Here is a 57,671-nt window from a genome sequence, read left to right on the forward strand (position 1 = left end):
GGACAAACCAGACACCAAAGGAAATTTGATATACTCGCAGGAAGAATTAAATGAGATGGTGAAAACAGCAGACCGGAACGGCATGCAAGTAACCATGCACGCTATTGGAGACAGAGCAGTCGAACAAGCGGTAAACGCTTTGAAACATACAGATATAAATAAATTGCGTCACCGCATCATTCATGCGCAGGTCTTGGCACCTGATTTACTTGACCGCCTGAAACAGCTTAAGCCATTTTTAGAAACCCAGCCAGGCTTTATCATGGAAGAACACGACCAGACGGTTGAATGGGTAGGAAAAGAACGAGAACGTTACTGCAATCCCTGGGCGACCGTTCATCAATTGCAGATTCCTTTTACGGGCAGTTCAGACTCGCCGATCGGCCCACTGGCTCCGCTTATGAATATTTTTGCAGCAGTGAATCGAACCGATGAACAAGGCAAACCAAAGGGCGGATGGATACCAGAGGAAAAATTATCAACCGACGCCATCTTTCGCGCTTATAGTGAAACCCCTGCATGGCTGGAATACCATGAACACTGTAAAGGAAAACTAGAACCTGGTTATCAGGCGGATTTCACTCTGCTATCTGATCATCCCGCTGAAATACAACCAGCCGAATTAAAGCAGCTGCAAGTGGCAGCGACCTTTTTTCGGGGCAATTGTATTTACGAGCAATCCTAATGTAAAAACACCGGCTCCAACCCTAAGGAACCGGTGTTTTTGTTATTTAAATTGATCGGTTACTGCTCCCTTCGACGAACAAGAAACCGTGTGTGCATACTTGCCAAGCACTCCTTTGTTATAAAGAGGCGGAGCTATCCACTGTTGACGGCGTGTTTCCAATTCTGCCTCAGGAACATCCATCGAAATTTCTTGTTTATCGGAGTCAATTGTGACGATATCCCCTTCTTTCAATAAGGCGATTGGTCCGCCAGATTGGGCTTCCGGAGCAATATGCCCAACAACCAAGCCATGGGTTCCACCGGAGAACCGTCCGTCTGTCAGCAAAGCTACCTTTTCACCCAGTCCTTTTCCGACTAAGATAGCCGAGATAGAAAGCATTTCCGGCATGCCCGGTCCGCCTTTCGGGCCTTCATAACGTATGACCAGTACATCTCCTTCTTTGATCTCATTGTTGATGACAGCCTCCGTTGCCTCTTCTTCATTGTCGAAAACACGGGCAGGACCAGTGTGCCGTTTCACCTTCACTCCCGATACTTTGGCTACCGCGCCACTCGGAGCCAAGTTTCCTTTTAAAATAACCAAAGGACCGTTTTCCCGCAAAGGCTTGTCAACCGGCATGATAATTTCCTGTCCTTCTTTTAAGGAAGATGCCTCTGCTGCATTTTCCGCTACTGTTTTTCCAGTAATGGTTATACAATCACCGTGCAAATAACCAGCTTCATAAAGAAACTTCATGACAGCTGGTACGCCGCCAATCCTGTGTAAATCCTCCATGACATATTTTCCACTCGGTCGTAAATCGGCAACATGTGGTACTTTCTTCTGAATTCTGTCAAAATCATCGATGGTAACATCGACTTCGACAGATTGAGCAATCGCCAACAAATGAAGAACCGCATTGGTAGAGCCGCCGAGCGCCATGACTACCGTGATGGCATTCTCAAAAGCCTCTTTCGTCATAATGTCTTTTGGATAAATTCCGAGCTCCAACGTCTTATAGGCTGCTTTACCAGCTTCCACGCAATCCTTCCGCTTTTCTTCCGACTCTGCCGGGTTTGAAGAGCTTCCCGGCAAACTCATTCCCAATGCTTCTACAGCAGTGGCCATCGTGTTCGCCGTATACATCCCGCCACAGGAACCTGCTCCAGGGCATGCATGGCATTCGATTCCATGCAGCTGCTCATCACTGATGTCGCCATTGTTATGCTGGCCGACTCCTTCAAAAACAGAAACTATATCGAGTTTCTGTCCCTTGTGAAATCCAGGAGAAATCGTCCCCCCGTAGACAAATACACCAGGAACATCAGAGCGGGCGATGGCGATCATACAGCCCGGAATATTTTTGTCGCAGCCGCCAATTGCTACATAAGCATCCAAGTTTTCTGCCCCTACAACTGTTTCGATTGAATCTGCTATGATATCCCTGCTTGGGAGTGAATAACGCATTCCTTGCGTTCCCATCGAAATGCCATCCGATACTGTAATCGTATTGAACACCAAGGGAACTCCACCAGCGTCTTTGGCCCCTTCTTTGGCTTTTACTGCCAAGTCATGCAGATGAATGTTACAAGGAGTCACTTCACTCCAAGTACTTGCCACCCCAATCATCGGCTTTTTGAAATCTTCGTCCGTCACCCCTACCGCTCGAAGCATCGCCCGGTTCGGGGCCCGTTTGGGGTCATCGCTGAACACTTTGCTTTTGATCCGTAAATCTTTTTCCATTATGTATGCCTCCCTCTTTCTTTCTAACAACTATAATAGCTTTTTCGAGAGGTTTCAATATATTTATTCTATTCTGAAAAATTTATCTGTTTTTGCGGGATTTACAGAAAATAAAGCAAAAGAACGGAGCTATTCCCCAAAGAAAACGGGAAGGGAGGCCTTTTATCCAAGCCTCCCTTCCCGTTTTTGAATTATAGTAGAGAGATTATAAAACTGATTACGACGATAGCTCCGATAATCATCAAAATCGTCCTTAGCATTTATTTCACCCTTCCTGTTCAACAACTAGTTATCTTTTCCTTTTTCAGATGGCGGACAAACGGCTTTTTGCTATATGGAGAACATTAACAATTATCCCAGTTGAGAAGGATACAGAGTCATGCCTCCATCGACGAACAGTGTGGTCCCGGTAACATATCCAGCCTCTTCCGAAACAAGCCAGGCTGCGGCTGCCGCTATCTGCTCTGGCTTACCTATTTTGTTCATCGGTATTTTTTCTAGAGTCGCTTCCTTCTCTTTCCCTTGTTTTTCCTCTGTTGGATTTGCTGGTGTTTCAATGGTTCCCGGTGCTATGGCATTAACCCGGATTCCACGCCCGGCATATTCCAGGGCCAGAGTTTCTGTCATCATCTTCATTCCGCCCTTTGTAGTAGAATAATGGACATTATGAACTTTCGGGATTTGCTGATGGACACTCGAAATGTTGATGACGCTTCCATTGATATCGTGGTCAAGCATGTATTTGATTGCTTCCCGAGAACCGAGAAATGCTCCGGTTAAATTTACCTCCAATACACGCCGCCAGTCCTGGAGACTTAATTCATGTGAAGGACATCCGTTGCTGAAACCGGCATTGTTCACCATTACTTGGATAGCACCGAAACGCTGGATTGCGGCGTCAATCAACTGGCGCATTCCTTCTTCTCGGGAGACATCGGCTTCCACCGCCATGGCATTGCCGCCATGTTCTTTAATCAAACGCACCGTTTCTTCCGCACCATTGGGATCGGTATGGTAATCCACAACTACATTCATTTTTTCCCTTCCAAACCGCACAGCGATCCCTTGCCCGATTCCCTTTGAAGACCCTGTAACGATGGCTGTTTTTCCCGCCAAATCCGGATACATATGAAAATCCCCTTCCCGTATTGATGCTATGGACTAATTACCCGGAAATAAGGGGGGAGAAACAATTTATTCAGCAGTCAAGAATGGAAAGAGCAAATACAATTGTTGTCGGCTTTATTCGAATTATGATAGTCTTTCATGTGTGCACATAAAAGAGATAAGACAATCTTAGACAACGAAGGGAATAGGATAGGTGAAAGTCAATATAGTAGTATGGCTGGTCATACTGACGGCTTGTGTCCTGTTTATTGTATTCTATATAGAAAATCAAAGTTTGGAGCTTGAACCCCAGGATGATGACCTGTCGGAAAATAGTGAGTTGCCTGAAGAGCTGCACCCTATTGTAGAAAAGAAAAAGGACCAATTAGTTGAAAAGGCGGGGAATCAAGGGATCACCATCATCATTACAGAAGGCTTCCGCACCGTAGGGCGCCAGGATGAATTGTACAAACAAGGCCGTTCAGAGGAGGGCGACATTGTCACCTATGCTGAAGGAGGAGAATCCTATCATAACTACGGATTGGCCATCGACTTCGCCCTTCAGAATGAAAAGGGGCGGGCCATTTGGGACATGAACTATGATGGAAATAACAATGGCGAATCAGATTGGATGGAAGTAGTCGAGATTGCCAAAGAGCTAGGGTTCGAGTGGGGTGGCGATTGGGCTCGATTCAAAGATTATCCCCATTTACAGATGGACTTCGGACTAAGCATCTATGAACTGAAACGAGGCAAACGGCCGGATGACCCTGCTTCTGATTAGTTACTATAATTTATTCAACAGCGATTCGGCAGAAAAACGCACTTTTTGTTTCAATCCCCAGATCAGCGGGCACTTTTTAACAGTGAAAGGGTATCTTTTAAGATATTAAGCGGCAGAACCTAAGAAAGTATCACATCATCTTCTAACTTTTGAAAAAGTAGCTGGGACAAAAGCATAGTCACCAAAACCGGACGATTGGAATTCGTTCGGTTATTTGTTTTCTCCTATAACGGGCTGAATCCCCAAAGGAAGACAGCCCGATATGTTATTCACTGTATTTGTATTCTACTGTACTGTAAACCTGCGCACTTGCTTTTGGGTCAATATAGAACTTCGCACTGTTTACTGCCGTGCATGCTTCTGTATAACCGGATGCGATCAACATCGATTTTCTCGGATAATGAACAGCGTCACCGGCGGCGTATATCCCTTCTACATTTGCTGCCATGCCAGCATCAACCGTGACTTTATTTTTTTCAACAGTCAGATTCCATTGTTTAAACGGGGCGGCCTTGAATTCAATACCTTGATATACCAATACCTCATCGATTGTCACATAAATTTCTTCTTCCGATTCCTGATTCACCAGTCTTGCCTGACTAAGGCAGCCGTCTTGGTCAATCAGTTCGACCACTTCATGATACATTCTGACTTCTACCGTTGACTGTGCAAGCCGCTCTTCGTCTCCCGGTCCAACGTGCTGGAATTCTCCGGATTCATTCACAAGAATTACTTTTTCTGCCTGCTCTTCCAATGCCAACGCCCAGTCAATGCCGACACGGTTTTTTGAAACGATCATAACCGTTTTCCCGCTAAGTTCGTCTCTATTATTCAACGAATAGTGGAGCTGTCCGCCTTCGTACACTGAAGCGTTCTCTGCCGTAAGCCGAACCGGCTCATATATGCCGAATCCAGTCGCAAGGATAACCGTTTTCGAATAATGTATTTCCCCAGATTCGGTAGTCAAAGCGAAGTTCCCATCATCCATTTTATCTATCGCTGTAACATACTGATTATAAATCATTTCCGGTTCGTGGCGTTCCGCTTGTTCTTGCATTTGTCGAACCAGGTCCTCTCCGGATATGCGCGGAATACCTCCTACATCATAAATGTATTTTTCTGGGTAAAACTGAGCAACCTTTCCTCCAAGGTGCCCGCCGGACTCTATTACCTTCGTTTTCATTTGCCGCATTCCACTATAAAAGGCAGCGAACAATCCAGTTGGGCCTCCCCCAACGATCGTTACCTCATACAATTCCTTGTCTTTGGCCATCGAAAAAACTCCTTTATTGATTCTTGTCTATTCTTAACCTTGCCGTTTTTCCTGTAAAGCTGTTTCTGCTAATTCAAACACTATGTAATAACAACGCCTTCAAAGCTGCTATGTCTAATGAAAAATTTAATTGAGAATCATTATCATTATAAACCATATTGCCCATAAAAAAAAGGAATTCACTATTAAGACTCTGGACTCCTTTATTACCTTTTCGAAAGGTTAAGGTATCACTATATGTGGAATAATACTGTTGTCTATAGACCCAAAAGGTGGAGGAGGAATAAAATGAAGAAGATTTTAATGGTTGTCACCAATCACAAAGCTTTAGGTGATCCGTCGAGAGAAACCGGATTATGGCTAAGTGAGTTCACAAAATTTTATCACCGGGTAAAATATACATTTGCAGTGGATATTGTCAGCCCTTCCGGCGGGGAAGTCCCGATAGACCCCCGCAGTTTAACGGAGCTGTTAGTCAGCAAGCAACTCCGCAATTACTATAATGATCAGACTTTCAATTGTGGCGGCGGTCTGTCATGGCCCGAGTGCACTCTATGATCTGCAGCTGACGAATGGCAATTATCTACTTTCCGGAAAAACGGTGACCGGTTATTCCGACCGGGAAGAAAAAGCAATGATGCTGTTCAAGTATCTGCCTTTTTCTTTAGAGGACAAATTGAGAACCCACGGAGCCGACTATGAACAAGCTGCCTTACCGTTCAAATCTTGTGTTAGGAAGGACGGACGGATTGTAACCGGGCAAAATCCCGCATCCACTAAAGGTGTCGCCAAACACGTCGTCGCTCTATTAAACCAAACATAACAGATGGCCTTAAGCCAAGCCTATAAAGCAGCTGTCTTTTCCGCACAATGGCTTGGCTAAGGGGCATGAAAAGCAGTCGCTAAGACTCGACATTTCATTTCTACTTTCTGCTTCTGGAATTATCGCTGATTCATTTCCAGTGCCGCCCGGATGCCGGATTCTATCGCCCCCTCAATCCATCCATGATGAGAAGAGGTCTGTTCTCCAGCAAAATGAATCCTGCCTTCCGGCTCCTTGATCACTTGTGAGAATTCGGTTATTTGATTCGGCTTGAATAAGGTAAAGCAACCAGCCGAGAAGGGGTTTAGGTTCCAGCTGAAGGCAAAACTGGTCAAGTATTGTTCATATACTTGGTTACCGAAAAATGTAGCAAGTCCTTGCAATGCCTGCATGACTTTTTCCCTTTGGGGCAACGAATCCCACGGCGTGGCGTTCTCTCCCCAACTATAACTGACAAGTAAAATCCCTGGACCCGGAGTGCCAATACCTCGGCTTGGCGTATAAGTAAACCTGGTCGTTAAGTCACTGATAATATTGGAACCCAGCAGTCCCTGATCTTCCCAAAACTTGTTTTTGAACTGCATAGCAATTTTGGTTGAAGCGACATGGTGCATTTCATGGATAGCCTTTCTTTTGGTAAAGCTTATTGTGTGATGCGGCAACACTTCGATAAATTGGAAAACCGGAAATGGGACAGTAGACAGCAGCAAATCCCCTTGAAACCATTCCACATTTCCTGTTTCCGTATTCTGACAATGAACAGTTACACCGTCAGACTGATGAATAATACGATTCGCCTTCATCCCAAAGCGAATATTTTCAGATAAAAATGGTATAAAGGCAGCAGGAAGACGATCATTGCCGCCAGTGATTTCATAGAAGTCTATCTCTCCATTAAAGACTGTACCGACAATATCAGATAGGATATTAAGAAATGACAGCTCAGGAAAACCTTCTATTCCAAGCAATACTTTTATTTTCCGTACAGCTTGCGCAGAAAGCCGCGGGCCAATCGGATTATGCCGCAAGTAATTTTCCATACTATAGCAATCGTAATACGCGATCAGTTCCCGTTTTTGTTCCGGAGTTGATTGCCTATAAAGCGACAGGAACGGATCAACTGCTTCCTGAAAAAGCTCGGTCGCCGTTTTTCCTCGTTCATGCGCCGGAAGCGGGTAATCGATTAAATCCGGATTTTTTTCATACTGCTCACGTGTCAATGTAACATGATTGGTATGCAGAAGGTCACCTGGAGAGTTGTTAATAAACGGATTTATCGGTAGTTGAAATTTTTCTATGTACCCCATCGTCAGTTGATGATCAGCAGGAATTCGCATTGCCCCGACATCTATATAACCATCCCCAACAAAAGGTTCTCTTACGGTATAAACCCTGCCACCCACGCGGTTATTCCCTTCAAGTAGCGTAACCGTATGCCCGGCCTCTTTAAGTAGTGAGCCTGCTACCAAACCTGTCATTCCCGCTCCGATAATAATGATTTTTTTTGCAGCGCCAATTGGTTTTAATCCCGTTTTCACAATCGGTAAGTATTGTTCAGCCAAATCCAAGTCATCAAACAGTTCATTCGTTCTAAGCTGTCTCATTTTTCCCCAACCTTTTTTATTTCCATATTTATGCATAATTAAGTGCTTCATTCCAGTCATATTATACTGTTTTTTCCAACTCTGCTTAGGAGGAGGACTCAGCAAAAAGTGACGTTTTTTTACAAATCGTCTAATAATCATTAAAATAGAGGGAGAACCCGATTCTAAGAGACTTTTTTAGCAATTTCACCATAGAGAGGCGTGAAGGAATTGTTTCAAGATATCAGTTGGAAAGAAATCGCCAACTTACAGCAGAAGGGAGAACATACATTAATTGATGTACGTTCGCCATCCGAGTATGCTGAAGCGACGATACCCGGAAGTATCAACATTCCCCTATTTGATGATAATGAAAGAGCGGAGATTGGGACATTGTACAAGCAGGAAAGCCCCGAGGCTGCTAAACAGCGCGGTGTCGAAGTTGTATCGGCTAAGCTTCCTGCATTCATTAATGCTTTCCAGGCAATAGACAATGATAAAACAGTATTCTGCTGGCGGGGCGGGATGCGCAGTAAAACGGCTGCGACGGTGGTTGATTTAATGGGAATCAAGGTGAACCGGCTGCAGGGTGGAATCCGTTCCTATCGCCAGTGGGTAGTCAACACACTGGAATCCTTTGAACTTGCACCTCAAGCGATTGTACTCAATGGTTATACAGGTGCCGGCAAAACAATTATTTTGGAGGAATTAGATAAAGATGGATACGCCGTACTCGATTTCGAAAAAATGGCCAATCACCGCGGTTCGATTTTCGGCCAAATCGGTTTGGAACCGAATAAACAGAAAAAGTTCGAATCACTTCTTCTTCATCAGCTATTGAAGGTTCAGCAGGCTCCCTTTGTTGTCATGGAAGCTGAAAGCAAGCGGATCGGAAAAGCAATATTGCCGGAGTTCATAGTGGAGAAGAAAGAGCATGGAACACACCTGTTTATCGATATCCCTATCGAGGAGCGGGTGAAGAATATTTTAGATGATTACCAGCCTTGGGAACACCACGAGGAAGCCCTTGAAGCATTTAAACGGATCAAGCGGCGGATTCATACACCAGTAGCCGCCGAAATCGAATCCAGCTTGCGGAATGCGGAGTACGGTCAAGCTACCAGGCTACTGCTAGAATACTATTATGATCCGCTTTACAGTTATTCAGCTAACAAGCACGACAACCATACAATACATGCAACAAGCACCGAAGAAGCAGTCCCCCTTGTCAAAGAATTCTTAGCCAAACAGGAAGTCTACCAGCATTGACAGCCTGCCGTCCTAAATGACGGCAGGCTTTTTTGCATTTCTATTCTATTTGTTTGAAGGATTTAAGCAGAACTTCTTTTCCTGCTTTTAACTTTTCCCGGGCAGAATTTTCACTATCCATCCTGCCTATCACTACATCCCCAGCATGATTGCTCCCGCCAAATAACTGGATATCTGCACCGGCCTTCACAAAATCTTTGGTGTAGATATTGTTCAGCCAAACGTTGTCGGCTCGATACTGTACTGCAATGACCGGATTATCCTGATAGTCGTAATTTTCATCCCCTAGTGCCATCAAGTTATCTATTCCGACATTACGGTAACCGGATACAACCAGGGCACGCGGGGAGGATGTTTGATACAGCGTAGAATAAACCGGGCATATGGATACCAGGTTCACTGCCAATATCCCTTCTGCCGTCTTCGATTCAGGCTCTTCCCGATGATGATGTCCAATATGCCGAAAATTATAGGATCGATTATCATGGATGGATATATGTCCAGCAATAATCGTATGCATAGCCGCAGAAGAATTAGGATGCGCTTTGACCTCCACCCCGCCGAAACACCTTGCCGAAGAGTTATTCACTAGCCAGACATGTTGAGAACCATCATCTACTTCGAAACCATTGGAGTTGGAATTCCCTTGTTGGTGAGCACGGCCGCTCGGATCGGACATATGAGAGTTGGAGATTAAAATCTTCCTGCTGTGATGGGTGGTGACGCCATCGTCTCCGAATCCGCGCCCGGTTAACTGGTCAAGCCAGATATAACTGCTTTCGCCTTTTCCACGAAACCCGTCTCCAGCATAATTGTAATACGTAGAAGAAATGTCAAAGCCATGAAGTCCGGGATTAACAGCCTCCACCTGTCTTACCCAGCCATATAATACTTGGGCGTAAGTCAAGCAGCTGGAATAATTGTTGCCAAAGCTTGTCTTCTCGAGTTCCTTAAGCCTTTCGACATTCCAATCAAGTGTCATCCCTTCCACATACAGATGACTGTTGCCGTGAAAATGATTGGCATTAGTTATCAGCCTTGTCCATTTCGGCGCAGAGTCGGACAGCTTGATGACCGTTTCTCCCTTTCCCGCTCCTTGAAGAAAAGTATAAGAAGGCAGTTTGATTTCTTTCACTACATAACAACCAGCAGGAATATTCACCTTTACGTTGCCATTTCCAATTGCCCTTCGAAACGCCTTTGTGCAATCCGTAATTCCATCTCCTACTGCCCCGTATGCCGCCACATCTACCTCCCGCTCTATTTTTTGGAAAAGTACTTCTCGTTGGGCATCAAGTGTTATTTTCCAATTGGGATAGACGGAATCTGCATTCTCAAACGCCGGTTCCTGATTCGTAAGTCCGGGGTTTGCTTTTTGAGAAACAATTCTTTTCAAACCTTCCATCAACCATTGGCCTAAAGACTTGCCGCTTTGTAGTTCCGACTTGACTATCCGACGATTGGACCGGATTTGCCAGTATCGCTTTTTGAGGAGACGTGCTGTTTGTTTCGGTTGAACATTTTCAGGAAGATACTTGCCGATAAGCTCCCTATTTTGGCAAGGGCCTTGTCTTCCCTCCCATTCATACATCGTTTCACCCGCTTTCCTCGCAACTATTCTATCTATTCCTTTCCCAATTTCCCTGCCATAAAATCAAGAAATATGTTCTATTTTTATTGAATTTATTATTCTATGATAGTAGTATACAGAAAAAGACTCCTATGGAGGGCCGAATATGGAAACTATTCAAACAAGTGCGCGAAACAGAGAAACATACAGAATTGAAGTGAAATATTCCTTATTATGGGAGTGTGCGCTAGGAATCGCAGCAATCACCAACACTTCCCTGCTTAGCAGTTTGGAGAAAAACGAAACAGAATGGAAAAGCACCAAGGCGGCTTTATCTTCAGAAATGCTATCCCAACTCGAACTGGTCGAAAAACATAATACTTGGAAAGCGTTGCTACAGCTTTTGCATCGGAAGGATTATACATCGATAGAGGAATTTCTCCATAGCATATCCGCTCTATCCTCTGTCGACCTTAAAACTGCCTGCCTCCCATTTTTAGGACAAGCCCATCAAGTTGATGTTGAAAAAGCAGCAGAAGGAGACAAAGAATCTATCAGGGCTCTTAAAAATACAGCCAAGAATCATAGCTTCTTTCCTACTTATATTCCGTTTATTTGTGAAACCGATGCAGCATTTTTACGGGCACATCTCTGTTCCGTCATGGAAGGCTGGTATAGGGAGGTCATCGAGCCGAATGCTGATCAGCTCCTCCCAGTTCTAACTGCTGATGCGGCTGCAAAAGAAGCTATGCTGAAAAGAAAACATCCGGAAGAACTCGTTACGTGGGCGACAGGTGGAATAAATTATTTACCAGAGCCCAGTGTCCATACGGTTTTACTGATTCCTCATGTGGTATACCGTCCTTGGAATGTAGAATCGGACTTGGCAGGATGCAAAATTTTTTATTATCCGGTTTCCAACCAAAGCTTGCACCCGGCTGATACTTACACACCCGACCAATTTCTCGTGCTGAGGCACAAGGCATTAGGCGATGAGCAACGGCTGAAAATGATAAAAATGCTGAGAGAAAGGGAGCACACACTCCAGGAGATGACCAACCGGTTGGGGATGGGAAAAACCACCGTCCATCATCATTTAAAAGTACTCAAGTCTGCACGGCTGGTGCAAAACAATGGCCCCACCTACAGTCTGAATGGCAATGTACTGCAAGCACTTTCCAGTGATTTGGAAAATTACCTGGACTCCGGGCTATAAAAGGAGAAAAACATGAAGAATACTGTCTCTTTAGCTAGTTCAACCGTTCCACTAGCCAAAAACTATCCATTGTTCCGCTTTATTGGCGGTAATGTCGTTTCGTTCATGGGAGATCAAATTTATTTGATCGCGCTGCCTCTTATGGTCCTTAGTGTTACAGGTTCTCCTGTCAACATGGGGATCATTGCAGCCTTGGAACGATTGCCAATTCTGCTCCAACCGTTGATCGGTATTATGTCAGATCGTTTTTCCCGTAAGAATCTGCTGCTTATTGGTGATGGAGGGAGACTTCTAATTACAGGATGGATCGGCATCCTCAGTCTTTATGGAAATTTAGACGTCTGGCAGTTATATATCGCCGCTTTCGGGATCGGCTTGCTTAGCCAGGTATATAACACTTCCCAATTCGCCGCTGTTCCAAGTCTTGTGAATAAGCAGGATTTGCAGCTTGTAAATGCTATCAATACAGGGGCCTTACAGACTGCTACATTATCAGCGCCGGCCATTGGCGGACTTGTCATAAGTTTGTATCATCCTGGTATCGCCCTTTTGATTAATAGCTTCAGCTTTTTAATAGCTTTTTCAGCCATTGCCAGCATCCAACTGCCTTCCCACCATTCACTGGAATCCGGGAGGACAACAATCCTTCAGGACTTGAAAGAGGGATTTCACTTCGTACTTACTACTAAGGCAATCTTGTTCACAAATTTAGCGATGCTGTTTTCGACCTTCGGTACCACCCTGCTGTTGACATTACTGGTATTCCACCTAAAAGACACGTTACAACTCACCTCCGTCCAAATTGGCTGGCTGCTGTCCGGTGGGGGAGCAGGTGCCATTTCCGGTGCTCTGTTTTCCGGGTTTCTGACAAAATATTTTCCTTATCGAACCTTATTGTTTTCAGCCGCGTTCGCAGGAGGCTTGTCCATCATCGTATTAAGCCAGATGCAATCGTTTCCCTTGTTATTTGCAGCCAACATGGCCGGTACCTACATGGTTTCTATCCTGAACCCTTGTCTCGCTACAATTCGACAAACGTTGACACCTGCCCGCCTTTTAGGAAGGGTACAAGCAACATCCCGCTTTATGGCCTGGATACTGCTGCCTGTTGCTGCATTATCAGCCGGGCTGCTTGCAGAGTTAACCAGTACTGGAACGACGATTTTAATTGGAGGAACAGTCTCGACAATAGCTTCTTTTTTCTATCTCCATCCGACACTAGCTGGTAAGGCTGCTCAGACAAGGAGCGAGAAGCATCAAGCCCAGTAAAAATAACGAGTATGCAGCCCCTGATTCAAATAAGGAATAGAGCTTCTATTCTGCCGGTTCTCGGTCCGTGTTCCCAGCGGGGAAAATAAAAAGCTTGCAGTAAAATCTAAAATTCTCTGCAAGCTTCGAAAAATTATTTCTACTATCCTAGCGATCGATTACATAATCCCCTGTCCAAAATAGACTATCAGCAATACCAAGACTGCCAGTATACCGTTCTCAGCCGGGCCTCCCGTTCGCACAGTAAGCGGAAGCCGGAACGTCATTTGGAAAGGATAAAGAAGTTTGATACCGTTTTTCGTCGCCGCATCCAGCAAAAGGTGGCTGGCTGCTCCGACGAGTACCCCTGCTGTTATTCCATCAGGTAAATGGAACAAGGATAACAACACTTGAATCAAAAAAAGAAACAGGAGGCTGTGTGTAAAAGTACGATGTCCAAATAGGGTACTCACTATTTTTGATAAAAAAGGTACTTTCCTTCCGATTTTACTGCCGCCATGGCAAATGTCAGGAAGCAATGATCCAAATATACCAGCAGTCGTCAGTAAAAGGGGGTCATATGCGGTAAAGCGGGATGTGACAACACAAGCTGCTATCCCGCCAATAATATGCGTTTTTCCAGTCATGATGTTTCCTCCAAGTTGGGTTGTTTCTTAAACAGCTGCTATCCATCCATCCTAGTTGACACTTTGTTTTCCGGATAAGAGATCCAGTCGCTAAAACTTCCCGGATATAGTTTTACGTTTTGGTAACCAGCTGCTTGAAGTGCCAGGATATTCGGACAGGCTGAGACCCCTGACCCGCAGGAAACAATAATCTCTTCTGCTGGGGGCAGTGGAGCAAAGTGCATTTTTAACTCCTCATCGCTTTTCCACCGGCCAGTATCCGTCAGCACTTGTTTCCAAAAATAATTGGTGGCGCCAGGAATATGACCAGCCTTCTGATAAAGTGGCTCTGTTTTACCAAGATAACGTTGAGGAGAGCGGGAATCGATCAAATGAGAAGTACTGTCAACCATTTTTTGTTTCACGTAGTCGATATCGACGACTTGATGGTCCTGGATATCCGGTAAAAAAGTCTTCGGCTTTGGAACAGGGATTTCACGACTGAGCGAATACCCATGTTTTTCCCAGCTTTCCAATCCGCCTTCCAGGAGAAATGTCCGCTCATGCCCATAATAAGTCAGCAACCACCAACAACGGGCAGCGAACATATCATTCCCCTGATCATATATAACAACAGTCGTCTGACTTCCGATTCCGGCATTGCCCAGCTTTTCAGCAAATGTCTCAGGCTCCGGCAAAGGGTGGCTTCCACCGTGTTCGCCTTTTTCTCCTGACAAATCCTGATTCAAATCAAAGTGAACAGCCCCTGGAATGTGCCCTTGGAGATAAGCTTGCTTTCCAGCCTCCGGGTCCGTCAACTCAAACCGTGTATCGAGGACTACGATATCCAGCTCTGCGGACTCTTTTATTCGGTCATACAACCAATCTGCAGTCACGAAAACGTCCATTTGCTCTCCTCCCTTTTTTCAGGATTTCTTTTCCGTCAAACTGGCAATTTCGACGATTGTTTGAACTGCCTTTTCCATATTTTCGACAGAAATAAATTCATATTTCCCGTGGAAGTTCTCTCCGCCTGTGAAAATATTCGGGGTCGGCAGTCCCATAAAGGAAAGCTGGGAACCGTCTGTGCCACCCCTGATTGGTTTTACATCTGGAGTAATCCCGATACGCTCCATCGCTTCGTACGCTATGTCGACAATTTCCTTCACAGGCTCAATTTTTTCCCGCATATTGTAATACTGATCTTTCATTTCCAGCATGACTGCTTTTTCGCCATACTTCTGCTTTAATGCCTCGACTGCCGCTTCGATTTTTGTTTTCTTTTCCTCAAATTTTTCACGGTCATGATCACGGACTATGTAATACAACTTTGTTTCCTCGACATCTCCTTCGAAAGAAATGAGATGATAAAAACCCTCGTAATCGTCGGTATATTCCGGAGCTTCTTCAGCAGGCAGAGCGGCATGAAATTCCATTGCAATTTTTGCAGAATGGATCATCTTGTTTTTAGCCGATCCAGGGTGGACATTTTTGCCGAAAAAAGTAAGTCGTGCAGCTGCTGCATTAAAGCTTTCATACTCCAGTTCTCCTAATGGCCCACCGTCGACCGTGTAGGCGTAATCTGCCTGAAAACGGTCGACATCAAAGCGATGCGGACCCCGCCCTATCTCCTCATCTGGCGTGAATGCAACTCTTACTTTTCCGTGTTTGATTTCCGGATGGTTGATGAGATGAGCCATCGCTGTCATGATTTCCGCTACACCCGCTTTATTATCGGCTCCTAATAACGTGGTTCCATCCGTGGTGATCAAGGTGTGACCGTGATAATTGTCCAAGCTGGGGAAGTCAGAAGGTGACAATACAACGTTACGATTTTCATTCAACACGATGTCACCGCCGTCATAATTTTCGACAAGCTGAGGATTGACATTCTTTCCGGTGAAATCTGTCGCCGTGTCGACATGGGCCAGAAAGCCGATTGTCGGTAACTGTTTATCAGTATTTGCAGGAAGGGTAGCCATAACGTAGCCATTATCGTCAATTGTTACTTCTTCCATTCCAATTTCTTTTAGTTCTTCTACAAGCATATTTGCCAGTGTCAACTGACCGGGAGTAGACGGGCAGCTGTCGACGCTTTCGTCTGATTGGGTTTCAACTTTTACATAGCTAGTAAATCTGTCTATGATTTCGCTTTTCAAGTTCCTCATCTCCATTCCTCTTCTTATCGCTATCTTATCATAACTACTATCCATTTCGGGCGGTTTTGTTTTGCCAAAAACCTTGATTGATTTGCACTTAACTGTCTGATTTTTAGAAAAAACTATCAACAGACTTCTATTATTCCCCTCCGCAGGATTCCATAATACTTAACTCCCATTATGTAACAGCATCATTTAGAAGATATACACCCTTGTGAATCAAAGTATTCCAGTAAACGGAGGAGGTGCTGCCGTGGCCGCGGAAACCGAAGTACCTTGCCGGAGTGGAGTGGAGAATTGTTATGATTCCTGCTAAAGATAAACCTGGAAAGTATTACTTGGCATGTTATCAAATACAAAAAACCGAACGTCTCCGAGCTCTCAAGGAGATTTCGAATTTACGTTCGGTAATTGTTTTGATCACTATACTTTATCCCAGCCGCTTATCCTATTAATTTAGAAATTTAGCGGATAGCATTGATCAAAGAAACGAGCCCCGCCTTTAAGTCGGCGTTGATATGCTTGTCCGGCTGGTGGTCAATAAAATTAATCATTTTATCGTAATGCTTACTGTTTTTTTCCGCATTCTTCAGCTTGGCGAGCAATGCATTTTTAATTCCGCCAGGTTTAATCTCGCTATCAATGATCAACTGCCTCAACGAACTACCGTCGATAGAAGAAAAATCATCAATGCTTCGCGGCTTCAACTGGTAAGTACCGTTAAAAACACTGGCAACACCTGTTATGGAAACAACGTCTCCATTTTGGTAAGGAAAGGTATCATAATCTGTTCCGGTTCGATTATCCAGACGGACAACGACTGATTCACCGTTTGTATTGACTGCAGTAAATTCCGTAGTGCCGTAATTGTCCGCTTTTCGCAAATCGGTAATTTCAACTGCTTCCAAGCTGACCAAGCTACCCTGATAGGCGGACAACTCTTCCGGACCAATAACTATCGGGCCAGGTACCTCGGAAGAACCGACTACTTCGAACGCTTGAATATTCAGAAGCTCTTCCTCCCCGTTATACGTCTCGGTAGTCCCAGTCAATTGGACAATGTCCCCCGGATTCACATCTTGCTCGCTTTGGTACACATAAATGCCTGCTGTTCCATCCTGTACATAGAAGCCTTTCGCTCCCCATAACCCGGAAGCTGTTGTAACAGTCCCCTGGATTGTTGCCAATTCGCCATCTTCCAGGGCGCGTACCTGATCGACAGGCGCCACTTCCGGCAATTCAGGTGTTTCTTCTTCCGGAAGTTCTTCTGGTACGGCATCCGGATCGATGGTCACGTTTTCCGTCATCAAGTTGGAAGAACCTTGCTTGACCCGCAAGTTTGCCTCTCCGTCCACACCAGATTTAATGCGGACATACAACGTCTTGGAAGCATAACCTTGTTGGTCAGCATTCAATGTAAAGTACTCAGAGTATCCATAATTGCTCGTCCAGTTTTCACCATCTAAGCTGAATTGGGCGACCTGCTGTCCCCCATCCAGATAAATTCCTAAACGAAAGTCGGATTCCGTGCCATTCGCTCCGAGGTTGTCACCGGAAAAACGGATTTGGAATTCCTGCATGTTACCAGGTAAGACATCCTGATATTGCAAATGATACTCCGGATTGGTTGCCTCTTCTTCCGATCCGTAAGAACCGGGCTGGAAAGTCGTACGGTCATACCATTCATAACCTGAGGGCGGGTTGGACCATGGTTCTGCTTCCGGTTCTGTGCTGTTCTCCGGGATCTCAAAATCATGGAGTCCCGTCGGCTCATCCAACGGAATACCTTGCCCAGTGAAGTCGGCATAATCTTCTTGTTCCGCCAGCCAATTGATCAAATTGGTAAGAAGAACCCCGTCATCTGCCTCTTCAAACCCATCATAGGTCGTTTTCGCACTGCCAGAATCCTCTCTTAGATAAGCGGGACTGCTGTCTTCCACAGGAGAGGAATCACCAATAAACGCCGCTTTTCCCTGGCCGACTTTTGAGATAGCCACAAATGCTCCTTCATCACGTCCGCCACCATTGTAAACACCCTGGTCGACTGCCGGTCCCCATGAAGAAACGCCTTCTGGAACGTAAACGAGCCCTTTGGCCTTCGATGGATCAGTCACAGCAATGGTAGCTCCGGCATGAAAGGCCACTCCATCGACACCTTGTGTAATTCCAAAACTATCATTAGATGCTACAATATCTTCTGCTACGCCATCACCGATGGCATTAAAACGAAAGCGTACACCGAAATGGTCAGCAAGCCAGTCTGAGTTAGATACGTCCTGCATCGCTTCCGATTCAATTTCATCCTCTTCGAACCCTTTTGTAGGATTATCGTATGCCCCACGGCGATATCCATTGAAGATCTCCCCTGAATCCCAACGATTCAAATTCCGGTCGGCATTATAATGATCGGCGATATAAAAAACACTGCCGCCGTTCTCAACAAATTGCAATATGGCAGCTTGTTCTCCATCCTTATATGGAATGTTAGCTTCAGGTATGACAAACACTTGAAAGTCTGCCAAATCTTCGTAAGTTATCGGCGTCCTTTGTCTAAGTTCTTCCACATAATAGCCTTCACCGGCTATCGCTTCGCCAAAATCAGAAAATGCACCATTGATGACCCAGTCGGCAGCTCCTGCCGTCTGGCCGTGCGTATTGTCGAACAAAACTTTCGTGTCGTTGTTCTCATTTTCAACAGCCGGTTCGATTACCGGAGCAGGCGCGTCAACAGAAGTAATCGGTAAACCGTCTGCCTGCACTGTCTCTGGAGAATATCCTTGCAAACAGCTGAATAACGCAAGTACAGCCAAACTACTTAGAAGCTTCCTAATGAAAAGTTTCCCCACAGTTTCCTCTCCCTTTATCCGTTATAGTCTTGCTCCTTCTACTATACAAGCTATTTGTTAAGCCAGGGTTAAGGATATCTAAAAAAGCAGAAAACACATCGATGGACCTATGACGGTTTTGTCGAAAAACCAAAGAATTTTCATCCTTTTGCACTACTTCACTTTATTTACAAAACAAGATTTGCGATTAGCCAAAGCAGGACAAAACTGATGATAATGGTGATATTTGCGATGGTACCGACAAGTTTCGTATCATAACGGAATTCTACAGAATAGGCCAACGAGGTGGCAGCAGTCGGCAAAATAAGGGCAATTAATAACGTGTATTTGAATAAATCCTCAAAAGGCAGCAGCCAAAACAGACAAGAACCGACGGCAATTCCAGTGGAATATCGAAAAATCAAAAATTTCGCGATGATTTTTAAATTGCTTTTGTCGAATTGTAAATTTAAATAAATGCCTAAAATCAACAGTGATAAGGGCATGTTTGCCTGCGATATTGTTCCTGCAACGCCAAGCGCGAAATCGGGCAGTTGAAGCCCCAACAAATTAATCGTGCAAACAAGGATATACGTCATCAAAGGGATAGACTTGAAGATTTTGTTCGTCATTGCTTTGAAATCCGGCTTTACATCTCCACTGGCAAAATAGGTCGCAACAATATAATTCAGACCAAAAATGACAAAAGCATTACCAGCATCGAACATACCAAAGTATTTCAACCCTTCGCTCCCCCAAATGCCCTCTACGAGTGGAAACGCAAACAAACCAATGTTGAAACCAGGAAGGGTCATCAACAACATCCCTTTATTGAACGACCCCTCGTTCCGAAACACAATAGAACCTAAGAAGGCCATTAAACACCCATATACGAAAGCGATGATTACTAATAAAAACAGCGAAGGATCAATGACGATCTCACTGAAACTTACAATCAGCAAACAAGGGAGGGTAACGTTTAGTACCAGTCGGGTCAACCCTTCTCCTTCTCGTTCCCGGATTATATCGAACCTTTTTAAAATGTAACCTAAAATAATGATGGAAATAGAATATAAAAATTGCTGATTAAAACTGTCCATGTAGATTTCTCCTCTGATGATTGGCATTCAATTTTTGGGCATATGTAATCAACTATATAACCAGAAAAAGAAGATTTGCAACCATTTACCCCTTCATGTCTTAAGAGAAAAGATCGCTTCTATTTTCCTATTATTTGGCAGCTCATTCCTCATCCCAATTGCAAAAAACAACATAAACTAACAAAATTGAGCAGTTAGAATCAATCAATTCATCCCGGAATTTAGTAAAATAAAGGTAACATGCAACAGGAGGAACAGCAGTGACCGAAAAACTAAAACAATTTCGCTATGTCGTTTTTTTCTTTGTTGTCGCGACGTTGATCGTTGTCGGTTCATCCACCTATATCTTTTCTAAGCCGATTCGTTCCCAAGACAACACTGAAATCGTCCCCACCGTTTTTGTCCATGGTTTTAAAGGGACCTACCGCTCTTTTGGTACGCTACTTGATAGATTGGAATCAGATATTCCCGATTCCAGACGCCTCACCTTCCATGTCAATGAATATGGTGCCCTCTCCATTAAAGGAAGGTACTTCAGCCAGGAACATCCCTTTATTCAAGTTGTGTTTGAAAACAACCAGGCCAGCATCGCCGACCAAACAGTCTGGCTTCAGAAAGTGATGGCGGCGCTGCATGAGGACTATGGTTTCGAAAAGGCCAATCTGGTCGGACATTCCATGGGAGGTTTAGCAGCTGCCAATTTTTTATTAACCAGCAGTGAAGACAGTTATCCATCTGTCAATAAACTTATCGTTATCGGTAGTCCTTTCAAAGGAATAAGCGCTGAAAGGTACTACAAACCTGGGAGCAGTGCCGCTGCAGTAGATCTAAGGGTTGATTCACCTGCATTGGTCTCGATGGCCGCCCACAAAGCGGCCTTCCCTGCTAACACCGAGGTACTTGCAGTTGCTGGAGCTCTGCACCGTAATGACAATCCAGGAGATGGGCTAGTAGCAGTAAGCAGCGCCCTTGGCATTAAGGAGATTGTTCCCAAAGCCCATTACAGACAGGAAGTTTTTTATGATACAGAAGCAACCCACTCCGGCCTTCACGAGCATCGCGGAGTGGATAAGGCAGTTACAGCCTTTCTTTGGCCTAATCTTTAATCTCAGAGCGGGAACATTTACGAATGTTCCCGCTCTTTCTACAAGCACTTCTTCTGGTGTATCCTCTTTCTGTAAGAGATGAGTGATAATTTATTGCTGGCCTGATTCCTTCTTTGAAAATGTTAGCCTGCATTCAGAATCTTTACCATCCTCTATATAGAGAATATCCAATCCGTTAAAACACAACCTATGAACAAATAAAATTTTTCGTTGATTTTGACACGCTTTCAAAAAAGATTTAAAATATGAACATATGCTAATATAAGCACATAAGTGATGTGCATACATATGATGAGATGGGGGGGTCATCCAGGTGGAAGAATCGAGCGAAGAAGTGTTTACAGACAACGACAATCTTGATGAAGAAACGCTGTTTATTGTTTCTCAAACGTTTAAAGCTTTAGGAGATCCCACACGGATCCGAATTCTCCATTTATTATTTAACAAAGAGTACTCTGTCAACGAAATTGCTGAAAAGTTACAATTGAAACAATCTACGGTTTCCCACCAACTTCGCTTCTTGAAAAATTTGCGACTTGTCAAATACCGAAGAGCGGGAACTACCTTGTTTTATTCCCATGATGACCAGCATGTAATCGGCATTTTGAAACAAACGATTGAACATGCCCTGCATTAAGAAGGAGGAAAAACGATGGGACACAGTCATGATCATGGGCACGATCACACACATGGTGCAAATAAAAAAGCACTGTTAATCAGTTTTTTTATCACTTTCGGGTATATGGTGTTGGAAGCAATCGGCGGCTTTTTAACAAACAGCCTTGCCTTATTATCGGATGCCGGCCATATGCTGAGTGATTCTGTTTCCCTCGGTGTGGGGGTGCTCGCTTTCGTTCTTGGTGAAAAAGTGGCCAATTACAGCAAAACATATGGATATAAACGATTTGAAATTCTGGCAGCATTATTCAATGGGGTTACACTGTCGCTAATTGCTATCTATATCTTTTATGAAGCATACCAGCGTTTCCAAGACCCGCCGGAGGTAGCTTCTACAGGGATGCTGGCGATCGGCACGGTTGGACTGATTGTTAACATTTTTGTTGCCTGGATTTTAATGAGAGGTGATACAGAAGAAAACCTGAATTTACGTGCAGCTTTTCTCCATGTAATCGGTGACTTGCTCGGATCGGTTGGAGCTATTATAGCTGCACTGCTTATCCTCTTCTTCAATTGGGGATGGGCAGACCCACTGGCAAGTGTGATAGTCGCGGTCCTTGTATTGATAAGTGGTATTCGTGTTACCAAAGATGCATCCCACATCTTGATGGAAGGCACGCCAAAGAATGTCGAACTAAGTGATATCATCACTGTCATCGAAAACATTCCCGGCATTCACAGCATCCATGATCTTCATGTTTGGAGTATCACCAGCGGTCAGAATGCGTTATCCTGCCATGCTGTCGTTAATGACAACTTGTCAATCCATGACAGCCAAAAGCTGCTCCGTACGATTGAAGACCGGTTACAGCACAAGGGAATCGGCCATGTCACCGTGCAAATGGAAAACGATGAACATCCTCACGATGATTCACTTATGTGTAAAGACAGCACACATTCCCATGTGGATCCTCATGATGAGAACTAAAATAGATGGTTTTTAAAAATACACGACTTTACGATAGGAAAAAAAGCGTCCGGACTGAAATCAGTCCGGACGCTTTTTTGTGAATTACTGAGTCACTGCTTCTGTCTCAGCACCCTTACGGTAGTTCTTTGTTTTCAAAGTGAAAAATACGAGCAATCCCAATTGGGATACGATGAATATGCTGATCAATACAATTAGATCTCCTGTAATCGATCCGCCTAATGAAATAGCGTGTCGATAAGCGTCGATTGAATACGTCATCGGCAAGTATGGATGGATAGCTTGGAAAAATCCATTAGATAGCTGGATAGGGAATGTTCCAGCTGAACCACCCAATTGCAGTGTCAGCAAAATCAACATAAAGAATCTACCCACATTGCCGAATGCCAAGGAGAAGAAGCTAATCAATGCCATAAAGGCAAATGATACAACGATTGAAATCAAGAACAATTCGGCTACACTGCGCGGTTCTAAGCCAAGTCCCCAAACCATGATTGCTGTCATGATGCCAGCCTGCAGGATGGAAACCAGCAACACGATAGAGTACTTGCTAATCCACCATGCGAAACCGGACGTTGGCACTGTATGCGGCTTAAAGATCGGGAATAACAAGCAGAATATTACCGCTCCTACAAATAAAGCAACCGACATCATATAAGGCGCCAGGCCATATCCGTAATTCGGAACGCTAGCCACCTCATCGTTCAACAATTTGGTTGGCGATGAAAACATTTCCGCATTGCCATCACCTGTATTGGTATTCTCTATATCGTCCGCACCTTCGCGCAACTTGTCGGCGAGTTCATCAGCTCCTCCGGCCAATTCGAAACTGCCATCTTCCAGTTGATTGGCTCCGGATTCCAATTCTTGCGATCCGCTAGCTAGATCTGCCAGTCCACCGTTCAATGACTGTAACCCTGTACGCAGTTGTGGAAGCCCATCAGCAAGGCTGTTTGCACCATTCCTTAATTCCTGGCCGTTACTTGCTAATGTCTGTGATCCTGCCTGCAACTCACTGCCTTTCGCATCCAGCTGTTCAGAGCCATTCGACAACTCTCCACCCTGTTCAAGGAGCTGCTCCGATCCTTCCGTCAAATTATCCGACTGACGATCAAGCTCCTCGGCACCGGAGGCAAGCTCCTCTCCATTGTCATCAAGCTGTTGGGCACCAGCTTTTAAATCATCCGAACGGGAACTTAAATCACTGGCGCCAGATGCCAAGGAGTCGGCACCTTCCCTTAGCTGGCTGACACCTGCAGTGTAGCTTTCTACACCACTATTTAATTGTTCAGCCCCCGTTTGCAAATCCGAAGAACTTGAGGCAAGCTTGCCGCTGTTTGCTGCTAGTTCTTTCAATCCACCATTTAAGTCAGCGCTGCCCTCTTTAGCGTTTTGAAGTCCATTATTCAGACGTGTGACACCTCCCTGCAGTGTATCACTGTCAGTATCACCGACAACAACCTCCTCTAACTCCTCGTAACCTGTTGCAAGCTGTCTGATCCCTTCAACAGCACTCGGTTCCGTCTCGTTACCTTCCAGTTCGACAATCATCGCACCGATTGCTTGGGACAACTCATCCATCTTTTCATTCATGACATTAAACTGTTTGTTTATACCATCCACAATTGGCTGCATCGATTGTTCAGCCTGGGTATGTTGAATCTCCTCTTCTAACGTCTGTTTTTCGGTTTCTTCGAGATTCTTACTGTTTTCAATCGTTTCGATAATTTGTGCATCGTGCTTTGCTTTTAATTCATTTATCTGCTCAGTCAAATCATCGCCGGACTGGCCGCTTCCAACCGCGTCCACCTGGCTTTGCAATTCCTTCAAGCCAGAAGTGATATCGTTCAACCCTTGAATCAATTCATCACTTTCTGAGGATACACCCTGCAGTTTCCCGGCAAGTTGATCAACCTGTTCTTGTAATTCCTCACTGCCAGCAGCCAAATCATTTAGTCCGTCGTTCAATTCGCCACTTTTTCCCGCGGCTGTTTGAATTCCTGAATCCAATTGGCTGATACCTGGACTCAATTCCTGAATCCCCTCAGCCACTTGCTCACTGCCTTTTACCAGTTCTGAACTTTGGGATGCAAGTTCGTTTGCCCCCTGTGCTTGTTGTTCAAGCCCATTATCCAGTTCTCCAACACCGGATGTATATTGCTGCAACCCTTGATTCAGCGTGTCAACGCCCGACGTGTATTGTTGCAGCCCATTGTTGAGTGTATCTACCCCTGACGTGTAATCGTTCAACCCGTCATCAAGCTTTCCAACCCCAGCCAAATATTGTTGAACACCTTGATTTAGACTGGACACTCCGTTTGTATAATCACCGATTCCGCCATTTAACGAACGAACGCCGGCAGTATATTCTTCCACTCCGCTGGCCAGTTCACTTGCTCCTTGTGCAGCTTGGCCGACATTGACCGCTATCTCTTCGGCTCCGTCTTCTGCCGAATTCAATCCATTTTCAAATGTCACAATGCTGTCGGAGAGTTTATTCAGGTTATCCCCAAGCTCTTGACTGCCATCCTTCATTTCGTTGGCTCCGTCCGCTCCTTCTGCCATTCCGTCGCCAATATCGTTCAATTTCTCAAACATGGCATTCGCATATTCCTTGGTAACGGACTCCGCAATTTGTTTGTTGATATCCTCGGCTGCAGAAGCACTGATTTTTTCTGCGATAAAATTTTGGCCACTATTTGTATAGTATTCCAAATTCATTTCACTCGGATCGTCGTCCAACACGGTAGACGCGTGCTGAGAAAAGTCCTGTGGAATGACGAGGACCATGTAGTAATTGCCGCTTTCCAGACCATCCATTGCTGTCTGACGGTCGGTAAAATGCCAATCCAGACTGCCGTCATCCTTCAGCCTGTCTACCAGTTCCTCTCCCAGTTTCAATTTCTCCCCTTCAAATTCAGCTGCTACGTCTTCATTCGCCACAGCTACCGGTAGATCTTCAATACTTCCGTATGGATCCCACATCGCATCCAAAAAGACACCTGCATATAAAATCGGAATCATCAATAATCCGAATACAACAATCATTAGTTTCCTACTATGGAACAGATTCTTCCATTCCGCCTTTAACATTTTCACTGCTCATTCCTCCAGTTGACGGATTGCAAGGCAAGAATGTCTTGTTTTCCCATTTCTTTATTCCAATCGACCAGACGAAAATCACTTGTCCCGATGGTTTGTTCCAAAATAGCTTCCAGTGTAACTGTCTGCAATGTTTTGCGATAGCTCATTTGCGCCTCTAAAAACACTTCGGTGAACAGTTCTTCCCCTTTAACAGCCAGTTCTGTCTCCGGGAACACACTTTGAATCAGACCATCTACTTGCAGGAATGGATCGGTTCCTTCGATCGCATCCAGTATATCCAGCATGGTAATTTGGTCTGCCGGCCTGGCCAGAGAAAAACCACCTTGATTGCCGGAAACGGAAGCAATTAATTGATTGACTACCAGCTTTCTCATGACTTTTTTCAAGTAGGATGGAGATACTTTAAGCCGGGCGCTGATTATATCGCTTTTCACCGGCTGTTCCTCGCTTTGAGTTGCCAATATCACCAGGATGCTCAACGCCTGCTCCACACCACTTTTAATTCTCAATGGAACACACTTCTTTCTTTATGGTTTTTTATTATCCATAATGGACAATAAATGTCTACAAAGAATCATACTCTTGTTGGCGTTAAAAAACAAGTGTTCAGCTTCAAGTGGATTTGGTCATCTGAAGGAAAAATTACCTCAACTACGTTATTTCGAATTGACAATTCCTATCTACCAGAGGGTTCCTTTTCGCATTTCTCTATCTTTACCTAATGAAGTTGGTGTTCAACTCTCCATCTTCTCCTTTTATCCTCACCTCGACGAAACTTCCCAACCTCCCCATCTTCTTCTGGTTTAACATAAAAAAACAGAGACCTTTCATTCAGGTCTCTGTCTACTTTTCCTTTTTCTCTGCTCCCATTTCTGTGCTTAATAGGACAATGGATTGATTGATGCGCCAAATGTAATAAAGGTGGTGGATAATATCGCCATGCCCCTTCCTCCTGCTTGGTGACAGACGTTCAATCCGTACCCGTTCTGAATCAAGTGGATAAACTTCGGCTTGACTGTCACCGCCCTTCATCAATTCTTTGAGGGTTTGGATATTGTGATTTAGTTTCCATTCCATCTTTTGGAAATCTTCCTCAAGCTCCTTGGGATATCGAAAATTTTTCTGATACGAAGAAGCAATCAAATGCTTCGCATAATAATTGACTGCGGTAAAAACTGTCACCCATCGTAACAGGTTGGCATTGTTGAATGCACCGGGCCGCTGCAGCAGGGATTGCGCTTCATCCCTTACCGCTTGTAATTTCTGATCCAAATTGAAAGCACTGTCAGTAAAGCTCTTGACATCGACCTCCTCGCTGAATCTTTTCACATAGTCCGTCACAAATGGCCGTAATTCATCAAGATATTCTTCAAACGATTCGGCAACCTTGTCCTTTGTTTTCTTTGGAAAAATCACGGCAGATACAATAAGGGCAATCAGCGCACCGGCAATCGTATCGATCACCCTGGCTCCCATTAGATGCAGGCTGATACCACCCAGCAAAACGTCATATAGGAAGGCAATCAACATGGTGATGAATAAACTCATCAAAGTATAGGATACGGAAAATAGATAAAACGCCAAAAATACAACGAGAAACAACAATGTCACTTCTAGTACAGCATGGCCCGAAACAAGTTTCGCCAGAAAAAAGCCGATTACTGCCCCGATGACCGTGCCGAGTGAACGTTGAAATCCTTTGATGTAGGTCCTTCCGACAGACGCTGTACCAAGCTGGACAATGAATGCGGTGAGCAGTACCCAGTAAGGCTGGACAGGAGATATCAGGTAACCCGTGATAATAGCCAGCGTTCCTGTTACAAGTGATTGAATCGCTTTCCTTGTGGAAGGCTCCATTCCTTCTGTTTTTGCCTGGTCATCGTTCTCTTCTGATTCGTCATCCTCTTGGTCTTCCTTATCCATGCTACGTCTTTTTTTCTGTTTCAGCGACAATTGAATAGCCGCTGCCCCTTCAATCACATGATTAGCGATTGATTCGATCCGTCTGATTAAATATATCCATCCAGCAGGCCTGGACTCAGTATCCAGTAACTCAGCCAGCATTAAACGGATCGCTTGCAAAGCCCGCTCTGCCTCTTGCAGATTTTTCTCTTCATAATCCTGGGCCAGCACTTCTGCATCACGAAGCGATGCAACAATCCAGACGATCAGTTGGCGGATTTCGACAGCTTCCAACGCATCCGCTCGCTTAAGACGCTGAATCGAATCAGACAGGGTTTCGGTCAGCATTGCCGTGTCAAATACATACAACCTTAGTTGCGATGCTTTCAATCCCGGCCAGACATCCTCGACATCCTGCGCATTTAAATCTTCGGAAACGTTACGTGCATACTCACTCAGCTTTGCTACGTTTTTTTCCAGGCTTTTCATCCGCTTCTCACTGGCTTGATCGTCCTCAATGATGCGGATCAAAATGTTGAAAGTCAGGTTGGCCTGAATGTGAAAGGACCGCATACTCCTCTTTAATACCTGTGCGGAATCCCTGAAAATAATAAAGTTGTAAAGATAGGCATACGTGACGCCGATTGCAATACTTAAATAAAACCAAGGAAATTGTGCAGGCGATAATTTTAAAAAGGAAGAAAAGTAGACTGTCATAAAACCGACCATGCCTAACGAAAAATAACGGCTTCCAAACTTAGAAAAGTAAAAAGCACTGAAAATGATCACAATCATTAAGGTGCCTACGAAATAGGCATTGTTTGCCAGCAGGCTCCCCAGCGATATTCCGACAGCCCCTGACGCTCCCAACAAGAGTGTTGTCATCTTTTTTTGTTGTTTCGTATCATCCATCACCGTCATAATTCCAAGCATACCTAAAATACCAGCAACAAGGGCGGGGGTGAACAATCCATTTCCGCTTGCATGCAAGATAAACAGCATGGTGAACACCGAAGAAATCAGGCTAATTGTCGCTTTTCCGGCCTGCTGGAACCTTTTTCTCCCTGGATCCGAAGCCAGCAGCCTGCCAAGCCAGTGATGTTTTATATGTATTTGCTTCATGGAAACAATCCGTCCTTTTTTCTGCTAAGTTCATCTTATCCGTTAATCTTTGATATCTTTTCTATTCCCTTATGTTAAGTTGCCTACCCGTTCATTTCAACTTTTTGCTCCTGACAGCGATGGTAAATGGCGTGGAGCGAATGAACAGGAAGAAAAAAACCTTTATTTTACTTGAATTAGGTTGTACCGGTCTTCTTTTGACGGAGCTGTAAGATTTATTGCCGTCTATCAAGACCCTCTTGGTCAAGCTTTTTCTTTATCTGGCTGCCTGATGTTATCTGCTTATATTCGTTACACAGAAAGAAGGCTGGAAGTTGGAAAAGGAGCAAGATTACTGAGTAAAACTGCATTCATTTTACTATTTTTGCTGCTTGCCGTTTGGTTAAATTTTTAATCCACACGAATTATTGCAAAAAAAAATAGGGATTGAAGTATCAATCCCTGTTTTTAGACGCCCAGCAGCCACGGAATCGCAATCGCAAGTAAAATGATCACGGCCAACGCTGTCCAGGCAAGCGGGCGGGCAAAGTTGATTGTCCAGCCTACCCCGAATCGTTTTTCAAGAAATAGTGCGGGGTCCTCCCGGTTAAAGTAAAATTGACCGAGCTTCCAATGTCTGTCGTCATCACGATCAATGGTACGGCCATGCTTGTCTGTACCTGTCTTTATCCTGCTTCCCCCTTGCCCGGTGTTAAATGCGAGAACAATTGCTCCTGCTACCATCGCTCCTGATAACAACAACGGAACAATCGTCAATAGTTGGGTGTTTACCGGAAAAATGAAGGAAATTTGTGTAAAGGCAAACAACAACGTTAAAGCCGTCCCTGAAACAATAATATAACCTGACCAGCGCCTGCGAAAACGGATGTTTTGTTCCATTGATTTTTCAGGATTAGCTGCGTTAAGCTGTTGTTTCGCTTTGGCGATCATCGTATTGAGGAATAAAAACAGGCTGGTTAAATAGATTTGCATGATTGGCATCATCAACACGGAACGGTAGGTTTTATCCGCCCAGTTCGTCACTTCTCCAGAAAAATTATACTGCATCGGAATCCGTTCAGGAATTTGCTCATAAAAGGAAACAGTCAGCAGCAAGGTTAAAAATGAGAGCAAGTAAGGAACTGTGAACCACCAATTCGACAATGTCACTTTCTTCTGTTCAAAGTGGAGGTCTACGGTCACCTGCTGGCGTCTTTGCTCTGTCCATTTGTTTTCTGCCTTGAGTTTTTTCATTTTATTGTGGAAAACCAGATAGACCAGAAAAGAAACAACCGAATAGCCAACAAGCCCGCAGGCAATGGCTAAACTTATTTGTTCTTCCCCTTCGAGTGGCTGAATTAAAGCGAAGCTTACAGCCATAACTAGGATACTAATAATTCCAGTTGCATAGACATAAGACCGTCGCATTTTTTTTAATCTTGGATTGTGATAAATATCCTCCGGAATATAGACACCAAAGCTTTCTGTCTTTCTCGTTAAATAAGGTGTAAACATAACTACAATAAAAACCGGAAGTAAACAGACCAAAAAAATGCCGGCAATAATCAAAGCATCCATTAACCCTCATCCCCTTCTTCTGTTAGTTGGTGAAATAATTGTCGGCAAAAGGAAGTAAACTCCACTTCCGTCATCCCTCTGCATGCGGATTCTGCAATTAGCGGTCGAAGCAAACGGGTTAGCTTTTCCTCATACTCCCCGTCCGCTGACGGTATTTCCGGATTGATCACCACGCCTTTTTGCCGATGAATTAATATAAATCCTTCTTGTTTTAACTGCTGATAAGCTTTGTTCACGGTGTGCAAGTTGATCCCTAAATCGGCTGCGAATATACGGACAGACGGTAGACCATCTCCTGGTTTAAGCTCCTTTCTGGCGATTCGGATCATAATTTGGTTTTTCAGCTGTTCATAAATTGGCTCATTGGCCTGTAAATCGATGTTAATCAACACAACTGATTCACTTCTCCTTCATGTGTTAACTGTTATATTTAAAGTATAACAGTTAACACATGAGAATTCCACTATTATTTGACCTATTTTAAAAAGGCGCTGTATCCGGATAAAAGATGTAAAAAGCGTTTCAAAGAAACTTTCTTTGCCAAGTTGCTGTAAAGTGACCAAGGAATGCGAAGTACTCAGCAAAGGGTTGTTTGCAGTCATTCATTCCAAATAAATTTCAATCACCGATTATAGAAAAGTAAAAAACCGAACGAGTTCGAAAGCTGTGAATTTCGAATCATCGTCGGTTTTTATTTTGACCACTATGCTTTTGTTCCAGCCACCCTCCTATAAGGTCGACTTAATCTTCAGCCATGGGCGTGACGCTCTCCATTCAATCTCGACCGGAACTTGAAACGTCTCTGTCATCAAGGAATCTGTCAGTGTTTTTTCTTTTTCACCGGCAGCAACTATTTTCCCGTGATTAATCAGTAGAGCATGCGTGATAGCCGGAATTACTTCCTCCAGCTGGTGCGTAACATACAGGAGTGTCGGTCCACCCTTCTGGACAGCCATCCTCTGAATAGTAGTTAATAATTGTTCTTTTGCAAAAACATCCAGTCCGTTGCACGGTTCATCTAAAATAAGGATTTCTGGATCAGGCATTAAAGCACGGGCAATAATCACCCGGCGTTTTTCTCCTTGAGACAATTTCACGAATGGACGATCTGCAAAGTCGGCCATTTTCATTTCCTCCAGCAACTTTTCTGCTCGAAAGACCTCCTGATCATTAACTGCCTCATATATACCAATCGAAGCATGCTTACCACTGAGCACCACTTCTAATGCTGTGTCACTTGCTCTTTTAAGGAATTGTTCATCGAGGGAAGCACTTACCCAGCCAATAGATTTGCGAAGCTCAGGCAGATTCGTCCTGCCAAACCGATTACCCAGAACATCAACAGTACCTTTGGTGGGCCACTCGTAACCTGTGACGATTTTCAATAAAGAAGTTTTTCCCGAACCGTTTAAGCCCAAGATTACCCAGTGCTCTCCTGGAGACACCCGCCAATCCACTTTTTGTAAGATGTTTCTACCGTCTCGTTGAAAGGTGACCTGTTTTGTTTCGATGATCTCCTTCTGCATCATTCCACTTCCCGTTCCGCTTCTTTTTCAATTTCATTCATTCGCTGCACAATTATCTTCCATCATAGACCGATACCTATTGAATTTCAACAAGAAAACTGAATATTCAAATATGTTGTGCCTATTTATAATTTAAAAATGGTCCTATATACCTATTTCCATTCTCGAAGCGTCCATGATATACTTAATTCAATTATTGTTGTTCGGTATGATTGTAATGAAAGAAGAAAAAGCTTTTAAGCGATTATCGTCTTGAATGATTTTATAGAGCAAGAATAGTAATATATTGTGCTAAAAGCACGTGGAGGAATTTTTTTATGACTAACGGTACAGTTAAATGGTTTAACGCAGACAAAGGTTTCGGTTTTATTGAAGTTGAGGGCGGCGACGACGTATTCGTTCACTTCTCTGCCATTCAAGGCGAAGGCTTCAAAACATTGGATGAAGGTCAAGCAGTTACTTTCGACGTTGAAGAAGGCAACCGCGGACCTCAGGCTGCTAACGTTGAAAAAGCGTAACTAGTCTAACAAAAGGCTTTCCTATCACAGGAAAGCCTTTTTTGTGTTTGCAAAACTACCTAGAAAGCTTTAATGACTGGTTGCACGGCGGTTTGACTCCATCTGAATATGAATACGATAAACCTAGTGACTCGACTATATGCTTGGAGGATTTTACATGAATAGTTCCGATAACACTATCCTAATAACCGGCGGCTCATCCGGCATCGGGCTGGCCCTGGCTGAACGTTTCCTGGAAGATAACAATAACGTCATCATCGTTGGGCGGAATAAAGCGAAGTTGGATGAAGCAAAACAAAAATACCCGCAACTGCATGTCCATGTATGCGATATTGCGGATGAAGCGGATCGCGTTGCCCTGTTTAGATGGGTTGAGAAGGAATTCCCCACTCTCAACATCTTAGTCAATAATGCAGGGATTCAACAAAGAGCGAACCTTTTGCAGGCGGCCGATCATTGGGCCGATTATCGAAAGGAAATTTCCATCAACATCGAGGGCCCTATCCATTTATCCTTGCTGTTTGCTCCCCATTTGGCAAAACAGGAAAATGCGGCGATTATCAATGTAAGTTCCGGTTTGGCATTCACACCTGGAGTATGGGTGCCTGTGTACAGTGCCACGAAAGCGGCCATCCATTCCTTTACCATGTCGCTTCGACTACAACTGGCGGCAACGGGAACTGAAGTCATAGAGGTTCTTCCTCCAGCCGTGAACACAGATTTAGGTGGAAAAGGACTCCATACATTCGGTGCCGATTTGAACGAATTTGTGGATTCTGTTTACAGCAGAATCAAACAGGGTGATCAAGAGATCGGATTCGGCGCCTCTGAAAAAAGACTACGCGCCTCCCGCGAGGAATTAGAGGAGGGCACAAAACAAGCTTGGGAAAACTTTTTGAAGAACAATCCAGAATTTCAATAAATATATTACCGCCGGAAACCTTCCGGCGGTTTTTTAGATGAACTCCATGAACTCGCGCAGCGAATGCAATGTATTTCCATCCCTGCCTGTTACGGTTTCGGCTGTTATCATCGAATTGAGCACAGCTTCCTCTGTTGCATCTGCGACAGCAAGGAACGCCAGGTCGATATCCTCTTCATGAATTGCACTATAACGGCTAATTTGTGCATCAGCATGGTGAGGGACTTGATTGGCTGTAGAAAACCCTAAGATGACATCACCGCTGCCATTGCCTATATAGGAGCCACAACGGCTCAGCCCAACCCCTGCTCTTTTAATGATTCGTTTCAACTGGCGTGAAGATACTGGCAAATCGGTTGCAACCACGACAATCACCGAACCTTTATCCGGTTCAGGGGAATGTTCTGCCAGCCGTTGTTTAATGATATGTCCTGCTCGCTTGTCATTGACCCGTAACTGCTCCAATGAACCAAAGTTGGTGAGTGTCAGTACGCCAATTGTGTAGGAACCATGCGGATAGGAAATCACTCTGGAAGAAGAACCGATTCCCCCTTTTAATCCGAAGCACTTCATTCCCGTTCCCGCGCCGACACCGCCCTCTTGAAAATCGATTGCAGCAGAAGTCAATGCCTCTTTAACGTGTCTACTTTGAACTGCTCTAGCCCGAATATCATTCAGATACATATCGTTACATTCCCCGACAACCGGGTTCACTGTCCCGGTCGTCCTCCCGATTTCCGGGTTGTGTTTCAGCATATAATCGATCAGGCTATCGGTACACGTCCCAATGCTTAATGTGTTTGTCAAAAGGATTGGCGTTTCGATGGTACCCAGCTCTTCTAACTGAATCGTTCCTACCGACTTGCCAAAACCATTGAGAACATGAGCAGCACCAACTACTTTGTTGGTAAATACATTTCCCTGATGCGGAAGGATAGCTGTCACCCCGGTCTTTAATGGACCGTCATCAATGGTTGCATGACCTGACGTAACCCCGCCCACATCACTGATTTTATTCAATCGGCCAGTTTCCAGGCTGCCGATTTCGATACCATAATCCCTGATTCTTTTCTGCATGGGGACTGTCCCTCCTCTTTCCTTACCCGCTTCTTATTTTACAGGAATCCAAACCTCTGAATAAAGGTCAGAGCTTGTTGGATCATCACTGGAATACACTTCTAATTCCGGAGTCCCTGCATGCCTGTAACCGCTTGTCGGAAACCATTCCGTAAAAATCCGGTTCCAAACCTGCTGCATGGCTTCGGGCATCGGTCCACGAACTTCGAAAACCGCCCACCTCGAAGCGGGAATGGTCATTTGTCCGAATGCTTGAGGAATATCACCATCAAATGCGGTTGCCACCCAATAATCAATTATCTGCTTATCATTTTTATTATCAACACAAACGCCCAGCACCCCTTTTATCGGACCGTTATTCAAACGGAACAGTTGGTCATCTGTCCCATCGTTATTCACCTGATCCCAAAATTTCGGTATTTCTTTCATGTTTTCCTCATTGGGGAGGGAAAAGGTTCGTTTAATACCTGCTACTTGAAAATCTTCCATTTCAACAATACGATACTTCATTGGATCTGCTCCTTTCAACTGTACTTGGATGGTCAGTCGATTATAGAATGTCAGCATTCCGGAAAACTTTCTCGATTCGCTCGGTGAAATGCCATGCTGTCTTCGGAAAGCCTTCGCAAACGCCTCTGGAGTCTCGTAACCATACTTGTAGGCAAGATCGATCACCTTGATACTGGAGTGCATCAGTTCCTGCGCGGCCAATGTCAGGCGCCGGCGCCTTATATATTCACCTACAGATATGTCCGTTAAAATGGTGAATGTACGCTGGAAATGAAAAGCGGAAACATGTGCCTGCTTGGCCACCTCCTCCAGACTGATCGGTTCCAGTAAACGAGATTCCATATAGTTGATCGCCCGTTGTATCGATTCTACCCAAGCCACGGCGCTCACTCCTTGCTCTTTATACTAACAACCAGACAACCAATCATCTGGTCTTTCTATGCTTTGTTGTGACAGTATCCTCTTTTTCATTATAAATGAAAAACAGGCATGGTTTTGTAAAAATCAAATTTACTATCCACCGTCTTGAAACCAAAATGACGTTTGAAGCGTACTAATTAGTACCAGTAAAAGGGAAAGGGTGGAATGCGTTGAAGAGAAAAGTCATTATTTTTACGATTATTTCCGCTTTGCTTTACAGTTTGATCATCATCTTAACAACTCTGACTCCACTGGCAGACATGGGTGAAAACGCCAATCAGTTCAATACTGCTGGTATGTGGCTTGCAGTTGGTATGGTCCTTTTTTGTTATTTTGTGCCGTTGCTCTTTTTTCTGTTTGGTTTAACATGGATAAAGTATGTAATGGCCGCATTATGCGGTATAGGATTACTCAGTTTTTTACCGATGTTTTTAGGAATTTTACTTTATATGACAAAGGATGGGGTTTCTTTCATACTGTTTGCCGTGTTGGTTACTTGTGGGGCAGGGATCATTATCAATCTCATGTGGTACTTTGCAGCTTTTCGAACAAACCGCTTAAAAAGCTAAAAAAAAGAGCAGGAACTCCTGCTCTGATAAAGGACTTTTACCTCTTGTTTATATAGTCCGTTAAATAAGTTACAAAGTGCCTTGCCCGCATCTCGTTCGTATGATTCTGATGAATAAAATCATATCCATTTTGCGCAATTTGATTTCGCTTCTCCTCATTATTTAAATAATACACAGCTTTTTCATAAATCTCATTTGTATTACAGGCAACGTAGTGTACACCGTCTTGAAACCCCAACTCCTCGATTTCCTGGTTGGGTTCTGCCAACAGCAACGTCTTGCATCCCAAGGCTTCAAAGTATTTCAACACCGCAAAGGCTCCACTTGAATTTCGGCTTCCACAGGTAAAAAATATTTTTGACCGGTTTAGTTCCTTAGCATACTTCTCGTTAACATACATTTCTTTTGAGTACGGAACTTTGTGACCTGGGTGAGGGTGGAATACAAAACCCGGAACATCCCCCATCGTATTCAGCACTGCTTCTCGAAAGGCATAGCGACCCTTTTCAGCTATTTGTTTCGGAGGATTCTTTTCATCTTCATAATATAACAGTCCCATTAAGAGATAATCGATATCCTTTTCCATGTTCCAGTCCTTGATGATTTCCGGATTGATCGACCATGGCAGCCAACGGAGTTTATCCTTGTATTGCGGAAATACAGTTAAAAATGGATTTTTACTGACAGAAAAAATCAGGTCCACCTTATTTTTTTCGATATATTGAATCCTTTTCGCTTTAGAAAAATGTAAGTCAATCACAAAACAAGCCTTGGGAATGTCTATATCAGCCAAACCGGTTACAACAGGGGCGAGCCCATTTCTCCACGCTATATCATAATGAAAAATAAAATCCGGTTCTAGTTGTAATGTAGTTAAAATATCGCGAATATTTCCGTCTTCATACCAGTAATGCACTTCTGCGAATTCCTCAATGGCACGCAACATATCTATTTTCGGTCTATGCTTGGGAAAATCCATCCAAAACCGCCTTACCAGAATCAAAATCTTCAGTTTCTGTTCCACTTGAAACGTTCACCCCCAATAATGGACACTCATTTCCTTTTCTATCCCATTGCCATATATATATGTGTAAGATTTGCAAATGGACTAGATGGCTATCATAAAATAGAGGAAATTGGCTGTTATTGTTTAGAATACGGACAAAAAAAGAGACCTCCCTAAACAGTTAGGTCAGCCTCTTCTTTCTATATTTCTATGGTTTAATCATTGTTCGGTGGTTCTTTGCGCTCTTCCCCATTTTTTCCTTCAAATCGTAGTCCCCAACCCGTTAATGCAGCTACCAGCATCACGATAACGAGAAACCAGCCTTGGAAAACAAACGGGAATACAGACGTCGGTTGTACAACCGGCAGCCAATCGTAAGTATCCTGCATCATTTGAATCGTCGACCAACCTAATAATACCGGTGCCCCCCAAGGGAAAATATATCCCAGGGCAGAGGTGACCGCATCCAGCATATTTGCCCGCCGATAGCGATGAATACGGTATTTATCGCCCAGTTCCTTTACAAATGGAGCAGCGGCAATCTCCGCAGCTGTATTGATGGTAATTGCGCTATTCAGCAAGGCAACGATCGACCAGATGGCAAATTCAGCTTTTCGAATCGATGTTTTAATCCACTTGACTAAAGCATTGGTGATGACATTCATGGTGCCACCTAAGCGAAGCAAATGAGCAGCCCCTACTATCAGTAAAATTAATATAGCCATGTTGATATAACCTGTAATCCCATTTATAAGCGCACCTTCTACTATTGCATCCGAGTCCGGATTAAAGCGGATGATATCGCTGAAAGCACCTAAGTTCAGGAGCACAATCAAAGGGATAGAGACAATGATCCCCCATGTTAACGATGTGATTAAATGATGTCCGGATAAAGCAAGAATTAAAACGAGAGCAAACGGAATCAGCATTAACAATCCTTTAGGATCGGCAGAATCAAGCATAGCTGTACGTGCAGACTCATCGGCAGAAACTGCTTCACCACCTCCAAATATCGCAAACAGCAGGGTAGTTGGAATTGCTGCAATGATTGCATATTTAAATCGGCTGCGCACCACTCCCGGCACGTCGGCATCCTGCGTCGTAGCGGAGACGATCGTCGTGTCCGAAACAGGCGCTAAATTATCACCAAATACAGCGCCGGCTAAAATCGCTGCAAACAGCATGACAGGGTCTGCTTCAGTTGCGATTCCAGCAGGATACATAAGCGTACAGAAAGCTACTGTAGTACCATATCCCGTTCCGACAGCAGTGGAAAAAACAGCTGCGAGCAAGAAGGTTAAAGCGACGAAAAGACCCCCTGTCAGGCCGGTAATCGCCCCGATCCACACCAAACCCTCGACCAAGCCGCCTGTTTGCAAAACCTGAGCAAACATCCCAGCGTAAAACCAGGCTACCATGGCGATTACGCCAATTGGCTGGGCAAGGCCGTCGAATAACCCTTGAGCATAGTCCTCCCATTTGCTCTTACTGAATAACAACCCCAGTGTTAAACCGATAACGGCTCCTACGACCAATCCAATTTCCGATGATAGCTGCAGAACACTAGTTGTTATCGCCCAGATTACAAAAAACAATAAAGGTACAGCCGCGCCAAAAGCTCCTCCCCGGAACTCAAGTTTCGTAATGTCCTTGCTGCCTGTAGCACGGGCCAGATCTTCCGTATCCTTTGTCATATTCCCCCACCTCAATTCCAAAAAATAAATAAAAAATACAATACAGATAAACCATGTTATACAGCACATTTTATCATATCGGTTTTTATTTGCGGAATAGAAGAATTTATTTCCTGAAAACGAGTCGTTGGGCCCATAATACTCGACTTGGAGAACATAATGGATTCTGTGAAATACTATAGCTGATATATATAGTGGGAAAAACATGCACCTTTTCACTAATTTGATAGAATACATATTTAAATAAGAAGACACTCAGTTTATACCGCATATAGCTTAAAAGATTATTACACCATTCTTTCTCGGTTAAAATTATTTTCTGCCTTCCTGTCATATAGGTTATGTTGTTGTAAAAAAGTGTGGTCATAGAGTACAAACAGGATAGATTATCCAGAAACTGTTCTGGTTGATCTATCCTGTTTTTTATATTCTATAATTTTTTCGAAAGGATTTCTCTGATATACCAACAAATAGTGAAGTGCCCCAAAGAGGCAGGATCACGATTGGATATGACTAATTAATTGTATTTGCGTACTTATATAGTTTGCCTCTTTGTTTAACTGCGCACATTCATGTCCCAGCTATTCAACAGCAAAGCCAGACGTTTAGCAAAGGGAAGAAGAAAGTACCGGTGAGACACTGGCGGCTCTTTAGAATAGCGTTTTAAAAAAACATTCCATACGCCATTTTATTACTGTTCACCATCTGCTCTGTGCAATTCTACTGAATTAAGCTCCTTCAATCATATCCCTTCTGCTATAACCAAGGTAACCAATTATCACCAAAGCGATGCTAATCACCGTTATTGCTATGAAAATTGGAGCATCAAAATCTTCCATCGGCATTCGGGGAATCCAGCTTTGAATGGCTGTTTTGGAAAACCAGTCAGGTAAATCTAAGATACCGCCAAAGTAGTTCAGTAGAAAGGAGTAACCAAGATACACATAAACCACTCTACCAAGCCTGGGTGCCCAGCCAAGTGCCAAGGTTGCAAGACCTGTTAAAAATAATACCGACGGTAAGAAGTTGTAGCCAGCAGCAAGAAAATCAAATATATTCATTGTCGAGCTATCCCCCATAGCTGTGATAGCTATACCGCCAAGCCCACCTGCGGCTAATAAAATTCCTACAAAACCTGCGATAATCGCTAAACCAATACTGGTCCAATAAAGTTGGCCACGGGTCACTTTTGTAGCGTAAAGTTGACTTAAGTGCAAGCGGCTTTCTTCAGAGAACAGTTTGTTGATAATGGCAATTGGTAAAATGGAAACCAAACCAGTCATGACCATCATAATTGTTCCTGTGAATGACTCTTCAATGGAAACGCCTGAATGCGTAAACATTTGTTTCATCATTTCGTTACTTTCAAGAAAGGTCTGCATGTCTCCATAAATCGAACCATAAGCAGCACCCATTACAACAAAAGCAATCATCCAACCTATTATGACACCTTTGTTAATCTTGATAAATAAGCCACGAACAGACAATAAAGACTTCTTTGCCCTTTCTCGACCTTCTCTTTCCGGAAGATAGCCAGCCCCCATATCGCGGGCTCCCTCAAGGGCAAAAGCAATCGTCACCACGATGATACTGAAAATCAAGGCACAGATAAGAAGGGACCAGTTATTTTCAGTAAAAGGATACGTTAAATACGTCCAACCCAATGGATTAATCATGGATAAGCCGACATTGGAGACATCTGTCCCCGCCCGGACAATATAAAGCAGTCCGATAATTCCAAGTGCTGAACCTGTTGCAGCTGATGAAGTTGACATGATTTGCGCCATAACCAGCGCAATTCCAGCACCGATCACCCCAGCCATTCCAACCGATGCACCAAATAAAAAGGAACCTTCGGCAGAAATCGTATCAGCACCGAAACTCATCATTACTCCCCAAATAAAGAGTGTTAATAAGACGTTAATGATAACTGTCTCTGAAATGACAGCAAGAGAGTTTGCTTGTCGTCCTATTTGAAATGAGCGCACAAGTTCAGTGAGGCCAAGATCTTCCTCTTTACGCGTATGGCTTATCACGTGTAAAACAGCTATAATCATCGCAAACAAACCACAGAACAGCACCATTTCCTGCGCATACATCGCACCTAACGTATAATCAGCTGCCGTTTCGATTGGCGTAGGACCGACCATGGATATCATAGCAGGATTTTGCAAGGTTTCATACATTCCCAGCAAGCCTTGCCCTTTGGTTATTTCTTCAAAAGCTGGAACATAAGCAGCTGAAAACAAGCCAAGGCCTAAAACCCAAACAATTATTTTTTTCCAATCTCGTTTTAGATACTGAACAAACAGGATATCCCAGCGGGAAAATTTTTCCTTCATCTTGTACATCCTCCTTTTCAACGCTTAGCCTTCATAATGGCGCATGAACAAATCCTCAAGCGTTGGCGGTACAGATTCAAATTTCTTGACACCTAATTTGCTTGCTTCCATTAAAATCTCGTTGAGATATTGATTATCCGCAGAGAATGTCGCTTGGTTATCTGTTTGTTTGAAATCAAATACTCCATTCACCTTGTTCATTTCCGCCACATCGCCTTCTGTTTCTAAAGTTACAGTAGAACGAGCCAAATGACGTAAATCATCAAGGGTTCCAGTTTCGACAATTTCCCCTTGGCGGATGATGACCACCTTGTCGGCCAAGCGTTCCACTTCACTCAAAATATGAGACGATAGCAGGATGGATTTACCTGATTCTTTGATTTTTTCTACTTCTTCTTGAAAAATTGCTTCCATCAAAGGGTCAAGTCCAGAAGTTGGCTCATCAAAAATATATAAATCGGAATCAACAGACAATGCTGCAATCAAACCGACCTTTTGACGATTTCCTTTCGAATATCCTTTGGCCTTTTTCTTAGGGTCCAATTCAAAGCGTTTAATCAAGTAATCTCGTTTTTGTTTATCTCCGCCTCCATGCAATTTAAGAAAAAGATCAATAATCTCGCCACCTGTTAGACTTCCCCACAAGGAGACATCCCCAGGAACATAAGAAATTCGTTTGTGAATGTCCAGGCTGTCTTTCCAAACGTCTTTACCGAATATTTCCACATTGCCGGCATCTCGCTTTATAATTCCCAATAGAGTCCGGATAGTTGTAGATTTACCAGCCCCATTCGGGCCAATAAAACCGACGACTTCACCTGGCTCCACCGTAAACGTTACATCTTTTAGTGCTTGAAATTTACCGAATTTTTTTTGTAAGCCGTGCACTTTAACAACTTCCGTCATAACGCCGACACTCCTTTTTTATTTTTTATCATTTGTAAAAACTATGCCTCAGAATTTCAGAATAACTCTTCCACTCTTTAAGAAATTGCTCTCCAAATTCTCCTATATCTTCAAAGCTGTCTATTTGTTGGAGACCTTTTTCTCCGAATCCGGACATTGTCCAAGTTAAGATTTCTATCGCCTTATCGATATCAACCCCTTCACGGAATTTGGAATAATCAATACCATCATATATTTTTTCAAAGCCTTGCTCATAGATTCGCTCAATCTGTTGCCTTAAAATATCCTTTACTTCATCTGATTCTTCTTGAGTGGAAGATGCCAGGAAATCAAATACATGAGGATACTTTTGATGGATACACAACTTCTGTAATCCTATATTTTCAATTCTTTTAAAAAGGTCCGTTTCATTCAGATCAATTTGTTCATAAAGTTGTTCGATCACTTGAATACTGTAATCAAGTAAAAATAAATAAAGATCTTTCTTACTATTAAAATAGTTAAATAAGGAACCTTTAGAAATATTTGCTTCTTTTACAATTTCGTTGGTGGATGCTTTTTCAAAACCGTTTCGGACAAATTCCTTTATTGCAGCGTTAATAATTCGCTCTTGTTTTTCTGATTTTAATTGATTAAAGTTCGCGTAAATAGTTGTATCCTCCTTTTATCCACGCATTGACCAAATCGGTCAATTTTGATCTTAACACTAATGACCAAAGTGGTCAATTGAATACAAGACTGGTCGATGTTAAATTTTCTATCCGCAGATATCCTCCAGTAACCCGCCTTCTCCGTCCATTGCCATTATGAAGGCTCTCCTATATTACGAGATTTAGTCAAAAAAACCGCCAAGGTACCGATTATTTGTTGTATTAAACCCTCCTTACTTTAATTGTAAAAATTCTCAAGATCTTGTTTTGCAATTTTATTTTTCAGGCGATATTATTTAAATTATCCAATAAAACTTTGTGTAATTTTTCTTGACACTTTTCCTGATAAGTTCGCTTATCAAGTTTGTTTCTTTTAAATTTCCCAATTACTTGACGGACATCATTATTATGGATGATTAGTTCCCTATAATTATCATCATTAAGGTAATTTTGGAACCATTGTTGTCTTTTTAGATACTTTATATTTCTCCCTATATCTTCTTCATCAACTTTTAGAAACGGCAAAAATCCACCAATGTTTACAAAAACAATTACAGCAAAGACAAACAAGTAAAATATGGCTTTCAAAGTTTAACCCTCCCATAAGTCGCATCTATTAAGAAATACGTTTAATCATTTAAAGAGTTTCAATTCCTATTACCCGAACCGAAAAATAAGAAAGGGAGATGGAATAAATGCAAAGTTTATCCAATTCTTCACTTTACGACTAATCAAAATCGAGAACACAATGATTAAAAGCCCTATTATCATATTAAGAGACAAACTTTCATTTAGAAAAAAGGAGCCCAGAATCACACCGACTAATGGAATAAAATAATTTGAAAAACAATTCAAATAGCATACTACCGGCTTGTTAGACTAATTAAATTACTTAACAACATTCTTCATCTACATGTTTTATAAAAGTATTTTGAGTCCTATGCTGGGAAGACACTTTCTTTCAAATCCAAAGCAGCCAGTTGCTCTCATTAATTCTTTTACTAACTAAACGCCAATTACCTTACTCTAAAAACGCATGCTGTCTTTTTGTTTTTATTCCTTTAAAACATGTGTAGCGACCCTTTAAAGAAACAGCTTGAATCTTTCACGTTGCTCCAATACCAGAGCCTATTCTCTTTAATCCACTTTACCGTTCTCGATTTTCTTGTTCTTTTTGACATAAAAACACCCCTTTGGATAATTATATCCAAAGGGGTAAATCCGTCAGGACAACCGACCATTACAGCTTTCTTAATTCACGCAGAATAATTTCGGGATCCAACCGCTGCATAAAGTCCGGATTGACGTAAGCGGAGCGTATAATACCGGACTCATCGATCATAAAGGTAGAAGGAATCGGTAAGATCCAGCGGTTCGTCGCGTTGTATTCCGTCAAATCCATACCAATTTGTTTCATAACGTCCTGGATGTAATCGGGAACGTCATAAAGAATGTTATAGAAAGCTGCCACAAGACCGTGTGTGTCGCTAAGTACTTGGAAGGTCAGCTCTTCCTTTTCCTGCTGAGAAAGCGTGTTGTCCGGGCTTTGCGGGCTGACCGCAATCAACCTGCCCCCAAGGGCTTCGATGTCCGGTAACAGCTTCTGATAGGTCTTAAGCTGACTATTACAGAACGGGCACCATCCACCCCGGTAGAAAGTCAGGACTACAGGTCCTTTGGACAACTCCTCATAAAGATTAACTTTTTCTCCCAAAGCATTCAGGAGAGTAAAATCCTTTGCCTTCTGCCCCTCCTGTCGGCCGTACACAATATCAGACTCCTGCTGCTCCCGAATCTGACGAAACATCTCTGTTTGAATCTCCAAAGGGGTATGTGCAATAAATTCCTGTTTAACTTCCGCTAAAGCATGAGCTAATGACATGTTTTGCATCTCCTTTTTAACTAGAACTTTCTGAATAGAACCTGTTATAAATTAAAAGGACTTGCTAGTTAATTATCATGCTGTTTCTCAATTAATGATGCTTCATTCGCCAGTCATTTCGGTTGGCGATACGATTGCGGCCATTCTGCCTTGCCTGCGCAAATGAATGATTTGTGCTGTCAGGCCCACGATGAGAATGAGGAATAGAGTGGCTTGAGCGCCAAGAAGAATTGGCGACTTCACGTCAGCTGCTATCGGATTGCCGTCTGGAACACGGGTAAGGGTTTCGGTAACGGTCGGCACCATCAGCAGAAACGCCGTCAAACTAAGTGAGATTGTTTCAAGGTACTTTCTCGCACGCCCAAGGCTCGCAATACGCGCGAGGCCGTATCCGGTAAGCAGCAACAGGATCGTTGCGGTTCCAATGACATAGCTGACCGACTGATGTGCGATGGGGAAAACTGTGATAGCGCCAATCAACATCGAAATAAAGTAGAAAATACCGGCCCTAGATCGAGGTACGATCCGTCCGTAGCGAGCAAACATATATATAGCTAGCGGAATAGCGGGTAAGCTGCTGAGCGTATGCACCCAGCCGAGTGATGAAATTCCAAACATAATTGTCTCCTTCCAGTCCTTAAGGACAAGGGTATTATTTGTTCTGTCCTCGCGCCAGCCGATATTAGCGGCTGGTGCTTTCTGATCAAATCAGTGATAGCTTAATTTGGCTTAAGGTCAGCCACTTTGATGGATAGAGGCGGCATTCGCACCTGCACGAAGAATATTCCTGCCAATGCAGATTGCTCCGTACATGGGAAAGCGAAAACCATCATGTGCTTAAAATATAGAGCGTCTGGCCAGCAAGGTCGAAATTCGTTTTGGTTTACAGTTATACGCTATCTACTAGTAGGTAGGTTAAAAAGGTGCTTAACCCGATGCTTAACATCGTACCCATGCAATCTGAATAAACATCACCACACTGAATCACTCTCGATGGAACCGGTCCCTATTAATTTTTATTTACCGGCTATGAAAACTCGTTTTATTCTATAGGGAGTAAAGTCCTTGATGTATGTAAGTTTGGCTTATCGAAAGTCAGCAGGGGCTGTTTCGCAATCCCTGTGACCAAGGGCCATCGAGTTTTCAGCGGTTTACTACGGCACGAAATAGCTATTATCCAACACGCCATGATTTAACAACCCGCATGGCTGGCCCTCATAATCCAAATTAATGATCATGGAATAGGGAATCACAACCGCCGTTTCGCCCGCAGAACGACAAAAGTAAGCAAGACCGTTGCGAATTGTTGTATCATCATGACTGGTCTCTGTAAAAGCCGCGTAAAAAGGTGAGTTTATTCTCAATTACACATAACGTAACCCGACCTGCACTCCGGACGGGTTACGTCAAGGAAGGTCATGTTGAACTCCCTTCATCTCGATCATAAAACTTGCGACCATCGCTCTCGCGGTTTTCATCGCAAGGAAAGCACGAAGTGAGTCGTTCCAAGAGTTGACCTGTCACGGCGCCGAATATCTTCGGATCGCCATAAGCCCGCGCTGAAAGCATCGCACCGTGAACCGTCGCCATGAATGTTTCTGCCTCGTCACCAGGGGTACTCACCAGATGAAGTTGCCCTTGTCGTGCGCCACGCTCCAACACAGACGTCAACCATTCCGACAGGTAGCGGAAATGCGCCTGGACCTCTACTCCTACTTCCTCGGGCAGGACGGGGAGCTGGCTTGCCAACAATGCACAGACACAAAACGGAGCGCTTGCGTCCGCGATGCAGGCTTCCCAATAACCAACGTAGAGGCGAAGCTGTTCGACCGGTTCGGATACCTGAAGTTCTAGATTCACCATCCCCGCTTTAGCTTCTTCCCGATACCGCGCAACCAGCGTTCTCACCAAGTCGACCTTGCTTGGGAAATGGTGATGGATACTCGCCTTACGAATCCCAACCACATCAGCGACGTCGGCATAACTGAAACCGTTGTAGCCGCCATTGACGATCAGAGAACGCGCACAAGCCAGAATGTCATCATACGTAGTAGATGAATTTGCCATACCTCTGTTCTACCTCCTAGTTGTAAGTTGCCAACAAATCACCAACCACCTTGATACTTGCCTTACGAATCCCAACCACATCAGTAGTCTCGGCATGACTGACTCATTGCAGCCAGCAGCGACGGTCAGAGGTACGTGCACAAGCCAGAATGTCATATAGGTGGCAGAAGGATTTGTTACATATAACCTACCATTTGGTAGGTAGTTTTGTCAATGTATCTTTTTCCACACTATGAATTATTTTTGCGCTCTTATTTATTGCTTTTTGTTTTTTCGGTTAAATACTTGATATTCTTATATGAGTTTAAAAACTTGTTCTTACTTGGCTTCTTTTATCCACTCGTTTATATTGTCATTCCAGTGTTTTGGTGGATAATTGGTAGTACACACGACATCACCAACGTAAAGCTTCCAATATCGATTAAGCTAGTTGTTGATTTTAATTAAAGTTTGATTTTTTATAATAAAGATTGATCATTTTAAATAAAGTCCAATAATTTATAAATAAATAATGCTGATAATCTGTATTTATAACTTTAACAATCTGGGGATATTCTCGAATAACTTTTGGTAGTTGATTTGAAAACCAGCTTGTATAGATGTACTGTAAATGATTTCCGATAATCTTAAAAGTCATAATTTAGGAAGCAAGCAGAATACGAGGACTGACCCTCCGTCCCGGTATAAATTCTTTGTAAGACATAAATTATAAAATGAAGCAGGATATTTTATAGTTAAATTAAATGAACAACTTCAGATTTAGTCACAAAATCACACATCTACTCGTTATATTTGTAGCACTGCTACGAGTTAGCAAACAGAAAGAGAATGGAAGTGAAATGATGCAGGAATTGTATAATCAATATAAAGGTTTGTTATTTAAACTTGCCTACCAATTGTTAGGTTCGGTTTCTGATGCAGAGGATGTTGTACATGATGTTTTTTTAAAGCTATATGATGTACCGCTGGAGAAGCTGACTGAACCTAAAGCGTACTTATGTAAAATGGTAACGAATCGTTGTAGAGATATACAAAAATCAGCACTCAAAAAGAGGGAACAATATTTTGGAGAATGGTTACCGGAACCTCTTGGCAGTTTGGATGCAGATACAATGGAATCTGTAGATCTTGACGATCAATTGTCATATGCGATGCTTGTGCTGCTTGAAAGGCTGACACCAACTGAACGTGTTGTTTTTGTTCTTCGTGAGGCACTAGGTTTTGATTTTAAAGAGATTGCCGTTCTCATTGAAAAAAGCGAAGTGAATTGCAGGAAACTGTTAAGTCGTGCAAGATCAAAGATGGATGTTGCACCTGAAGAGCCTATTCATGCTGAAGCAGTAAAGCATGAGTTAGTTCGTGATTTTCTGACAGCACTTAAACAGGGGAATTCGAACCAAATTATATCTATGCTTGATTCAAAAATTGTACTTGTCACAGACGGTGGAGGGAAAGTTCCGGCAGCTGTTTATCCAATCAAAACACGAGATCATGTTGCACGTTTTCTTTTTGGTGGTTTACTCAAGTCATCCATGATAGAGGGAATTCCACAAATTGCTATCAGTCAATTTAACGGACAGCCCGCTCTTATATTCCGTTCAAGTGAAGGCATTCATACGGTATGTATCCTTCATGTGGAGGGAAATTTAATTCGTAATTTATATTTAGTTCGGAACCCCGACAAGCTGAAGCGTCTAGGAATTTGAAAATGATAATAAAGAAATGACCAAGTATAAGAGTTCATTAGGGAAATTATAATTTCATAGCATTCGTAATCTAATTGATTTTGAGACCCTTAAGATGGATACACTAAAAAAGTAAACCATCTTAAGGGAATTTTTTGCGGACACTATTAAAGTATAGTTTTGACTGCTGAGCTACGTGTTGATAACGGTTGAGCCAATCATCACTAAATTAGCGCGTGGTGAGACACACGTTTACTGTGCTTTCCAGCTGCCTAGCTTAGGCCAGCTTTAGTCAACCCAAACGCTGTGTCAGCAGACCCCGGCACATTTTTAAAAGCGACGTTAATGCGGTTCCAAGCATTGATTGCCATGATGGAAAAGGTTAGATCTGAAATTTCCTTTTCAGACAACTGCTCCCTAACACGATCAAAAATGTCATCAGGAACACCTTGATCAGGTAACTTAGTCAACACTTCAGTCCAGGCTAGTGCAGCACGTTCGCGTGGACTAAATAACGTTGAATCGCGCCAAACTGAGATGTGGTAAAGGCGAAGCTCACTCTCGCCATCGATCTTAGCCTGTTTGATATGCATATCTAGGCAAAAACCGCATCCATTCATTTGTGAAGCTCTTATGTGAACAAGATGTTGGATTTTCTCCTCAATTGAACTCTCCTTCTCGGCATTACTGAGTTCCATCATCTTTTTGGAAAATTCCGGTGATTGTTGCATGTAATTAATACGTTGTGTCATGATTGTTGTACATCTCCTTTTTTATAAGTATTCTATAAACGCTAACTAAATTTTTTAATGAACCAGTTTAATATCCAATCTTATGCTTTCAAATTTGCCATAACTGTCGCTTTTTATACCATTAGCTTTAATTTCACCTCCTTTTGATAATTGCGTTCAAATATATAACGAAAATAGGACTTATTTTGTGACAAACAACCTAATGTGGAGTTACTGAATTTTCTGAAAATGTAACTAAATTTTACGCAATAGAGATAAGGTTTAAGGCGAGAAATAATAAGGAACAAGGATGACCAAAAAGGGGAGTGGAGAAGCGGAGAAAATGGCAAAGAAAAAGAACCGAGAAGGTATACCGTTGGTACATTCTCGATTCTGATTGGTAGAATAAGACTTAGTTACATGTTGTAAGCGGGAGTTACAGATACACAACAGCTGTAGCTTTGAAATAAAATTTGATTAAAAGTGTTGCTCAAACTCTCTTTTTACAGCAAACAAAAAGAATCCATTTTGAAAAAAGATAGATCAAAATGGATTCTTTTCTTGTGATGGTGTGCAATTTTTATAAAAAAGTTTGATCATTTTTTGCCGTTGATCTCCCACAATCTGCCCGATTGCTGAAGAATTGAAGTAAATTTCTATTTCAATTGACCAATTCGCAGATATTGTATTATAAGATCAACCAGTCGATTTTCGATTTACTTATATTTACCCCTGCGCAGTGGGGCGGACAATGACCTCGTTCACGTCAATCTCAGCCGGTTGTTCGATTGCAAACGCAATCGATCGGGCGATTGCGTCTGCAGGCATAGCAATGTCCTTAAGCCGGGCTTTTACCTCCGGATTTGTCATAGAATCCACGACACTCGTCCGCGTCATACCTGGTGAAATTATCGTCACCCGCAGCTTATCACCAGCTTCTTGCCGCAAACCCTCTGAGATGGCACGTACAGCGTACTTCGTACCTGAATAGACCGATTGGTTTTGTACAGTCTTATGTCCTGCAGTAGAAGCAATGTTAATAAAATGCCCGCTACCCTGCTTGCGGAATACAGGCAGTGCTGCTGCGATGCCATACAAAACGCCTTTAATGTTGACGTCGATCATTTTTTCCCAATCCTCGACGAGCAGGTCGTCAAGGGGGGAAATCGGCATAACACCGGCATTGTTTATAATTACATCAACTTTTCCATAGGTATTTACAGCGTGTTTTACCAAATTTTCAACATCACTACGTTTTGTTACATCCGTTACCTGAAAACTTGCTGAACCACCCTTGGAAGTAATAGTGGTGACCAATTCATCAAGTTGTTGTTTTCTTCTAGCGCCAACAACTACCTTAGCACCTCTCTCTGCCAACAAAGTTGCAGCTGCTTTTCCCATTCCACTGCTTGCGCCCGTAATGATAATGACCTTGTTTTGAATATTTGACACAATAAATCCTCCTTCATCCACTGGGAACTTAATACATGCTACTATTGATATTTGAATCTAACCTTCCTTTCTTTAAATAAAGCCACTTTGAATCAATGCTTTATGACTTCTGAGTCAGTTTTTAATTTCTTCTATCAATAGTTCTACTTAGTATACTTTGTTATTCTAACAATAAGTCAAACTTAATTTTTTTATAAGATAGTATTATTAAATAGAGATGACTGAAGTTTATCTTTCCCTTTTAATAGGGTTAATGTTATAGTAACTATAACTTGAAAGGAGGTAAATTAAATGCCATATTCAATGAAATATGTCGTAGATTACCTAAATGTAACTGCGAATACTCTTAGATACTATGAAAAAGAAGGGATACTAAAAAATATTTCTCGTGATTCCATGGGACATAGGGTATATGACGAAAAAAATATTGAGACACTAGATTTTATCCGTACTTTAAGATTAACCGGAATGCCCATTTCCAAAATTAAGGAGTATCTTGATTTATACGAAATTGGAGATGATACTATATCACAACGAAAGGAAATGATGATGCGGCACAAATTAGTGGTGCAGAATAAGATTAATGAGGATCTCAAACACTTAGAAGTTATAAGTTATAAAGTAGCCATGTATGAAATTATAGAAAAAGGATACAGACAGAACCCTCCACGACACGATGATTGAAGTGTTGATGGTATGACTCCCTTTTTGCCTTTACTCTAAAAGAGGTTAGGTATATTTTTTGGTCTTTTGATCACAAATCGCCATTGGTAATATAGTGTTTTTTTTCATAGTAACAAGGTAAGTTACCACAATCTTTTATCTTCCTGTTAATTAGTTGGAATTTTTCCAAATCCCCCTTCATCCCTTCTCTCCCAACACTTTACTCCTGTTTTCAATCCTAAGGGCAATGTTATTAAGTTCTTCCCTAAAACGCCGATTTCGCCCTCTTTTTCACGTTCTGGCTTGTATCGAATATTTGGACAATGTTAAATAGATGTTCCCTGAACGAGAACAGAAATAAGAAAAAAACATGAGAAAAGAGAACTGAAAGAAATCGATATAAAAACCACCTGAATCCTATTGGACAAGGGATTGAAGAGATATTGAGCATAAGAAAAAGACTGGACCCGTATTGGATCCAGCCTGGATTCGTATTTATTTTACGATTGACTGAAAATGACTGTCTTCCCCTTCTTGTTTCCTCACGTTCTTCCCTCTAAAGTACCAACTATTTAACAGTAGGTACCGACTTTTTAGCTTGGGGAAGTAGAATTTAGCGGGGAGATAACAGCAAGGACTTGCCTGTTTTTATTACTCCACTGTCACACTCTTCGCCAAGTTACGCGGCTTATCAACATCACAGTCACGGTGCAGTGCAGCATAATAAGCAAGCAGCTGCATTGGAACGACACTTACCAGTGGTGTCAGCAATTCATGTACATGAGGGAGAACCAAGGTGTCGCCCTCCTGTTCCAAACCTTTCATGCTGATAACGCAGGTCTTCGCTCCGCGGGCCGCAACCTCCTGGACATTGCCGCGGATGGATAAATTGACACTTTCCTGAGTCGCCAACGCAATGACTGGAGTGCCATCTTCAATCAACGCAATCGTTCCATGCTTCAGCTCACCACCGGCGAAGCCTTCTGCCTGAATATAGGAAATTTCCTTCAGTTTCAAGGATGCTTCCTGGACGACAAAGTAATCAAGTCCTCTGCCGATATAAAACGCATTGCGTGTCTCTGTAAAGAAGTCTCTGGCTATTTCTTCAATTATTTCTTTTTGATCGGTCAAACCTTCCATCGCATTTGCCACGATAGCCAATTCCTGAAGTGGATTGAAGTCGAAAGATAGTCTTTTCGCTTTAGCTGTATCCACTGCCAAAATGGCTAGCACCGCAATCTGTGCTGTATAAGCTTTGGTTGAGGCAACGGCGATTTCTGGTCCTGCATGTAAATGCAGGGTATAGTCTGCTTCACGAGAAAGGGTGGAACCCGGCACGTTTGTCAACGTTAGGGACGGGTGTCCTAATTCTTTGATTTTCACTAGTACAGAACGGCTGTCGGCTGTTTCGCCGCTCTGAGAAATAAATACAAACAAAGGCTTTTCTGATAGTAACGGCATGTTGTAAGAAAATTCACTGGCAATATGCACTTCCACTGGAACATTAGCAATGTTCTCCAAGAACTGTTTTCCTACGAGTCCCGCATGGAAGCTGGTGCCTGCCGCAATGATATAGACACGGTCGGTCTCAAGCATTGCCTGACGCACCTGCTCATCCAGTTTGATTTCATCGTTTTCATCCTGGTATTCCTGAATAATTTTTCGCATTACAAACGGTTGTTCATCGATTTCCTTTAACATGAAATGAGGGTATGTCCCTTTTTCTATATCTGTGGCGTCGATTTCAACCGTGAACGGTTCCCGCTCTACGACAGTACCGTCCAGTTTTTGCAATTCTACGTTGTCTCTCGATACAATGATGATTTCTTTGTCTTCCAGCTCCATATAACGATCCGTCACTTGCAGCGTTGCCATCGAGTCACTGGCCACCACATTAAAGCCATCGCCAAGCCCTACCAATAACGGGCTTTTATTTTTTGCAACATAGATGGTATCTTGATCTTCAGCATCGATTAAAGCAACAGCATACGAGCCTTTCAACAAAGCGATCGCTTCGCGAAAAGCCTGGACGACATCGCCAAGCTCTTGATAAAGTTTTTCAATCAACTGAACGATGATTTCTGTATCTGTCTCGCTATGAAGCGTAACATCGCCCAAAAACTCATTGCGGACATCTTTATAGTTCTCAATTACGCCATTGTGGACGATGGTAAATCGTTGCGTGGTGCTTTGATGCGGGTGGGCATTTTCTTCACTGGGAGCACCATGTGTTGCCCAGCGGGTATGACCAATTCCCATGGTAGCAAAGCTATCATCTGTTTCCACTTTCGAGCGTAAAGCCGCTATCCGGCCTTTTACCTTGAACAAATTGATGCCATCGTCATTCAATGTAGCGATTCCCGCAGAATCGTACCCGCGGTATTCCAGTTTTTCCAAGCCGTTTAAAAGTACTTCCTTTGTATTGTTGTTTCCAATATAACCTACAATTCCACACATATCGTTGTTATCCTCCTTGAGTGCAAGGGGCAAACAAACGACCAGCAGAAAAAGTCACCTCAGACATTGCCGATTTTTGCGCACAGCAAAAAGCAGCAAAATCCGCCAGGAAGACTGTTTCCTCTATAATTTTCAGGGGCGTTTCGTTTGCCCCTTTCCCGTAAAATGATTAGTTGTATCATCTTGTTTTTCTCCTTGTACAAAGAGTCGCCTCTTTGGTTTCGGAAGCAAAAACATGACGGTTGAGATGTGTGCAACCGGGAGGCATCCGCCGAACTGCTCGATAAACCTCCTCCTCGTCAACTATTTTCCTCCGTGCGGAAAATAGCCCAGGCGCTTTTATTAACTTTTACATCGATCCTCCTTCCTTTTTGAATGAAGCATCCATGCCCTAACTGTTTAACCGGTCATTTAGCCAGTTAAACCTTTAAAAGCAGAATACACTTTATTTTACTGCAAAAAAATCAGACTGGCAATAGTTCTTTCTGTCCGGACATAATAAAATATGCATAAAACGGAATAGAAGTGCCGTTTTATGCATATTCATTTCTTTAGAAATTATCTATTCCCGCAAACCGAGCAGTTCATCGATCACATTCGCAACACGATCCACGTATTTTTCACAATCTTCTTTGGTCGGCGCCTCTACCATGACGCGCACCAACGGCTCGGTACCAGATGGGCGAACCAACACCCGTCCATTGCTGCCAAGTTCTTCTTCCACTTTTTCAATCGCTTCCTGAATGGTGGAATTGACCAACGCCTCATTTTTATCGACTACTTTAACGTTTTTCAATACCTGCGGGAACTTTTCCATTTCCGAAGCAAGCTCGGATAAAGGCTTGCCCGTTTCCTTCAAGACGTTGACAAGCTGCAGTGCAGTCAGCATCCCGTCGCCAGTTGTATTGTAGTCAAGGAAGATGATGTGCCCGGACTGCTCCCCGCCGAGGTTGTAGCCGCCTTTACGCATTTCTTCCATGACATATCGGTCACCGACTGCTGTTTTGTCACTTTTCATTCCGTGTTTTTCCAATGCTTTATAAAAACCGATATTGCTCATTATTGTCGATACAACCGTGTTGTGACGCAGCAAGCCTTTGTCGTTAAAATACTTACCGCATATATACATAATCTGATCTCCATCGATAATGTTGCCCAGTTCATCGATTGCTATCAGGCGGTCGCCGTCGCCGTCAAAGGCAAGCCCGATATCCGCTTGTTTTTCCAATACGAAATCACGCAGCGTTTCAGGGTGAGTAGAACCGACCCCGTCGTTTATATTCAATCCATCCGGTGACGTACCGATGGAAGAGATGTCCGCTTCCAAATCGGCAAACAAATGGGAAGCAAGTGATGAAGTAGCTCCGTGGGCACAATCCAAGGCTATATGAAGCCCGTCAAAGTCATTGTCCACTGACTGTTTCAAATACTGAATATACTTTTGACCGCCTTCAAAATAATCATTGACTTGACCGATATCGCCCCCGACAGGACGCGGCAAATCGTCTTCATCGCGATTCATCAGTGACTCGATTTCCTGCTCTTGTTCGTCTGAAAGTTTAAAGCCATCAGGACTGAAGAATTTGATGCCGTTATCCTCTACCGGATTATGGGATGCAGAAATCATCACACCCGCTTCCGCGCTGAGTGCTTTTGTTAAAAAGGCAACGCCGGGAGTTGAAATAACGCCAAGGCGCATCACCTCTGCACCAATCGATAAAAGACCGGCAGACAGTGCGTTCTCCAGCATATTACCGGAAACTCTTGTATCGCGGCCGATTAAAATCTTTGGCCTGCTCGTTCCCTTTGTCAGAACATAGCCGCCAAAGCGGCCCAATTTAAAAGCAAGTTCTGGTGTTAGTTCTTTGTTTGCTATCCCTCTTACTCCATCTGTTCCGAAATATTTTCCCATGATGCACCTCTCCTTTATTCCTTCACGTAAAGTATCATTCTATCTGGACGGTTATTTCTTCAAATTCTGGTTCTACCGCTACTCCGTCCGGGCCGCTTATACTTACTGGAAGCTTATGCTCCCCCGCGGCCAGACTCCCGGCATCGACCGATAACTGAAAGTCACTGGCTGTAATCCCATCGAGCTCTTCTTCTGTTCCCAGCGCCGTCACATTCATTTCATCTTCTTCTGGTTCAATAAAATTCAACGTCGCATCTTCCGGAAGATTATGGACATCGATTGGAACATTTTCTATGGTAGACGTTTCTGTACGCTCCAATTCAATTTGTACTTTTACCTGTTCCGGCTCCACCAGGCGCATATCCGTGGATGGTGCCAGGCTAACTTCCATAGTAGTTGCTTCCGTAATTTTGGAAAGATCGATTTCCTCGGTCTCGATTTGCTCGATATTCGCCAGGTTTTCCTCTGAAGCATAGACCTTCACATCGCTTGGTTCCACTTCCATCGATTTAATGGAATAACCGTCCGGCAGCTCTCCTTTAGTCACGGTTTCTACTGGAACTTCTTTATTTGGGCTATTTATATCGACAGATACTTCAACCGTTTCCGGCTCCACCCGTACACTTAGCTCATTGCCTTGGCTGTCATAAACTTTCACCGGCACTTCTCTTGAATCAATTGGTTTATCTACATCCTTCAAGTCCACATACGCTTTTACAACGGCAACCTTGTCTACTTCGCTTTGCGAACTGGTTACTTCCACCGTTTGCGGTTCTGCAGAAGCATCACCGATTTCAAATCCATCCGCTAATTGACTCGGATTGATGTAATCTACCTCGACAGGGAACGACTCTGTAGCCCGTTCTTCAATCGTAACTTCAGCAGTTTTTGGCTCCATTTCGACATTGATATCACTAGGAATGCCTGAGTACTGGATCTCGACAGTATGAGTCCCCGGTTCAAGGCCCTGCAAGTCAACAAACACCTCAAATGAGCGTTGTCTTACCAAAGGGGTTACAGAACTATTCGGCCCTTCTATATTCATGTTGACATTCTCCGGCACACCGCTTACCACATAATTTTCTTCATCGATTTCAATGTTGACTGGCACATTGTTCATCGTTTCTATTTGCTCAGAACCGCTTGGAATGAAGGTTTTCGAGTCATCTGGCGGAGCAATATTATCGTCCAGCCTTACTGCCGTGAAGAGCAGTATCGCCATCGCCAATGATAGACCCCGGATAACCCAAGGACTTTTCAACCAATTATCCATTCTTTTTCCCCCTCCAGTTCCAGCTTTTTGCCATAGGGGACTTAGCAGTAATATCCAGCTCTTGTTTCAGCATTTCGATTAGTTTTTCCTGGTCCAGATCCCTGTGCAATTCTCCGTTTTTCGTACAAGAGATTTGTCCAGTTTCTTCTGATACTACCACGGTCAATGCGTCAGTCACTTCACTGATGCCCATCGCAGCTCTGTGCCTCGTTCCCAACTCCTTTGAGATAAATGGGTTTTCCGATAACGGCAAATAACAAGCAGCAGCGATGATTTGTTCATTTTTCAAAATAACTGCCCCATCGTGTAGTGGGGTGTTGGGTATAAATATGTTGGTCAACAGCTCATTCGTCAATCTTCCATTAATCGGAATTCCGGTTTCGACATAGTCACCCATCGGTGTTTCCCTTTCAATGGTAATCAAAGCACCGATTCTTCGTTTCGCCATATAATTGCAGGACTTTACGATAGCTTCAACGTTTCGGTTTAATAATTCTTCTTCGGAAGTTGTGTTCCGAGAAAAAAAGCTTCCTCGGCCCAATTGTTCCAAAGCACGTCTGAGCTCTGGCTGAAATAGGATAATAATCCCCAGAAAGCCCCAAGTGATTGCCTGCCACATCAACCAGTTGACGGTTCTCAAGTTAAGTACACTCTCACTGCTCAAAAACCAAATTCCAAGCACGACAAAAATACCCTTTAACAGTTGAATAGCCTTCGTGCCTCTGATTAACATGATCAATTTATATAAAACATACCAGACAAGGGCAATGTCTATTCCGATTCTAAGTATTCCAAGTACGTTGATCCCCTCATCAAACATGTTTCCACGTCCTTCTATGCATGAAATCTTCTTCCTATCTGTTGATTGATAACGCTATGTACTTGCATTTTAATCCCTGGCAAGGGAATTCTCAAGTACCATCCCTCCGGACAAGCTATTTTATTATATCATATATTAACATTATTCAATAATTACGCTTAAATGTATATACTTCCTTGTTTCGAACAATATAAAACC

General features: G+C 43.3%; 47 protein-coding genes and 2 pseudogenes (1 of these 49 running past the window's edge). 15 read left to right on the forward strand and 34 right to left on the reverse strand.

Annotated elements, in window-relative coordinates; all coding sequences use genetic code 11:
* Positions 1 to 685 carry the 3' portion of an amidohydrolase gene (locus BLR82_RS17575; RefSeq protein ID WP_074600751.1) on the forward strand. Its footprint begins 920 nt before the window's first position, so 685 of the gene's 1,605 nt are visible here — the last part of the coding sequence; its start codon lies off the left edge, out of view; its stop codon occupies positions 683 to 685.
* Between the two features lie 42 nt (positions 686 to 727).
* Here the strand turns inward: BLR82_RS17575 and ilvD are convergent, their stop codons facing one another.
* Both ilvD and BLR82_RS17585 read right to left on the reverse strand, forming a co-directional pair.
* Entirely contained in the window at positions 728 to 2,410 is a 1,683-nt protein-coding gene (gene ilvD / locus BLR82_RS17580) for a dihydroxy-acid dehydratase (protein ID WP_074600752.1), read from the reverse strand.
* 351 nt (positions 2,411 to 2,761) lie between these two features.
* Positions 2,762 to 3,538 (reverse strand): glucose 1-dehydrogenase, encoded by a 777-nt coding sequence (locus BLR82_RS17585; RefSeq protein ID WP_074600753.1) that lies wholly within the window; start codon positions 3,536 to 3,538, stop codon positions 2,762 to 2,764.
* Between the two features lie 193 nt (positions 3,539 to 3,731).
* Here BLR82_RS17585 and BLR82_RS17590 point away from each other — a divergent pair, with 193 nt between their 5' ends.
* On the forward strand, positions 3,732 to 4,301 hold the full coding sequence (locus tag BLR82_RS17590) for a M15 family metallopeptidase (RefSeq protein WP_074600754.1): 570 nt from the start codon (positions 3,732 to 3,734) through the stop codon (positions 4,299 to 4,301).
* A gap of 265 nt (positions 4,302 to 4,566) precedes the next feature.
* On the opposite strand, the gene BLR82_RS17595 is transcribed toward BLR82_RS17590, so the two are convergent.
* On the reverse strand, positions 4,567 to 5,574 hold the full coding sequence (locus tag BLR82_RS17595) for an NAD(P)/FAD-dependent oxidoreductase (protein ID WP_074600755.1): 1,008 nt from the start codon (positions 5,572 to 5,574) through the stop codon (positions 4,567 to 4,569).
* Between the two features lie 288 nt (positions 5,575 to 5,862).
* Between BLR82_RS17595 and BLR82_RS17600 the strand changes: the two genes are divergently transcribed.
* Positions 5,863 to 6,132 (forward strand): type 1 glutamine amidotransferase family protein, encoded by a 270-nt coding sequence (locus tag BLR82_RS17600; RefSeq protein ID WP_074600756.1) that lies wholly within the window; start codon positions 5,863 to 5,865, stop codon positions 6,130 to 6,132.
* Positions 6,077 to 6,397, forward strand: coding sequence for a type 1 glutamine amidotransferase family protein (locus BLR82_RS20870; RefSeq protein WP_139186999.1), 321 nt, complete (start codon positions 6,077 to 6,079; stop codon positions 6,395 to 6,397). The genes BLR82_RS17600 and BLR82_RS20870 overlap by 56 nt, the downstream gene beginning before the upstream one ends.
* Before the next feature lie 119 nt (positions 6,398 to 6,516).
* Here the strand turns inward: BLR82_RS20870 and BLR82_RS17610 are convergent, their stop codons facing one another.
* Positions 6,517 to 8,001 (reverse strand): flavin monoamine oxidase family protein, encoded by a 1,485-nt coding sequence (locus BLR82_RS17610; protein WP_074600815.1) that lies wholly within the window; start codon positions 7,999 to 8,001, stop codon positions 6,517 to 6,519.
* A gap of 210 nt (positions 8,002 to 8,211) precedes the next feature.
* On the opposite strand from BLR82_RS17610, the gene mnmH reads away from it, so the two are divergent.
* Complete coding sequence (gene mnmH / locus BLR82_RS17615; protein ID WP_074600758.1) at positions 8,212 to 9,249, forward strand: tRNA 2-selenouridine(34) synthase MnmH; 1,038 nt, start codon at positions 8,212 to 8,214, stop codon at positions 9,247 to 9,249.
* A 40-nt stretch (positions 9,250 to 9,289) separates the two neighbouring features.
* On the opposite strand, the gene BLR82_RS17620 is transcribed toward mnmH, so the two are convergent.
* On the reverse strand, positions 9,290 to 10,840 hold the full coding sequence (locus BLR82_RS17620) for a glycosyl hydrolase family 28-related protein (protein ID WP_074600759.1): 1,551 nt from the start codon (positions 10,838 to 10,840) through the stop codon (positions 9,290 to 9,292).
* Between the two features lie 145 nt (positions 10,841 to 10,985).
* Between BLR82_RS17620 and BLR82_RS17625 the strand changes: the two genes are divergently transcribed.
* Entirely contained in the window at positions 10,986 to 12,035 is a 1,050-nt protein-coding gene (locus tag BLR82_RS17625; RefSeq protein WP_074600760.1) for an ArsR/SmtB family transcription factor, read from the forward strand.
* A gap of 12 nt (positions 12,036 to 12,047) precedes the next feature.
* On the forward strand, positions 12,048 to 13,304 hold the full coding sequence (locus BLR82_RS17630; protein WP_074600761.1) for an MFS transporter: 1,257 nt from the start codon (positions 12,048 to 12,050) through the stop codon (positions 13,302 to 13,304).
* A gap of 158 nt (positions 13,305 to 13,462) precedes the next feature.
* Here BLR82_RS17630 and BLR82_RS17635 read toward each other — a convergent pair whose 3' ends face one another.
* The 5 genes and pseudogenes from BLR82_RS17635 to BLR82_RS17655 all read right to left on the reverse strand — a co-directional run bounded on the left by BLR82_RS17635 (position 13,463) and on the right by BLR82_RS17655 (position 19,993).
* Positions 13,463 to 13,930 carry a metal-dependent hydrolase gene (locus BLR82_RS17635; RefSeq protein ID WP_074600762.1) on the reverse strand — a complete coding sequence of 156 codons (468 nt, stop codon included), beginning with the start codon at positions 13,928 to 13,930 and terminating at the stop codon, positions 13,463 to 13,465.
* A gap of 38 nt (positions 13,931 to 13,968) precedes the next feature.
* The gene (locus tag BLR82_RS17640; RefSeq protein ID WP_074600763.1) at positions 13,969 to 14,817 is read right to left on the reverse strand and encodes a sulfurtransferase; all 849 of its coding nucleotides are present in this window, start codon (positions 14,815 to 14,817) and stop codon (positions 13,969 to 13,971) included.
* 18 nt (positions 14,818 to 14,835) lie between these two features.
* A complete protein-coding gene (pepT, locus tag BLR82_RS17645; RefSeq protein ID WP_074600816.1) occupies positions 14,836 to 16,068 on the reverse strand; it encodes a peptidase T in 1,233 nt (410 codons plus the stop codon).
* 695 nt (positions 16,069 to 16,763) lie between these two features.
* A pseudogene (locus BLR82_RS17650) lies at positions 16,764 to 18,914 on the reverse strand (DUF5689 domain-containing protein); the annotation flags it as partial.
* Positions 18,915 to 19,081: 167 nt separating this feature from the next.
* Complete coding sequence (locus BLR82_RS17655; protein ID WP_074600765.1) at positions 19,082 to 19,993, reverse strand: AEC family transporter; 912 nt, start codon at positions 19,991 to 19,993, stop codon at positions 19,082 to 19,084.
* Between the two features lie 260 nt (positions 19,994 to 20,253).
* Between BLR82_RS17655 and BLR82_RS17660 the strand changes: the two genes are divergently transcribed.
* The 3 genes from BLR82_RS17660 to BLR82_RS17670 all read left to right on the forward strand — a co-directional run bounded on the left by BLR82_RS17660 (position 20,254) and on the right by BLR82_RS17670 (position 22,705).
* Positions 20,254 to 21,099 carry an alpha/beta fold hydrolase gene (locus BLR82_RS17660; protein WP_074600766.1) on the forward strand — a complete coding sequence of 282 codons (846 nt, stop codon included), beginning with the start codon at positions 20,254 to 20,256 and terminating at the stop codon, positions 21,097 to 21,099.
* 313 nt (positions 21,100 to 21,412) lie between these two features.
* A complete protein-coding gene (locus BLR82_RS17665; RefSeq protein ID WP_074600767.1) occupies positions 21,413 to 21,736 on the forward strand; it encodes an ArsR/SmtB family transcription factor in 324 nt (107 codons plus the stop codon).
* A gap of 15 nt (positions 21,737 to 21,751) precedes the next feature.
* Positions 21,752 to 22,705 (forward strand): cation diffusion facilitator family transporter, encoded by a 954-nt coding sequence (locus tag BLR82_RS17670; protein ID WP_074600768.1) that lies wholly within the window; start codon positions 21,752 to 21,754, stop codon positions 22,703 to 22,705.
* 84 nt (positions 22,706 to 22,789) lie between these two features.
* Here BLR82_RS17670 and BLR82_RS17675 read toward each other — a convergent pair whose 3' ends face one another.
* The 6 genes from BLR82_RS17675 to BLR82_RS17705 all read right to left on the reverse strand — a co-directional run bounded on the left by BLR82_RS17675 (position 22,790) and on the right by BLR82_RS17705 (position 31,917).
* Positions 22,790 to 25,798 (reverse strand): YhgE/Pip domain-containing protein, encoded by a 3,009-nt coding sequence (locus tag BLR82_RS17675; protein ID WP_245693885.1) that lies wholly within the window; start codon positions 25,796 to 25,798, stop codon positions 22,790 to 22,792.
* Positions 25,799 to 25,800: 2 nt separating this feature from the next.
* Complete coding sequence (locus tag BLR82_RS17680) at positions 25,801 to 26,319, reverse strand: RrF2 family transcriptional regulator (protein WP_074600770.1); 519 nt, start codon at positions 26,317 to 26,319, stop codon at positions 25,801 to 25,803.
* 334 nt (positions 26,320 to 26,653) lie between these two features.
* The gene (locus BLR82_RS17685; protein WP_083334926.1) at positions 26,654 to 28,834 is read right to left on the reverse strand and encodes an FUSC family protein; all 2,181 of its coding nucleotides are present in this window, start codon (positions 28,832 to 28,834) and stop codon (positions 26,654 to 26,656) included.
* Positions 28,835 to 29,281: 447 nt separating this feature from the next.
* The gene (locus BLR82_RS17695; protein WP_074600772.1) at positions 29,282 to 30,391 is read right to left on the reverse strand and encodes a DUF1648 domain-containing protein; all 1,110 of its coding nucleotides are present in this window, start codon (positions 30,389 to 30,391) and stop codon (positions 29,282 to 29,284) included.
* Positions 30,391 to 30,783, reverse strand: a complete 393-nt coding sequence (locus tag BLR82_RS17700) for a GntR family transcriptional regulator (RefSeq protein ID WP_074600773.1) — start codon at positions 30,781 to 30,783, stop codon at positions 30,391 to 30,393. The genes BLR82_RS17695 and BLR82_RS17700 overlap by 1 nt, the downstream gene beginning before the upstream one ends.
* Before the next feature lie 336 nt (positions 30,784 to 31,119).
* Positions 31,120 to 31,917 (reverse strand): ABC transporter ATP-binding protein, encoded by a 798-nt coding sequence (locus tag BLR82_RS17705; protein ID WP_175486848.1) that lies wholly within the window; start codon positions 31,915 to 31,917, stop codon positions 31,120 to 31,122.
* Between the two features lie 317 nt (positions 31,918 to 32,234).
* Here BLR82_RS17705 and BLR82_RS17710 point away from each other — a divergent pair, with 317 nt between their 5' ends.
* Together BLR82_RS17710 and BLR82_RS17715 are read left to right on the forward strand one after the other, a co-directional pair.
* Positions 32,235 to 32,435 (forward strand): cold-shock protein, encoded by a 201-nt coding sequence (locus BLR82_RS17710; protein WP_074600775.1) that lies wholly within the window; start codon positions 32,235 to 32,237, stop codon positions 32,433 to 32,435.
* Between the two features lie 157 nt (positions 32,436 to 32,592).
* Entirely contained in the window at positions 32,593 to 33,357 is a 765-nt protein-coding gene (locus BLR82_RS17715; protein ID WP_074600776.1) for an SDR family oxidoreductase, read from the forward strand.
* Between the two features lie 33 nt (positions 33,358 to 33,390).
* Here BLR82_RS17715 and BLR82_RS17720 read toward each other — a convergent pair whose 3' ends face one another.
* Together BLR82_RS17720 and BLR82_RS17725 are read right to left on the reverse strand one after the other, a co-directional pair.
* On the reverse strand, positions 33,391 to 34,434 hold the full coding sequence (locus BLR82_RS17720; RefSeq protein WP_074600777.1) for a DmpA family aminopeptidase: 1,044 nt from the start codon (positions 34,432 to 34,434) through the stop codon (positions 33,391 to 33,393).
* Positions 34,435 to 34,467: 33 nt separating this feature from the next.
* Positions 34,468 to 35,325, reverse strand: a complete 858-nt coding sequence (locus tag BLR82_RS17725; protein ID WP_074600778.1) for an AraC family transcriptional regulator — start codon at positions 35,323 to 35,325, stop codon at positions 34,468 to 34,470.
* 209 nt (positions 35,326 to 35,534) lie between these two features.
* Here BLR82_RS17725 and BLR82_RS17730 point away from each other — a divergent pair, with 209 nt between their 5' ends.
* A complete protein-coding gene (locus tag BLR82_RS17730) occupies positions 35,535 to 35,933 on the forward strand; it encodes a DUF5391 family protein (RefSeq protein ID WP_074600779.1) in 399 nt (132 codons plus the stop codon).
* 37 nt (positions 35,934 to 35,970) lie between these two features.
* Here BLR82_RS17730 and BLR82_RS17735 read toward each other — a convergent pair whose 3' ends face one another.
* The 10 genes and pseudogenes from BLR82_RS17735 to BLR82_RS17775 form a co-directional block, all read right to left on the reverse strand.
* Positions 35,971 to 36,912, reverse strand: a complete 942-nt coding sequence (locus BLR82_RS17735; RefSeq protein ID WP_245693872.1) for a glycosyltransferase family protein — start codon at positions 36,910 to 36,912, stop codon at positions 35,971 to 35,973.
* A 242-nt stretch (positions 36,913 to 37,154) separates the two neighbouring features.
* The gene (locus BLR82_RS17740) at positions 37,155 to 38,870 is read right to left on the reverse strand and encodes a Na+/H+ antiporter NhaC family protein (RefSeq protein WP_483880057.1); all 1,716 of its coding nucleotides are present in this window, start codon (positions 38,868 to 38,870) and stop codon (positions 37,155 to 37,157) included.
* 491 nt (positions 38,871 to 39,361) lie between these two features.
* Complete coding sequence (locus tag BLR82_RS17745; protein WP_074600781.1) at positions 39,362 to 40,975, reverse strand: ABC transporter permease; 1,614 nt, start codon at positions 40,973 to 40,975, stop codon at positions 39,362 to 39,364.
* A gap of 24 nt (positions 40,976 to 40,999) precedes the next feature.
* Entirely contained in the window at positions 41,000 to 41,881 is an 882-nt protein-coding gene (locus BLR82_RS17750) for an ABC transporter ATP-binding protein (protein ID WP_074600782.1), read from the reverse strand.
* Positions 41,882 to 41,909: 28 nt separating this feature from the next.
* A complete protein-coding gene (locus tag BLR82_RS17755; protein WP_245693876.1) occupies positions 41,910 to 42,326 on the reverse strand; it encodes a hypothetical protein in 417 nt (138 codons plus the stop codon).
* A 39-nt stretch (positions 42,327 to 42,365) separates the two neighbouring features.
* Positions 42,366 to 42,530 (reverse strand): annotated as a pseudogene (locus BLR82_RS21520) (TetR/AcrR family transcriptional regulator); the annotation flags it as partial.
* A gap of 283 nt (positions 42,531 to 42,813) precedes the next feature.
* Positions 42,814 to 43,119 carry a hypothetical protein gene (locus BLR82_RS17760; protein WP_083334927.1) on the reverse strand — a complete coding sequence of 102 codons (306 nt, stop codon included), beginning with the start codon at positions 43,117 to 43,119 and terminating at the stop codon, positions 42,814 to 42,816.
* Between the two features lie 652 nt (positions 43,120 to 43,771).
* Positions 43,772 to 44,413 (reverse strand): peroxiredoxin-like family protein, encoded by a 642-nt coding sequence (locus BLR82_RS17765; RefSeq protein WP_074600784.1) that lies wholly within the window; start codon positions 44,411 to 44,413, stop codon positions 43,772 to 43,774.
* Between the two features lie 102 nt (positions 44,414 to 44,515).
* The gene (locus BLR82_RS17770) at positions 44,516 to 45,031 is read right to left on the reverse strand and encodes a hypothetical protein (RefSeq protein ID WP_074600785.1); all 516 of its coding nucleotides are present in this window, start codon (positions 45,029 to 45,031) and stop codon (positions 44,516 to 44,518) included.
* A gap of 798 nt (positions 45,032 to 45,829) precedes the next feature.
* Positions 45,830 to 46,480 carry a TetR/AcrR family transcriptional regulator gene (locus tag BLR82_RS17775; protein WP_083334928.1) on the reverse strand — a complete coding sequence of 217 codons (651 nt, stop codon included), beginning with the start codon at positions 46,478 to 46,480 and terminating at the stop codon, positions 45,830 to 45,832.
* Between the two features lie 842 nt (positions 46,481 to 47,322).
* Here BLR82_RS17775 and sigJ point away from each other — a divergent pair.
* The gene (sigJ, locus tag BLR82_RS17790) at positions 47,323 to 48,186 is read left to right on the forward strand and encodes an RNA polymerase sigma factor SigJ (RefSeq protein ID WP_074600788.1); all 864 of its coding nucleotides are present in this window, start codon (positions 47,323 to 47,325) and stop codon (positions 48,184 to 48,186) included.
* Positions 48,187 to 48,437: 251 nt separating this feature from the next.
* Here the strand turns inward: sigJ and BLR82_RS17795 are convergent, their stop codons facing one another.
* Entirely contained in the window at positions 48,438 to 48,917 is a 480-nt protein-coding gene (locus BLR82_RS17795; protein WP_074600789.1) for a carboxymuconolactone decarboxylase family protein, read from the reverse strand.
* Positions 48,918 to 49,622: 705 nt separating this feature from the next.
* Entirely contained in the window at positions 49,623 to 50,348 is a 726-nt protein-coding gene (locus BLR82_RS17800; protein WP_074600790.1) for an SDR family oxidoreductase, read from the reverse strand.
* A gap of 291 nt (positions 50,349 to 50,639) precedes the next feature.
* Between BLR82_RS17800 and BLR82_RS17805 the strand changes: the two genes are divergently transcribed.
* Positions 50,640 to 51,032, forward strand: a complete 393-nt coding sequence (locus tag BLR82_RS17805) for a MerR family transcriptional regulator (protein WP_074600791.1) — start codon at positions 50,640 to 50,642, stop codon at positions 51,030 to 51,032.
* 630 nt (positions 51,033 to 51,662) lie between these two features.
* Here BLR82_RS17805 and glmS read toward each other — a convergent pair.
* From glmS to cdaA, 4 genes are all read right to left on the reverse strand, one after another.
* Entirely contained in the window at positions 51,663 to 53,468 is a 1,806-nt protein-coding gene (glmS, locus tag BLR82_RS17810; protein WP_074600792.1) for a glutamine--fructose-6-phosphate transaminase (isomerizing), read from the reverse strand.
* Positions 53,469 to 54,030: 562 nt separating this feature from the next.
* On the reverse strand, positions 54,031 to 55,380 hold the full coding sequence (glmM, locus tag BLR82_RS17815) for a phosphoglucosamine mutase (protein WP_074600793.1): 1,350 nt from the start codon (positions 55,378 to 55,380) through the stop codon (positions 54,031 to 54,033).
* A gap of 34 nt (positions 55,381 to 55,414) precedes the next feature.
* Positions 55,415 to 56,653 (reverse strand): CdaR family protein, encoded by a 1,239-nt coding sequence (locus BLR82_RS17820; protein WP_074600794.1) that lies wholly within the window; start codon positions 56,651 to 56,653, stop codon positions 55,415 to 55,417.
* Positions 56,646 to 57,473 (reverse strand): diadenylate cyclase CdaA, encoded by an 828-nt coding sequence (gene cdaA / locus BLR82_RS17825; RefSeq protein ID WP_074600795.1) that lies wholly within the window; start codon positions 57,471 to 57,473, stop codon positions 56,646 to 56,648. Before cdaA ends, BLR82_RS17820 begins: the two co-directional genes overlap by 8 nt.
* Positions 57,474 to 57,671: the final 198 nt, after the last annotated feature.

This window comes from Sediminibacillus halophilus (genome assembly GCF_900103695.1).
Lineage (GTDB): Bacteria > Bacillota > Bacilli > Bacillales > Amphibacillaceae > Sediminibacillus > Sediminibacillus halophilus.

What these genes read in the sequence shown, in the direction of transcription:
- BLR82_RS17710 (WP_074600775.1), top strand. Translation starts at nt 32,235, where the DNA reads ATGACTAACGGTACAGTTAAATGGTTTAACGCAGACAAAGGTTTCGGT.
- BLR82_RS17630 (WP_074600761.1), top strand. Translation starts at nt 12,048, where the DNA reads ATGAAGAATACTGTCTCTTTAGCTAGTTCAACCGTTCCACTAGCCAAA.
- BLR82_RS17750 (WP_074600782.1), bottom strand. Translation starts at nt 41,881, where the DNA reads ATGACGGAAGTTGTTAAAGTGCACGGCTTACAAAAAAAATTCGGTAAA.
- BLR82_RS17585 (WP_074600753.1), bottom strand. Translation starts at nt 3,538, where the DNA reads ATGTATCCGGATTTGGCGGGAAAAACAGCCATCGTTACAGGGTCTTCA.
- BLR82_RS17795 (WP_074600789.1), bottom strand. Translation starts at nt 48,917, where the DNA reads ATGACACAACGTATTAATTACATGCAACAATCACCGGAATTTTCCAAA.
- BLR82_RS17745 (WP_074600781.1), bottom strand. Translation starts at nt 40,975, where the DNA reads ATGAAGGAAAAATTTTCCCGCTGGGATATCCTGTTTGTTCAGTATCTA.
- BLR82_RS17610 (WP_074600815.1), bottom strand. Translation starts at nt 8,001, where the DNA reads ATGAGACAGCTTAGAACGAATGAACTGTTTGATGACTTGGATTTGGCT.
- BLR82_RS17675 (WP_245693885.1), bottom strand. Translation starts at nt 25,798, where the DNA reads ATGTTAAAGGCGGAATGGAAGAATCTGTTCCATAGTAGGAAACTAATG.
- BLR82_RS17595 (WP_074600755.1), bottom strand. Translation starts at nt 5,574, where the DNA reads ATGGCCAAAGACAAGGAATTGTATGAGGTAACGATCGTTGGGGGAGGC.
- BLR82_RS17740 (WP_483880057.1), bottom strand. Translation starts at nt 38,870, where the DNA reads ATGTATTCTATCAAATTAGTGAAAAGGTGCATGTTTTTCCCACTATAT.
- glmS (WP_074600792.1), bottom strand. Translation starts at nt 53,468, where the DNA reads ATGTGTGGAATTGTAGGTTATATTGGAAACAACAATACAAAGGAAGTA.
- BLR82_RS17600 (WP_074600756.1), top strand. Translation starts at nt 5,863, where the DNA reads ATGAAGAAGATTTTAATGGTTGTCACCAATCACAAAGCTTTAGGTGAT.
- ilvD (WP_074600752.1), bottom strand. Translation starts at nt 2,410, where the DNA reads ATGGAAAAAGATTTACGGATCAAAAGCAAAGTGTTCAGCGATGACCCC.
- BLR82_RS17695 (WP_074600772.1), bottom strand. Translation starts at nt 30,391, where the DNA reads ATGGATGCTTTGATTATTGCCGGCATTTTTTTGGTCTGTTTACTTCCG.
- BLR82_RS17820 (WP_074600794.1), bottom strand. Translation starts at nt 56,653, where the DNA reads ATGGATAATTGGTTGAAAAGTCCTTGGGTTATCCGGGGTCTATCATTG.
- BLR82_RS17705 (WP_175486848.1), bottom strand. Translation starts at nt 31,917, where the DNA reads ATGCAGAAGGAGATCATCGAAACAAAACAGGTCACCTTTCAACGAGAC.
- glmM (WP_074600793.1), bottom strand. Translation starts at nt 55,380, where the DNA reads ATGGGAAAATATTTCGGAACAGATGGAGTAAGAGGGATAGCAAACAAA.
- BLR82_RS17670 (WP_074600768.1), top strand. Translation starts at nt 21,752, where the DNA reads ATGGGACACAGTCATGATCATGGGCACGATCACACACATGGTGCAAAT.
- BLR82_RS20870 (WP_139186999.1), top strand. Translation starts at nt 6,077, where the DNA reads ATGATCAGACTTTCAATTGTGGCGGCGGTCTGTCATGGCCCGAGTGCA.
- BLR82_RS17620 (WP_074600759.1), bottom strand. Translation starts at nt 10,840, where the DNA reads ATGTATGAATGGGAGGGAAGACAAGGCCCTTGCCAAAATAGGGAGCTT.
- BLR82_RS17735 (WP_245693872.1), bottom strand. Translation starts at nt 36,912, where the DNA reads ATGGATTTTCCCAAGCATAGACCGAAAATAGATATGTTGCGTGCCATT.
- BLR82_RS17640 (WP_074600763.1), bottom strand. Translation starts at nt 14,817, where the DNA reads ATGGACGTTTTCGTGACTGCAGATTGGTTGTATGACCGAATAAAAGAG.
- BLR82_RS17775 (WP_083334928.1), bottom strand. Translation starts at nt 46,480, where the DNA reads ATGGCAAATTCATCTACTACGTATGATGACATTCTGGCTTGTGCGCGT.
- BLR82_RS17715 (WP_074600776.1), top strand. Translation starts at nt 32,593, where the DNA reads ATGAATAGTTCCGATAACACTATCCTAATAACCGGCGGCTCATCCGGC.
- BLR82_RS17625 (WP_074600760.1), top strand. Translation starts at nt 10,986, where the DNA reads ATGGAAACTATTCAAACAAGTGCGCGAAACAGAGAAACATACAGAATT.
- BLR82_RS17720 (WP_074600777.1), bottom strand. Translation starts at nt 34,434, where the DNA reads ATGCAGAAAAGAATCAGGGATTATGGTATCGAAATCGGCAGCCTGGAA.
- sigJ (WP_074600788.1), top strand. Translation starts at nt 47,323, where the DNA reads ATGCAGGAATTGTATAATCAATATAAAGGTTTGTTATTTAAACTTGCC.
- BLR82_RS17635 (WP_074600762.1), bottom strand. Translation starts at nt 13,930, where the DNA reads ATGACTGGAAAAACGCATATTATTGGCGGGATAGCAGCTTGTGTTGTC.
- BLR82_RS17770 (WP_074600785.1), bottom strand. Translation starts at nt 45,031, where the DNA reads ATGTTTGGAATTTCATCACTCGGCTGGGTGCATACGCTCAGCAGCTTA.
- BLR82_RS17685 (WP_083334926.1), bottom strand. Translation starts at nt 28,834, where the DNA reads ATGAAGCAAATACATATAAAACATCACTGGCTTGGCAGGCTGCTGGCT.
- cdaA (WP_074600795.1), bottom strand. Translation starts at nt 57,473, where the DNA reads ATGTTTGATGAGGGGATCAACGTACTTGGAATACTTAGAATCGGAATA.
- BLR82_RS17655 (WP_074600765.1), bottom strand. Translation starts at nt 19,993, where the DNA reads ATGGACAGTTTTAATCAGCAATTTTTATATTCTATTTCCATCATTATT.
- BLR82_RS17765 (WP_074600784.1), bottom strand. Translation starts at nt 44,413, where the DNA reads ATGTCATTAGCTCATGCTTTAGCGGAAGTTAAACAGGAATTTATTGCA.
- BLR82_RS17805 (WP_074600791.1), top strand. Translation starts at nt 50,640, where the DNA reads ATGCCATATTCAATGAAATATGTCGTAGATTACCTAAATGTAACTGCG.